This window comes from Nitrososphaerales archaeon, assembly GCA_032906765.1.
GTDB lineage: Archaea > Thermoproteota > Nitrososphaeria > Nitrososphaerales > Gagatemarchaeaceae > DASPPF01.
In genome coordinates, this window is record JAJTZB010000010.1 from 1 (window position 1) to 46,583 (window position 46,583).

General features: G+C 57.7%; 50 protein-coding genes. 31 read left to right on the forward strand and 19 right to left on the reverse strand.

Annotation, left to right across the window (positions count from 1 at the left end; all coding sequences use genetic code 11):
* Positions 1-107 precede the first annotated feature (107 nt).
* Together LYZ69_09045 and LYZ69_09050 are read left to right on the forward strand one after the other, a co-directional pair.
* Positions 108-416 (forward strand): twin-arginine translocase TatA/TatE family subunit, encoded by a 309-nt coding sequence (locus LYZ69_09045; GenBank protein MDV3278589.1) that lies wholly within the window; start codon positions 108-110, stop codon positions 414-416.
* Between the two features lie 242 nt (positions 417-658).
* The gene (locus LYZ69_09050) at positions 659-1,558 is read left to right on the forward strand and encodes a twin-arginine translocase subunit TatC (protein ID MDV3278590.1); all 900 of its coding nucleotides are present in this window, start codon (positions 659-661) and stop codon (positions 1,556-1,558) included.
* 95 nt (positions 1,559-1,653) lie between these two features.
* Here the strand turns inward: LYZ69_09050 and LYZ69_09055 are convergent, their stop codons facing one another.
* The gene (locus tag LYZ69_09055; protein ID MDV3278591.1) at positions 1,654-1,776 is read right to left on the reverse strand and encodes a twin-arginine translocase TatA/TatE family subunit; all 123 of its coding nucleotides are present in this window, start codon (positions 1,774-1,776) and stop codon (positions 1,654-1,656) included.
* Between the two features lie 111 nt (positions 1,777-1,887).
* Between LYZ69_09055 and LYZ69_09060 the strand changes: the two genes are divergently transcribed.
* The 6 genes from LYZ69_09060 to LYZ69_09085 all read left to right on the forward strand — a co-directional run bounded on the left by LYZ69_09060 (position 1,888) and on the right by LYZ69_09085 (position 7,210).
* Positions 1,888-2,766: a heme o synthase gene (locus LYZ69_09060; protein MDV3278592.1), complete on the forward strand. Its 879-nt coding sequence runs from the start codon at positions 1,888-1,890 to the stop codon at positions 2,764-2,766.
* Between the two features lie 87 nt (positions 2,767-2,853).
* A complete protein-coding gene (locus LYZ69_09065; GenBank protein MDV3278593.1) occupies positions 2,854-3,573 on the forward strand; it encodes a hypothetical protein in 720 nt (239 codons plus the stop codon).
* Positions 3,574-3,616: 43 nt separating this feature from the next.
* On the forward strand, positions 3,617-4,282 hold the full coding sequence (locus tag LYZ69_09070; GenBank protein MDV3278594.1) for a nucleotidyltransferase family protein: 666 nt from the start codon (positions 3,617-3,619) through the stop codon (positions 4,280-4,282).
* A gap of 3 nt (positions 4,283-4,285) precedes the next feature.
* Positions 4,286-5,527 carry a hypothetical protein gene (locus LYZ69_09075; GenBank protein MDV3278595.1) on the forward strand — a complete coding sequence of 414 codons (1,242 nt, stop codon included), beginning with the start codon at positions 4,286-4,288 and terminating at the stop codon, positions 5,525-5,527.
* Complete coding sequence (locus LYZ69_09080) at positions 5,524-6,156, forward strand: metallophosphoesterase family protein (protein MDV3278596.1); 633 nt, start codon at positions 5,524-5,526, stop codon at positions 6,154-6,156. The genes LYZ69_09075 and LYZ69_09080 overlap by 4 nt, the downstream gene beginning before the upstream one ends.
* A 31-nt stretch (positions 6,157-6,187) precedes the next feature.
* Entirely contained in the window at positions 6,188-7,210 is a 1,023-nt protein-coding gene (locus tag LYZ69_09085) for a hypothetical protein (GenBank protein MDV3278597.1), read from the forward strand.
* On the opposite strand, the gene LYZ69_09090 is transcribed toward LYZ69_09085, so the two are convergent.
* The gene (locus tag LYZ69_09090) at positions 7,211-8,245 is read right to left on the reverse strand and encodes a galactose-1-phosphate uridylyltransferase (protein ID MDV3278598.1); all 1,035 of its coding nucleotides are present in this window, start codon (positions 8,243-8,245) and stop codon (positions 7,211-7,213) included.
* Positions 8,246-8,365: 120 nt separating this feature from the next.
* On the opposite strand from LYZ69_09090, the gene LYZ69_09095 reads away from it, so the two are divergent.
* A complete protein-coding gene (locus LYZ69_09095) occupies positions 8,366-9,595 on the forward strand; it encodes an alkaline phosphatase family protein (GenBank protein ID MDV3278599.1) in 1,230 nt (409 codons plus the stop codon).
* On the opposite strand, the gene LYZ69_09100 is transcribed toward LYZ69_09095, so the two are convergent.
* The 4 genes from LYZ69_09100 to LYZ69_09115 all read right to left on the reverse strand — a co-directional run bounded on the left by LYZ69_09100 (position 9,592) and on the right by LYZ69_09115 (position 12,939).
* Complete coding sequence (locus tag LYZ69_09100) at positions 9,592-10,362, reverse strand: nucleoside phosphorylase (protein MDV3278600.1); 771 nt, start codon at positions 10,360-10,362, stop codon at positions 9,592-9,594. The two genes, LYZ69_09095 and LYZ69_09100, sit on opposite strands and share 4 nt — an antisense overlap.
* 57 nt (positions 10,363-10,419) lie before the next feature.
* Positions 10,420-10,986, reverse strand: a complete 567-nt coding sequence (locus LYZ69_09105; GenBank protein MDV3278601.1) for a thymidine kinase — start codon at positions 10,984-10,986, stop codon at positions 10,420-10,422.
* A gap of 14 nt (positions 10,987-11,000) precedes the next feature.
* Positions 11,001-11,540 carry a GNAT family N-acetyltransferase gene (locus tag LYZ69_09110; GenBank protein ID MDV3278602.1) on the reverse strand — a complete coding sequence of 180 codons (540 nt, stop codon included), beginning with the start codon at positions 11,538-11,540 and terminating at the stop codon, positions 11,001-11,003.
* 79 nt (positions 11,541-11,619) lie between these two features.
* A complete protein-coding gene (locus LYZ69_09115; protein ID MDV3278603.1) occupies positions 11,620-12,939 on the reverse strand; it encodes a hypothetical protein in 1,320 nt (439 codons plus the stop codon).
* Positions 12,940-13,091: 152 nt separating this feature from the next.
* Here LYZ69_09115 and LYZ69_09120 point away from each other — a divergent pair, with 152 nt between their 5' ends.
* Positions 13,092-13,346: a GIY-YIG nuclease family protein gene (locus LYZ69_09120; protein ID MDV3278604.1), complete on the forward strand. Its 255-nt coding sequence runs from the start codon at positions 13,092-13,094 to the stop codon at positions 13,344-13,346.
* A gap of 44 nt (positions 13,347-13,390) precedes the next feature.
* Here the strand turns inward: LYZ69_09120 and LYZ69_09125 are convergent, their stop codons facing one another.
* The 3 genes from LYZ69_09125 to LYZ69_09135 all read right to left on the reverse strand — a co-directional run bounded on the left by LYZ69_09125 (position 13,391) and on the right by LYZ69_09135 (position 14,636).
* Positions 13,391-13,678 carry a DNA-binding protein gene (locus LYZ69_09125; protein ID MDV3278605.1) on the reverse strand — a complete coding sequence of 96 codons (288 nt, stop codon included), beginning with the start codon at positions 13,676-13,678 and terminating at the stop codon, positions 13,391-13,393.
* Between the two features lie 238 nt (positions 13,679-13,916).
* Complete coding sequence (locus tag LYZ69_09130; GenBank protein ID MDV3278606.1) at positions 13,917-14,327, reverse strand: hypothetical protein; 411 nt, start codon at positions 14,325-14,327, stop codon at positions 13,917-13,919.
* Positions 14,328-14,345: 18 nt separating this feature from the next.
* Entirely contained in the window at positions 14,346-14,636 is a 291-nt protein-coding gene (locus LYZ69_09135) for a DNA-directed RNA polymerase subunit K (protein MDV3278607.1), read from the reverse strand.
* A gap of 104 nt (positions 14,637-14,740) precedes the next feature.
* Here LYZ69_09135 and LYZ69_09140 point away from each other — a divergent pair, with 104 nt between their 5' ends.
* On the forward strand, positions 14,741-15,145 hold the full coding sequence (locus tag LYZ69_09140; GenBank protein ID MDV3278608.1) for a hypothetical protein: 405 nt from the start codon (positions 14,741-14,743) through the stop codon (positions 15,143-15,145).
* An 82-nt stretch (positions 15,146-15,227) separates the two neighbouring features.
* On the opposite strand, the gene LYZ69_09145 is transcribed toward LYZ69_09140, so the two are convergent.
* Complete coding sequence (locus LYZ69_09145; GenBank protein MDV3278609.1) at positions 15,228-15,569, reverse strand: hypothetical protein; 342 nt, start codon at positions 15,567-15,569, stop codon at positions 15,228-15,230.
* 89 nt (positions 15,570-15,658) lie between these two features.
* Between LYZ69_09145 and LYZ69_09150 the strand changes: the two genes are divergently transcribed.
* On the forward strand, positions 15,659-17,422 hold the full coding sequence (locus LYZ69_09150) for an ATP-dependent DNA ligase (GenBank protein MDV3278610.1): 1,764 nt from the start codon (positions 15,659-15,661) through the stop codon (positions 17,420-17,422).
* A gap of 9 nt (positions 17,423-17,431) precedes the next feature.
* Here LYZ69_09150 and upp read toward each other — a convergent pair whose 3' ends face one another.
* Positions 17,432-18,079, reverse strand: a complete 648-nt coding sequence (gene upp, locus LYZ69_09155) for a uracil phosphoribosyltransferase (GenBank protein ID MDV3278611.1) — start codon at positions 18,077-18,079, stop codon at positions 17,432-17,434.
* A 68-nt stretch (positions 18,080-18,147) separates the two neighbouring features.
* Between upp and LYZ69_09160 the strand changes: the two genes are divergently transcribed.
* The 4 genes from LYZ69_09160 to endA all read left to right on the forward strand — a co-directional run bounded on the left by LYZ69_09160 (position 18,148) and on the right by endA (position 21,741).
* The gene (locus tag LYZ69_09160; protein MDV3278612.1) at positions 18,148-19,470 is read left to right on the forward strand and encodes a hypothetical protein; all 1,323 of its coding nucleotides are present in this window, start codon (positions 18,148-18,150) and stop codon (positions 19,468-19,470) included.
* Positions 19,467-20,372, forward strand: a complete 906-nt coding sequence (locus tag LYZ69_09165; protein ID MDV3278613.1) for a hypothetical protein — start codon at positions 19,467-19,469, stop codon at positions 20,370-20,372. The genes LYZ69_09160 and LYZ69_09165 overlap by 4 nt, the downstream gene beginning before the upstream one ends.
* Positions 20,373-20,485: 113 nt before the next feature.
* The gene (locus tag LYZ69_09170) at positions 20,486-21,139 is read left to right on the forward strand and encodes a DUF47 family protein (protein MDV3278614.1); all 654 of its coding nucleotides are present in this window, start codon (positions 20,486-20,488) and stop codon (positions 21,137-21,139) included.
* Between the two features lie 50 nt (positions 21,140-21,189).
* A complete protein-coding gene (gene endA / locus LYZ69_09175; GenBank protein ID MDV3278615.1) occupies positions 21,190-21,741 on the forward strand; it encodes a tRNA-intron lyase in 552 nt (183 codons plus the stop codon).
* Positions 21,742-21,747: 6 nt separating this feature from the next.
* On the opposite strand, the gene LYZ69_09180 is transcribed toward endA, so the two are convergent.
* Positions 21,748-22,530 carry a hypothetical protein gene (locus LYZ69_09180; GenBank protein ID MDV3278616.1) on the reverse strand — a complete coding sequence of 261 codons (783 nt, stop codon included), beginning with the start codon at positions 22,528-22,530 and terminating at the stop codon, positions 21,748-21,750.
* A gap of 58 nt (positions 22,531-22,588) precedes the next feature.
* Between LYZ69_09180 and LYZ69_09185 the strand changes: the two genes are divergently transcribed.
* Genes LYZ69_09185 through LYZ69_09205 form a run of 5 tightly spaced genes read left to right on the forward strand, consistent with a single transcriptional unit; the run spans position 22,589 to position 27,801 of the window.
* A complete protein-coding gene (locus tag LYZ69_09185) occupies positions 22,589-23,356 on the forward strand; it encodes a tRNA (adenine-N1)-methyltransferase (GenBank protein ID MDV3278617.1) in 768 nt (255 codons plus the stop codon).
* A gap of 50 nt (positions 23,357-23,406) precedes the next feature.
* Positions 23,407-24,024: a hypothetical protein gene (locus LYZ69_09190; protein MDV3278618.1), complete on the forward strand. Its 618-nt coding sequence runs from the start codon at positions 23,407-23,409 to the stop codon at positions 24,022-24,024.
* A gap of 27 nt (positions 24,025-24,051) precedes the next feature.
* The gene (locus LYZ69_09195; GenBank protein ID MDV3278619.1) at positions 24,052-25,275 is read left to right on the forward strand and encodes a hypothetical protein; all 1,224 of its coding nucleotides are present in this window, start codon (positions 24,052-24,054) and stop codon (positions 25,273-25,275) included.
* Between the two features lie 25 nt (positions 25,276-25,300).
* On the forward strand, positions 25,301-26,746 hold the full coding sequence (gene proS / locus LYZ69_09200; GenBank protein MDV3278620.1) for a proline--tRNA ligase: 1,446 nt from the start codon (positions 25,301-25,303) through the stop codon (positions 26,744-26,746).
* A 20-nt stretch (positions 26,747-26,766) separates the two neighbouring features.
* A complete protein-coding gene (locus LYZ69_09205) occupies positions 26,767-27,801 on the forward strand; it encodes a PfkB family carbohydrate kinase (protein MDV3278621.1) in 1,035 nt (344 codons plus the stop codon).
* Here the strand turns inward: LYZ69_09205 and LYZ69_09210 are convergent.
* Complete coding sequence (locus LYZ69_09210) at positions 27,740-28,642, reverse strand: PfkB family carbohydrate kinase (protein MDV3278622.1); 903 nt, start codon at positions 28,640-28,642, stop codon at positions 27,740-27,742. The genes LYZ69_09205 and LYZ69_09210 overlap by 62 nt on opposite strands.
* 141 nt (positions 28,643-28,783) lie before the next feature.
* Here LYZ69_09210 and LYZ69_09215 point away from each other — a divergent pair, with 141 nt between their 5' ends.
* The 4 genes from LYZ69_09215 (at position 28,784) to LYZ69_09230 (ending at position 33,607) form a co-directional block, all read left to right on the forward strand.
* On the forward strand, positions 28,784-30,031 hold the full coding sequence (locus LYZ69_09215) for a BMP family ABC transporter substrate-binding protein (protein MDV3278623.1): 1,248 nt from the start codon (positions 28,784-28,786) through the stop codon (positions 30,029-30,031).
* Between the two features lie 50 nt (positions 30,032-30,081).
* A complete protein-coding gene (locus tag LYZ69_09220) occupies positions 30,082-31,593 on the forward strand; it encodes an ABC transporter ATP-binding protein (GenBank protein ID MDV3278624.1) in 1,512 nt (503 codons plus the stop codon).
* A gap of 104 nt (positions 31,594-31,697) precedes the next feature.
* Positions 31,698-32,681: an ABC transporter permease gene (locus LYZ69_09225; protein MDV3278625.1), complete on the forward strand. Its 984-nt coding sequence runs from the start codon at positions 31,698-31,700 to the stop codon at positions 32,679-32,681.
* Positions 32,672-33,607, forward strand: a complete 936-nt coding sequence (locus LYZ69_09230; protein ID MDV3278626.1) for an ABC transporter permease — start codon at positions 32,672-32,674, stop codon at positions 33,605-33,607. The genes LYZ69_09225 and LYZ69_09230 overlap by 10 nt, the downstream gene beginning before the upstream one ends.
* 46 nt (positions 33,608-33,653) lie before the next feature.
* Here the strand turns inward: LYZ69_09230 and LYZ69_09235 are convergent, their stop codons facing one another.
* The 3 genes from LYZ69_09235 to rbcL form a co-directional block, all read right to left on the reverse strand.
* On the reverse strand, positions 33,654-34,604 hold the full coding sequence (locus LYZ69_09235) for a ribose 1,5-bisphosphate isomerase (GenBank protein MDV3278627.1): 951 nt from the start codon (positions 34,602-34,604) through the stop codon (positions 33,654-33,656).
* Between the two features lie 59 nt (positions 34,605-34,663).
* Positions 34,664-35,542, reverse strand: coding sequence for a ribose-phosphate diphosphokinase (gene prs / locus LYZ69_09240; protein MDV3278628.1), 879 nt, complete (start codon positions 35,540-35,542; stop codon positions 34,664-34,666).
* Between the two features lie 136 nt (positions 35,543-35,678).
* A complete protein-coding gene (rbcL, locus tag LYZ69_09245; protein MDV3278629.1) occupies positions 35,679-37,004 on the reverse strand; it encodes a type III ribulose-bisphosphate carboxylase in 1,326 nt (441 codons plus the stop codon).
* 249 nt (positions 37,005-37,253) lie between these two features.
* Here rbcL and LYZ69_09250 point away from each other — a divergent pair, with 249 nt between their 5' ends.
* The 4 genes from LYZ69_09250 (at position 37,254) to LYZ69_09265 (ending at position 39,032) form a co-directional block, all read left to right on the forward strand.
* Positions 37,254-37,529 carry a 30S ribosomal protein S26e gene (locus LYZ69_09250; GenBank protein ID MDV3278630.1) on the forward strand — a complete coding sequence of 92 codons (276 nt, stop codon included), beginning with the start codon at positions 37,254-37,256 and terminating at the stop codon, positions 37,527-37,529.
* Positions 37,530-37,853: 324 nt separating this feature from the next.
* Positions 37,854-38,129 (forward strand): hypothetical protein, encoded by a 276-nt coding sequence (locus LYZ69_09255; GenBank protein ID MDV3278631.1) that lies wholly within the window; start codon positions 37,854-37,856, stop codon positions 38,127-38,129.
* A gap of 24 nt (positions 38,130-38,153) precedes the next feature.
* Positions 38,154-38,477 (forward strand): hypothetical protein, encoded by a 324-nt coding sequence (locus LYZ69_09260; protein MDV3278632.1) that lies wholly within the window; start codon positions 38,154-38,156, stop codon positions 38,475-38,477.
* 237 nt (positions 38,478-38,714) lie between these two features.
* Complete coding sequence (locus LYZ69_09265) at positions 38,715-39,032, forward strand: PadR family transcriptional regulator (GenBank protein ID MDV3278633.1); 318 nt, start codon at positions 38,715-38,717, stop codon at positions 39,030-39,032.
* Here the strand turns inward: LYZ69_09265 and LYZ69_09270 are convergent.
* Entirely contained in the window at positions 38,986-39,585 is a 600-nt protein-coding gene (locus LYZ69_09270) for a CDP-alcohol phosphatidyltransferase family protein (protein ID MDV3278634.1), read from the reverse strand. The genes LYZ69_09265 and LYZ69_09270 overlap by 47 nt on opposite strands.
* A 66-nt stretch (positions 39,586-39,651) precedes the next feature.
* Between LYZ69_09270 and LYZ69_09275 the strand changes: the two genes are divergently transcribed.
* Both LYZ69_09275 and thrS read left to right on the forward strand, forming a co-directional pair.
* Positions 39,652-39,846, forward strand: a complete 195-nt coding sequence (locus LYZ69_09275; GenBank protein MDV3278635.1) for a hypothetical protein — start codon at positions 39,652-39,654, stop codon at positions 39,844-39,846.
* A 30-nt stretch (positions 39,847-39,876) separates the two neighbouring features.
* The gene (gene thrS, locus LYZ69_09280) at positions 39,877-41,556 is read left to right on the forward strand and encodes a threonine--tRNA ligase (GenBank protein MDV3278636.1); all 1,680 of its coding nucleotides are present in this window, start codon (positions 39,877-39,879) and stop codon (positions 41,554-41,556) included.
* Between the two features lie 12 nt (positions 41,557-41,568).
* Here thrS and speB read toward each other — a convergent pair whose 3' ends face one another.
* Together speB and LYZ69_09290 are read right to left on the reverse strand one after the other, a co-directional pair.
* Positions 41,569-42,444 (reverse strand): agmatinase, encoded by an 876-nt coding sequence (gene speB / locus LYZ69_09285; protein ID MDV3278637.1) that lies wholly within the window; start codon positions 42,442-42,444, stop codon positions 41,569-41,571.
* Between the two features lie 65 nt (positions 42,445-42,509).
* Positions 42,510-46,298: a ribonuclease H-like domain-containing protein gene (locus LYZ69_09290; GenBank protein MDV3278638.1), complete on the reverse strand. Its 3,789-nt coding sequence runs from the start codon at positions 46,296-46,298 to the stop codon at positions 42,510-42,512.
* Positions 46,299-46,583 lie beyond the last annotated feature (285 nt).

Sequence of the window (46,583 nt, forward strand, 5' to 3'; positions counted from 1 at the left end):
GCGGCGAGGATAACGAGTCTGGCCTATTCTCTGGTCAGAGGGTTTCTACTGAGCCCTCGAATGGAAGGGCTTAAATAAAGGAAACGAAGAATGCGGATTTGGTTGTATTGGCATTAGACCCACTTGAACTAATAATCGTCGGCGTGATAGTCGTTGTCATACTCCTATGGGGACCGGGGAAGATTCCAGAACTCGCAAAGGCTTTGGGAAGGGCAAGGAAGGAGTTCGAGCAGGCATCGAAAGAAATCACAGGCTCAGTGGCACCAACGGCGCAGGCGGTGGGTGGTGTGGTTGCTCCTACAAAAACAGGAGATGAGATACTGGTGGAAACTGCACGGCAGCTCGGAATCAACACCGAGGGCAAGACAAGGGAACAGATATCTCAAGAGATAGTCTGGAAGACGAAGACCAAGTAGTCCCGCGATTGTAACCATCGTCGGAGGATGCCTGGTGGAGAAGCTGGCTGTCTTGATTTCGGCCACTACTACGGCACACGCGCCACTTGTTTTTCCCACAGTTCTAGTTGTACGGACTCTCAAGGCTTCTTGCTGTAGAGACCGAGGTCCTTGTCTACAACCGTTATTCTTCGGAATCTGATGATTAGGTGCCTTAGGAAACCGTCATTAACTCCATTAGGGGACTATGTAGATCACACGCATTGACAGACTCACTGGGAGCATTGGCTTCGAAATCGATGACGCTGAGGGAGCACTTGGGCGAGCTAAAGCAGAGAGTGAAGGCAGTCGCGATTGCTTACATCGCGAGCATGGCTTTCTGGCTGCTTTTCCCGGCGGCGGCCTTCGACCCGAGCGCCCTTTTTACGGGATTGTACAAGCCGATGATCGCCTTCGTGTTGGATAACGCGGCAAGTCTTGCGGCGGGCAGGGTGACGATCATATCAGGGAGTCTGACCGCACCGTTGGAGATATACTTCCTGGCCTCGGCAGTCATGGCTTTGGTCACATCAAGCCCTGTGTTTGGTTACGAGATTTTCAAATTCGTCGACCCGGCCCTCTATCCCAACGAAAAGAAACTCCTAGGAAGGTTCATGACGGCTTTCATTGGCCTTTTTGTGGGCGGAGCAGCAATCGGGTACTTCCTCCTTACTCCGGCCATCATCCGGTTCATGACCTATTTTGCACTGGTCTTTGGCATATCGCCCGTTGTCACGGCTAGCGATTACTTTGGAATGGTCTTCATCACAGTTGGGGCGGCGGCGATAGCCTTCACAACTCCTGCTGTCTTTGTGCTCCTAGTCCAGTTCGGGATCCTTTCGAGCACCGCTCTTACAAAAAACAGGCTGATAGTCTACTTGGGTCTGTACGTCTTGATAGCTGCATTGACGCCTGAGCCCGTAGTAGGGCACTTCGGGATGTTCTTTCCCATAGTAATAATGCTCGAAATCTCAGCCATAATAGCCAGAAGGATTGAGAAGAAAAGAATACAAAGACCCGCAGGGGAAGCTTTCGGAAAGGAAAAAGACAGATGCGCCTCTTGCGGATGGCGGCTAGACGAAAACAAACAGTTCTGTCCTAATTGCGGACGCGCGTGGGTGTAGTGCCCCGAGTGCGAGCAATCCTGTTGACAAGCTCGAAGAGCTGCACGTTGTGACCAGTGTTGGCATCGCTGAACCTAGGCGCGGACTGACGGAAGTCATTCGCCCCTCGCCCTGCTCAGGGCCCTGGCGATGTCCGGAATCTTCTGCGGCCCCCACAGAAAGATGACTTCGACGATGACACCGATCACAATCCACTGTAGCGGGTCTCCTGACGCCATGCTTCTCGAGTTTTCGGCCGTCTTGGTTTATCCAAGGACCCGAGAGGCAACGATGGCACCCCATGAAGCGAGACGATAGCGTTTTAACGGCCCAAGGGACGGCAGAACTGTTTGCCGCTGTCTGAGTCGGTCTCGAATTACTGGAAGCTCACGAAACCCAGGATATGGGCTTTGCTCGTTTTCACGGGGTTCGTCGCCATGCTTGTGGCCTACAGGGAGACCGGAGTCTCCCCGTCTCTGTTCCAGATTCTCGTCCTGGTTGCCGCTCTGACTCTCGGCTCCGCCTCCGCTGACGTCCTGACGAACTATCACGACCGAGACATAGACAGCGTCATGAAGAGGACGATGGGGAGGCCGCTCCCGAGCGGGAAGATAGCTCCTGGGAATGCGCTCGTGTTCGGCCTAACAATGGCAGTCCTGTCTGTGCTTCTCGCGGGCTGGTTTAACCTTCTTTCTGCGACGTTCATGCTGATTGGACTCGTTGACAACATCGTAGTCTACTCTCTCGTGCTGAAGCGGAGGAGTTGGCTGAACATAATCCTAGGCGGCATCTCGGGAGGGATGCCTGTGCTAGTCGGGTACGCAGCTGTGGCAGACGGTGTCTCGCCAATCGCTCTCTACATGTCGGCCCTCGTAATAGTGTGGATACCGACCCACATCTGGAGCCTAGCAATAGTTAGCAAGGAGGACTACAGGGCCGCCAGGGTGCCTATGCTCCCCGTGGTGTTCGGAGACAAAGTGGGAACGGTCTGCATAGCCGCGACCAGCGCGCTGCTTGCAGTCTTCTCAGTGGCGATCTTCCTGTTCACAACAATCAGCATCTTCTACACAGTCGCCGCGACAGTCCTGAGTGCCGCAGTCATGGGCTACAGCGCGAAGCTTGCCATAGACAGGAACGTGAACACGGCCTGGACCCTGTTCAAGATAACGAGCCCCTACCTCACGGTCATCTTCCTCGTGCTCGGCATCACAGTCTGGTTACCCCGATGAGCTGAGAATGCGCGGCTTTTGCGCTGTTAGTAAACCACATTTGAGCAGTCTCTTCTAAGCCCCGCGCGCAGCAGAAGGACTCGTATAATGGAGAACCCGTCACTGGTACGTACACCACTGGACTTTCTGCCGCACAACAAAGAGTACATCGTCATTGCCAGCCTTCCAAAGAACAGCGTCTCGCTGGCTGTCAAGGCTCAGGAGTCGGGCGCAGACGCAGTAATCCTCAACATAGACGGGGACGATGGCGCCCATCCGAGCCACCTGGGGAGCTACGACCTCCACGACGCCTACATCAACGACGTGATTTCGACCATCTCAATCCCTTGCGGAATCTTCATCGGAGGGGCGAAACCGCTCGCAGAGGAGTACTGGGAGAGGATAATGTCCAGCCGGTTCGGGTTCGTCGAGATGTACGCTCACCAGATGCCGCTCTTCGTCTTGTCGGACGCCCGCGTCAAGAAAATCGCTGCGGTAGCGACCGGGTACATACTCGAGCAGGTGAAGTATCTCTCGCAGACGGAAGGAGTCGAGGCTTTGGACTCCGCCACAGTCCCGGCGCAGGCGAGGGGGACGGCATTCAGCGCACTGGACTACGCGACGCTCGGCGTGATAGTCAATCTCTCATCCAAACCTGTCCTCCTGAGGACTCAGAAGAGGCTGTCGAGGCTCGATTTGGCCATGGTGATGAAACTCGGCGTGAAGGGGCTGGTGGTCGACCCGGCCATTCTCTCGGGGGCAGATGAGACATATAGAGAAGAGCTGACAAGCCTCAGCCCAAGGCGACAAGATACTGGTCAGCAGTAAGAGCATCCAGGCAGTAATACTTGCGGGAGGGCTCGGCACGAGGCTGAGGCCCTTCACGTTCCTACTTCCGAAGCCGATGCTCCCGGTCGGACCGAAACCGATTCTGGAGCACATAGTGGAATGGCTTCACGGGGCGGGAGTGAGAGACATCATAATCTCGACTGGTTATCTGGGCAAGATGATCCAGGAGTACTTCGGCGACGGCAAGGACCTTGGAGTGAGGATATCGTACGCCTCCTCGATCCATCCGCTCGGAATCGCAGGTCAGCTGAAGTCAGCAGAGAGCAAGGTCAAGGGCAGATTCCTCTGCCTCTACGGCGACGCCATGCTGAACTTTGACCTGAAGAAGGTGCTCGAGTTCCACGGGAAGCACGCGGCTGACGCCACGATGGTCCTCATGAAGTACAGCACCGAGCTGAAGTACGGGTTCATGGAGACTGACAAGGAAGGTAGGCTGACCGAATGGAGAGAGAAGCCAACGATCACTGGGTACATCAACGTCGGGTGCTACGTTATGGAGCGTAGGTTCCTGAGGCACGTTCCTGCTGGCAGGATGTACGGAATGAAGGAAGCGTTCGAAAATGCGCAGAAGGCGCACGACAAGCTCTACGGGGTGAAGGTCGAAGGCGAGTTCACTGACATCGGGGACAGAAAGTCGTACCGGGAGGCAAACGAGGAATACATGAAGCGGATGGGCAAGATGCTCTAGTCCATGACAGTTGTGCTGTTCGAGGACGAGCGATGGCGGGACTTCGCCCCCCTGAGCACGTTGAGACACGTCGGCCTCCTGAGGTGGGGGACGAGGACGCTTCTTGACTCTGTGAGGAGGGCGGTGGGTGCAAAGGATGTGACGCTCTGGGGCCGACCCGAGATATGTGAGGTGACTCGAACGTCCGAAGAGGTAGAGTACAACGCCTCGATCGAAGGCGACGTGCTTCTACTGAACGCCCGAGCGAGGCCCAACCTAGGGTTGCAGGCGCTGGTTGAGAGGAGGGGGAGGTTCGTGGCGACATCTGGAGACGTTGTGGTGGCAGCCAGGATTGGAGTGGAGGATATCGAACCCGGAGTGCTGGGGCTCAAGCGAATCCTGAGACTATCGAAGGGGTCGGATGTGCTGGAACTGCCGAGAGGCTCTGTCTTCAGGGGGTGCTGGCAGATGGTGGAGAGCAACGGGCTAGCGATTGCAGAGCAAGCGGTTCAATTCAGCGACCAGCTCGAACTGCCGGAGAAGACAAGGGTGAAGGGTCCAGCCTCAAACCTCAGGGTCCACGGCTCGGCCGAAGTCGAGGACCACGTGACCTTCGACACCAGGCGCGGCCCGGTCATGGTCGACGAAGGAGCCTCCATTGAGAGCTTCTCGAGGATATCCGGGCCATGCTATGTAGGGCGAAGGACGAGGGTGCACTCCGCGCTGCTGAGGGAGGGAACATCAATCTTCGAGGTGTGCAGGATTGGGGGCGAAGTGGAGAACTCGATTATCATGCCCAACACCAACAAGACGCATCTGGGCTACGTCGGCGACTCGGTGGTGGGCGAGTGGGTCAACCTCGGCGCTGGCAGCACATTCAGCAACCTCAAGAATACCTACGGTAGCGTGCGCGTCGAGGTGAACGGGAGGAGGGTCGACACTGGCATGACCAAGCTTGGACCGGTAATTGGCGACATGGCGAAGGTCTCGATTAACGCCTCGGTGTATTCAGGCAAGAGTGTGGGCGTCGCCAGTCAGGTTTCGGGCCTGGTGGACAGGAACGTCCCGAGTTTCACCTACTATGACGGCGGCAGGGCCAAAATGGTCGAGCTCCGTCTCGACTCTGTCATCGAGACCCAGACCAGGATGAAGGAGCGGAGGGGGATGACCCTTTCCAAGGCGGAAGAGTCGCTCATCCGGCTGGCCTTCAAGGCCACCGCGATTGAGAGGCGGAAGGCGCACGTCAAGAAGGGCAGGATAGCTTGAAGGTCCTGTTCGTCGTAGATGTGCACACAAGCAGGGCAGCCCTCGAATGGATAGGACGAAAGGGCAAAGACTACGACGCGATCATAGTCGGCGGCGACATTGCGAGAAGCGGAGGTCAGGACTTCGTCAGTGAGTTCCTAGATGCCGTCGCCTCGACTGGCAAGACAGCCTTCTTCGTGCCAGGGAACGCAGACTCGTCACAGACCAAAGTCCCGACAGGCGTCGTTCCCCTCCACGGGCGGACGGCCACCGTCGGGAAGCACACAATCGGGGGGCTCGGGGGTTCGAATCCGACCCCGTTCCATACAATCTTCGAACTCGAGGACGCAGACGCGACGTCCATCCTGTCAAGACTGGGCCGCTTGGACATCTTGGTCTCCCACTGTCCGCCCGTGAACACGAAGTGCGACAGGGCAGGCGGAGCACACATCGGCTCAGCGCCTGTAAGGGAATACATCATCAGGGAACGACCTTACCTCGTGCTCTCCGGTCACGCGCACGACTCCAGGGGAATAGACAAGGTCGGCGACACGACGATCGTGAACCCTGGCCCCCTCATGCGGGGGAACTATGCCGAAGTACGGTTGGACGGGCTAATCAGCGTAGAACTTAAGAGCGAAAGACTGTGAGCACGTGCGAATCCCACCGGGGTGAGATGTTTTGAAGAGTAATCTTTCGTTCTCCAGGGTCAAGATGATTGACAGGAAAGCAGTCTATATGGCATACAGAGACTGGCCCTCACTCGCGAGGTCAGGATTCGAAGCAAGGTTTGAACTGCCTCCTACTGAGTTCAAGCAGACTTTCGTGCTAGGGATGGGCGGGTCTGCCGCGGGTGGCGACATAATCTCGGGCTGGCTGAGCCCGAGGCAAGGTGTCGAACTTTCTGTGTTCAAGGGCAGAGTGCCCGTTCATGACATGAAAGGGACGCTGGCCATCGCGTGCAGCGCCTCTGGAGGCACGCAGGAGACGATAGCGATGATGCAAACGGCGGCGAGGAGAGGCGCAACTGTCGTTTCCATCTCCTCCGGGGGGAAACTCGAGGAGGAGTCCAAGAAGCTCGGCCTCCAGCACATCGCGATGCCTGAAGTTGTCGCCCCGCGCTACATGCTCCCGTTCATCGTCTTCTCCTGTCTTGCCGTCGCGAACAGGGGCATGGACCTCGGCTGCGAGGAGGAGGCTAGAGAAGCTGTCTCCTCTCTCGGCAAGGAGCGCGGCACGGTTGATGTAGAGGTTGCAGATGCCGAGAATCCCTCCAAACAACTTGCGAGGAAGTTGGTCAAGAAGAATCCCGTGGTCTACGCGAGCGAGGTCACGAGAGGGGTCGGAATCAGGTTCAAGAACGCAATGAACGAGAACGCCAAGAGGCACGCCTTTTTCGACCTCATGCCGGACCTTTTCCACAACGAGGTCCAGTCATGGGAAGACACATCCAGGGATTTCCTCCCGATCTTTCTCAGGCACGCCGAGGAGAGCCCTCTTGAGAGGAGGAAGACCGATGCCTTCGTCACAGTGCTCAAGAAACGAGGGACTCGCCCGCTTGAAATTCACGGAAGCGGCAGCGGCAGCCTCTCGCAGCTTATCACGATGGCGTACCAGCTCGACATGGCGTCATACTATGTCGCGATAGCTCTCGGGCGCGACCCGCTTCAAACGCGGATGATAGACAGGCTGAAGAAAGAGTGACTACTTAATCCCGACCAGCTGGGCGAGCTCCTTCCTTGCGCTCGCTCCCAGAACTTGCGCTGCAGCCTCCGGAGACACATCGTTCACGTATATTCCTCCGCCCAGCTCCAGCCCAGACCAGTGAGACTTCTTGGGGAAGACTTCGATGTGCCAATGAATCTGCTTGGTCGTCTTCTTCTCGGACGAGCTGTGGAAGACCATGACGAAACTGAGGTTATCGAACGTCTTGGCCATCCCGCCCAAGGTCGACCGGAGCATCAGCGCGAGGTCCATCATCTCCTTCTGCGACAGCTTCAACAGGCTTGTCATGTGTCTCTTCGGGTATATCCAGAACTCGTAGCTGTGCGTTGAGACCCAAGGGGCAAAGGCGATGAAGAAGTCCGTGGCCAGGATTTGACGGGGACCTCCCGTCTCCGTTGACACCACCTGGCACATGGGGCAGACACCGAGCTCGTTCAGAGAGTTCTGGACGGTCTCGGCCTCCACCTCCACTGCGGGAGGGACCCTCGGAGTTGTGATGATCTGGATGCTGGGGTGGACGGCCGTCGGAGTCCCTTCCTTTTCACTGTTCGCGAACACCAGGACATAGCTCACCCCCTTCTGCGCATACAGCCAACGCACCTTATCCTGGAGAGAGGCAAGGATGTTCGTCCACTGCTCCACGTCTATCCGCGAGAAAGGTAACTCATGCTTCGGCGTTGCTACGAGCACGTAATGATAGCCAACCGCGGGTTCGCTGTAGTGAGGGGACTCGCCGAATGAGGGCGGGGCCGTCGGCGTGACCAGCGGGTTCTTTGCAGGGAATATCCTCACGGACCAGTTCTTCACTACGTCTCCCTCCGAGTCCGTCTGCTTCAGCAAAGTCTCACCCTTCTTTACGATGACCAGGTCCGCGGGCGGTGTCATGTCCTCGTTGCCTGGACAGTAGTTGCACTTCTCGACCTTCTGCGGCATGACCTGGCCCGGTTTCAGGCCCCTATCCGGAAGGATGACCGAGAGTTTTTCTGTAAAATAATCCTTCCTAATCTCAACCATCGGAGGCCATCCGACGACGCGTTGTTTATTATCGTTTGCCCGCGGTGTTGTTGGCTGCGGTCATGACCGTCGGCCCCGGCGAACGTTGATAATCAACGACTTGGAGATGTCTGGCAGCCAATGAAGATAGGTTACGTCCTGCTGGACGGTTGTGGCGACAGACCGAGCCCCCTCCTCAACTTCACGACCCCGTTGGAGGCAGCGTACACACCCAACCTAGACAGGATAGCCAGCTCCTCGAGGCTTGGCAGCGTCGTTACAGTAGGCAGGAAAATTTCACCAGAGTCAGACATAGCGGTGTTCAACATGCTTGGCTACTCATTCGAAGGGGGATATCCTGGGAGAGGCGTAGTTGAGGCGGTGGGAGCAGACATGCTGTTCAAGAAAGGAGATCTGGCGCTCAGGGCTAACCTGGCATGTGCCCGCGGGAGGGAGATACTCGATAGGAGGGCTGGAAGGGACGTCTCGCCAGAGGAGGCGAGGCAACTCGAGCAGGAGATTAACGGTATCAGGTTGAAGGATGCTGAATTCGAATACAGGGCGACCGTTTCCTACAGGGGAGTCCTCGTGGTAAGGGCCGACCGGGAGCTTTCGGCTGGAATCTCCAACACGGACCCAGCGTATGCCAGGGTGGGTGGCTTCGGTGCCGCAAAACTGACGAAAAAGAGAGAGAACATCATGAAATCGCTCCCCGAGACTCCTTCGGCGGCCGCCAGGCGGGCAGCAGACTTGGTTAACGAGTTCACCGTGAAGGTGCTCAAGGCGCTTTCCTCCAGTCCTGTGAACAAGGTGCGCGTCTCGATGGGGAAGCTCCCTGCCAACTGTGTCCTTCTCAGGGACGCCGGAGACCACCTCCCACAGGTCGAGCCGTTCGAGCAGAAGTACGGCATGAGGGGGACGGCCCTCGTCGAGATGCCGGCGGAGGTTGGGATCGCGAGGCTCCTCGGGATGAGGATGGTGAGCGTCGAGGATAGGAACGACATGAAGAAGAAGGCCTCACTGTTCAACTCGGAGCTCAGAGACGGGACTGTCGTTTACGTGCACATCAAGGGCCCAGACGAGTTCGGGCACGACGGGGATGCAGTTGGCAAGAAGAAGAGCATCGAGGCAATCGACAGGAACTTCTTCTCAGTCGCAGCGGAGAAACTAGGTGAATTGAGGCTCGGCGTCTCGTGCGACCACGCGACACCGTGCACAATCAAGATGCACTCCAGCGACCCCGTTCCTTTGTTAATCACAACAGGCGAGAGAGCCGATGGAATGCGCTTCACGGAGAAGAATTCCAAGAAGGGTTCGCTTGGCACTCTCAGGGGAAGCGAGGTGCTCTCCAAGGTGAAGAATTCAGTCTAGGCACCGTATTTCTTGAGCCTCGCCACGCTGCCGACCGCCACCTCGATGGCGTCAGCGACACCCGCCCCGACCCGAAAGTCGTTCGTCGCGCGGTTTGCGACGACAGCAAAGACGGCCCCCGTCTTGAGCCCGAAGATTCTGCCTAGAGTGAACAGTGTCGAGGCCTCCATCTCAAAGCACAGCACTCTCGCGGCCTGAAGGTCCTTCATGAGGGAATCTTTGTCCGAAGGGAAGTAGCCGCGGTAGCCCTTCCTGCCCTGGCCGACGTAGAACGAGTCTGTAGAGGCCGTGATCCCGACGAGATGCCTCTTCCCAAGCGCGTTGGCCGAATCTTTCAGTGCCATGACGACCTCAGGACTAGCTGCTGCCGGGTACCCGGGTGTGACGTACTGGTTGCTAGTCCCGTCCATCCTCACAGCGGCGTCAGCGATGATGGTCGAACCAACCTTCGCAGCCGGCGAGATGGCGCCGCATGTTCCTACCCTGATCATGACTTCGACGCCGAGCCTCGCCAGCTCCTCTATCGCTATCGCCGCCGCTGGTCCGCCAATCCCAGTACTCATTGCGATGACACGGTCCCTTCCCACTCGGCCACCCCAGGTAGTGTATTCCCTGTGGGACGCAATCGGTTTGGCATCGCTGAAGTGCTCCGCTATCTTTGGAACCCTGTCGGGGTCACCGGGGAGAAAGGCGATCCGTCCGACATCAGCCTTCTTCAGCCCGATGTGGTACAGCCTGCCTCCCTCGTCCCTGGGCTCTAGCGCCATTCCTTGACTGCCTCCCGACCGGATGCGCTCTGCGATGATATCAACGCTTCCAGACCTTCACTTCGCTGGCTCGTAGCAGTCGCGACACCTGGGCTCGTACATCTCCTTGCCGCCGACGACTATCACAGGGGAATTCTTTGGCGCCGGCTTTCCGCCGATAAGCCGCTGGGTCCTCGTCGCCTCTTGACCGCAGATTACGCAAACTGCGCTGAGGTATCTCACGCGGTCGGCCCTGGCCGCTAGCTCCATTGTCCCGAGGAACGGTTCAGCCTTGAAGTTCATGTTGAGGCCGCAGGCTATGACACGCTTTCTGTAGGCGAGCGAGTCGAGGAGAGGCACAATCTGTCTCGGGAAGAACTGGACCTCATCCACGCCTATGATATCGAGCCCGTTTTGCTCGACGATGCCTGGGATCCTACCAACCCCCTCCCTTGAAGCGACTATGGAGTAGGCTGCGTACCTGAGTCCGTTGTGAGTGACCACTTCCCTTTCGCTGTACCTCTTATCAAAAGACGGCTTGAGAATTGCCCCTTTCTTCTTAGCGTAGACCTCCCTTTCCACGAGCCTAATGAGCTCAGAGGTCTTTCCTGAGAACATCGGCCCAATGATTACTTCTAACGTCAACCGTCGGGGCTAGGTTACCCTGTGGATTTATCGGTTCCCAAGTCCGCGTACATTGCCACGCTGTCAAAATACTTCCCCTTTCTCAGGACCTTTCTCGGAACCACTCCCACCTCCTTGAAGCCAAGCCGTTCGTAAAGACGCCTCGCAGCCGCGTTCACAGAAAAGACCTCTAACTCGACTACGCGGATGCCGGCTCTCCTCGCCTCCATGAGCAAGATCTGCAGCATTCGACCGCCCAGACCGACGTCGCGACAGCCGTCGAGTATAGCTATTCCAAGAGTACCTGTGTGGTGCAACTCCCCCGAGAATGTTCGCCTCGTTATTTCGCAATTCCCAACAATCTCCCCTCTAACCTGAGCAACGACGCTGATAACATCCCCCCTCTTCAGCCCCTTCAGCATCTTAGAGAGGTAGCCCTTCTCCGTCTCCGAGGTGACGCGCTTGTCAAGTGTAATCCCAAGCGTCGGGTTGACGCGCTTCTCCGCGACGAGCTTGTTCACGAATCTGACGAGGGAGGGCAAATCTCCTCTCCTGAGGGTTCTGAGAACTGCCACTCTGCCGTCCTTCATCCTAAACTCGAGGTAGACCTGCCCGGGACTCCTAGGGAAGGCTGGGGAACGCAACCGGCCAAGCTCAGTTCGGGAGGCAGTCGCCGCCCTCATCGGCGAACAGTCGCTCAACACTCTGGCCTTTCCTGACTACCGCGTAGTTGCCTTGGCCGTTGCGCATCAGTATGTACGGCCTGGGTTGGCTGTGGAAAGGCATGTTCATCACTGTCGAGTAGGCCCCGACATCCCTGAACATCACGAGCTTCCCTACCTCTGCCCCGCCGAGTTTGGACCTGCTGGAGGTCGGGAAGACGTCGAGGGGATCGCAGAGTCTGCCCACAAGGACTGTCTTCTGGATTGCCTGCTTTCCGCCGGGCACGACCTCGACGGGATACTCGTGCTTGAGTAGGGCGGAGTCGATGAGGACGTGGTAGCCTGCGTCGACGTAGATGTACTTGCTCTCGCCGAACCTCTTCACGTTGACTATGCGAGCGACGAGCACCGTGGACTCTGCGCTGAGGAAACGGCCACTCTCTGCAATGAGGGTGTACTTGCCCCCGAAGCTCTCGATCAGGCTGTTCAACTGTCCCATGATTTTCGAAGCTGTCTCCTTAGGGGTCGGAACCCTGTGGCCGTACGACACAGGCATCCCTCCGCCCATGTCAATCGTCTTCACGTCGTAGTGCCCTAGCCGCTTCCTTGTGTCAAGCACGAAGCTCTCGAGCTTCTCCACCGCCTCTGCGTAGCATGCGGGGTCCTCGATCTGGCTCCCCAAGTGGAAGTGAAATCCCTCAAAACTGAGCCCAGGGGTCGCGAGGATCTTCCTCAAGGCGTTGAAAGCTGTGTCCTGGATGGGGCCATCGAACTGCATTCCGAACTTGCCGTGGCCCATCGACCCCCTCAGCTCGGCGTGCACGTGCACCTCCGGGTTTACCCTTATCATCACGTTCACGCGGGCGTTTGTCCTCCCGACAGCCTCGATGAGGTTGAGAAGCCCGTTGTAGCTGGCGACGACGACCTTGCTCACCCCAAGGCTGAGTATCTCTTCGTACTCTGACAGTGTCTCCGTTATGCTCGTGTACAGCACGCTCTCGGCTGAGCCGCCGCACTTGAGCAGGAACTGAAGCTCCGCTGGCGCCGTCAAGTCGAACATTATCCCTTCGCTCGCGAACGCCCTGATCACTGAAGGGTTGAAGTTCGCCTTGATCGAGTAGGCGACCCTGAACGCTCCCTTGAACTCGGCGAACGCCTGCTCCATCTCGCTCACCTTCTTTCTGAGAGTGGTCTCGTCGATCAGGAAATACGGGGTGCCGTATCTTTCCGCTAGCCTGTAGAGATCCTTGTCAGAGAACCTTGGCGCAAAGATTCCCGTTCTTGTTACGGGTTGCGCACGTGTGTTAACCAACTTTTTGTTGGCGTTAACCAGATTTTTTTTTGCTTATAACTTTTGTGTAGCATCGCTCAGGAGTCGTGACAACGTTGCAAAACTCGAATTTGGCGCGAAACGCGAAGACAGGAGAGCGGCTGCGACCCAGGACAGGTGGTCAACGCCACTTTGTGTACATCGTCATGTGCGCGGACAAAACACTCTACACTGGCTATACTACAGACCCGGAGAGAAGGGTTGGGGAGCACAACAAAGGAATCGGTTCGCGCTATACGCGCGCGAGGAGGCCCGTTGAGCTCGCGTTCCTCGAAGAGAGGAGCTCACGGGAGAGCGCTCTGAGGCGTGAGGTAGAAATCAAAAGGTTAGACAAAAGCGGGAAGCTCCTTCTCTGCCGAAAATATCGAAGCAGAGAGGGCCTCAGCTAGCGCTGGCGAATCCTGACGACGATGCCCTGATTGTGTCGCTGATTCTACTTGCCGACGACTATCTCTATCGAAGAGACGTTTCTTTGCTCGCTGCCCTCGCCAACGACTTCAGTGTTGATGTTGATGTCTTTGACGAAGAACTGGCCATTGCCGAGCCTCTTCGTGACTATTTCAGCCACGTCGACTGCCCTGCCGATTGCCATTCCCCTCGCCTTGACTACAATCTCGCCGGCCTGCGTCAGCTGGATGAGAGCGCTCATGGCGTAGCTCATCACTGGCTTTTGGCCGACAAAGATGTGGTTAGGTGGCGATGTCCTTTGTGGTCTTTGCATTGGTTGCTGCTGCGGCTGCTGCGACTGCTGTTGCTCTTGCGGCTGCTGCGACTGCTGTTGCTCTTGCGGCTGCTGCGGCTGCTGCGGTTCCGTTGGCCTTGGTCTCGGAGCAGTTCGTGGCCCCGACCTGTGTCCTTCTGGTCTGCGAGTGTTTGGTTTTCTGTCTGGCATGTGTATTTCCTTAGTTGCGACGCGTCCCCCATGGGCTATTTATACATGATGAGAGAAACTGGACTCGCTATCCAACCGCTCCCAGCCGATGTACTCCGCCACGTCGACTCTGTTGGCAGCCTCTCCTTTCTTGAGAAAGGTCATCAGATTCTCGGCGGCCTTCGCCTGACCCGTTCGATGGCTTCCTTGCCGCCGCTCGCTCCTGCAGTGTGAAGAGTCCCTGAGAAATTTGGAGGCTCCACAGTGTCGCGTCGAAGACCTCTCTGCCCTCCTTCTCCCAGAAGACATCTGTGGCGTATCTTGTCTCCGGCCTCTCCTGGAGAATCCTGAGCACCGAGTCCTCGTCAACGGTTTCACCCCTTTCGACGTTCACTATCACCACTGTTTCTTTCGTCCTCTGCAGCAGATCGTAGTCAGCCAAAATCCTCCTCGCTTCATCCCCGAGGGTGTCGTTGACGAAGATTTTCCCTCGCGTCATCCAAAGCACCCGCGAGGACTACTTGGCCAGAGCCTTGATGGGTATGTCCTGGAAAACGCCGTTGGGAAGGGCGCGTCTGATTGAAATGGGGAGAGCGTCCTCCTCGAGTTCCGCAGTTGCAATCTCAATCGGTCCTCTGTGACCCCCCTCGATTGGGATAAAGGCAGGAGCGCCCATCGCAATCTGGAGGGACCTCGCGCCGACAATCCTGGCGCGTTCGAACCGCGTCAGCTTGGGAGGACCGATCTTGATCTCGAATTCAGTAAGTGATGGTTGCTTAGCCTTCTTTGTCGACTTTTGGGGTGCCATGAGAGAGCCTTGGGTTTGTTAACGCCCCCTTCGGTCGTCTGATAAGTCTTTCCGACTATTTCGACAAAAACGCCTAAAACGCGAGATTCTGGTGGCTCCAACACATGTCCCAGCCATCGGAGACCGGAGCAGGGTCGGTCTCGAAGATTGCATGCACCGCGCAGGTGAGGGGAAGGGGCAACGCCAGTGTTTCACTCTACAGGCACTTGGCTCCTCTCACTGTGAACGCAATCCTCCGCGCCCTGCCGATTGAGAGCCGTGTCAGCGTCCAACCGGCAATGGCCTCCCTCTTCACGGACATCAGGGTCGGAGTGGAGAAGCCGAGGCTCAGCCTAGAGAGGGGAGACATCGCATTCCTTGCCTCTGGGAGCCTCCTTTGCATCTTCCTGCGGAGCGTCAAGAGCGAGAGACCCCTTAACCCGCTGGGCAAGGTCGAGTCGGGAATCGAGGCCCTCGACACGCTGAAGGCTGGCGACGTTGTGAGGCTGGCGCTCGACGTGTCGGAGTAGGCTCCTCGCCCGGGAGGGGCCCAGGCCAACGTTCGACACACTGAGGCACCGCGTCGGAGCAGATTTTCGAGATGAAGCGGTCTTAGCTCTTCGGGACAGCTGACCAGACGTAGTGTCCGCTGAATCCGCCAACCCTAGCGATCTTCTTCTCGGTCTCGAGGATGCGGAGCAACCCAGTCGCTATCGATGCATTGACGCCGAGCACTCTGGAAGCCCCGAAGACTGTGATTGCCTTCAAGGGTGAGAGCGCCTTGACCATCTCATCCTCGCTCATCTTGGGCGGGAGAAAAGGCAACCTCTTCTGCTGCTGGGGAGCACCTTTCTGCTCCTTGCCTTTCTTTCCCTTCTGACCTGCCTCCTCGTTATCCTTCGCATCTTGCTCCTTCTCCATGGCTGCAAGCGACTTCTTCTTGGTTCCGCCCATCTCTAATGTCGATAGCCCGACCGAGGGAGCGGAATTAAGCCTTTTCCTCGGAAAGACGCAAATAAGCCACCCGCCCGTCGCCAACGTACTTGAGATACGCTGCCGTCGCCGACTACTATGCTAGACTGGAGGGAATCTCAGGCAGGAACGAAATGACTGAGGTCTTCTCCTCGCTCCTGAAGGAGACGCCCAAAGCCGAGCTCTCGATACTAGTGTATCTCACTCAGGGGAAACTCAGGCCCGACTACGAGGGCGTGGAACTTGGTCTGGCCGAGAAGATGACGCTACGCGCCCTCAACTCCACGACCGGACTCTCTTCCGACGAGGTCTACAAGACGTATGTGAAGCTCGGTGACATTGGAAGCGCAGCCGAGAAGTTGCTCGAGGCGAAGGCGCAGGGTACCCTCTTCTCGCAGGCGCTCTCGCTGAGGAGGGTGTACGACACGCTACTGAGGATAGCAAGGCAGAGCGGCGAAGGCTCCGTTGACGCCAAACAGAAGGAGTTGATCAGCCTCCTCAACGACGCAAGCCCTCGCGAGGCCAAGTTCATAATGAGGACGGTCACAGGTGAGCTCAGGCTGGGCGTGGCAGACTACACCGTGCTCGACGCCTGTGCCCTCGCTTTCCTAGGGAGCAAGAAGGAGAGACCCAGTATCGAGAGGGCGTACAACGTGCACCCCGACCTCGGCTTCGTTGTTGAGACCGTCGCGTCGAAGGGAGCCAGTGGCATCGGCTCGATACGCCTCGAAGTGGGAGTGCCGATCCGCCCGATGCTCGCGGAGAGGCTGAATTCGGCTGAGGCGATTGTCCACAAGATGGGCGACAAGGAGGTGGCCGCGGAGTACAAGCTTGATGGCGAGAGGCTCCAGATCCACAAGAAAGGCGAGAAAGTCACGCTCTTCTCAAGGAGGCTGGAGGTCATTACCGATCACTACCCTGACGCTATCGGGCTCGTGAAGAAGAACGTCTCAGCAACGACCGCCATCCTGGAGGCTGAGGTAGTGGCGATAAACGAAGACACTGGGGAGTATCTTCCCTTTCAGGAGCTTATGCACAGGAGGAGGAAGTACGGGGTCGCGGAGGCGATGGCCCGGTACCCAGTCGCACTGAACTTCTTCGACCTTCTCCTCGCAGGGGCGAAGGATTACACGGAGCAACCGTACACAGTCAGGAGGAAGAAGTTGGAAGAGATACTGAGACCAACTGCCCGGACCCGCCCAGTCCCCGCCCTTCGCTCGTCCGACCCGAAGGAAATCGAGAGGTTCATGGAGGAGGCGATAGAGAACGGCTGTGAGGGGCTCGTCGTCAAGGACCTGCGGTCCGGCTACAGGGCGGGAGCAAGGGAATTTGCCTGGATCAAGCTGAAGAGGGAGTACAGGAGCGAGCTGACCGACACAATCGACCTCCCGATCGTCGGCGCATTCCACGGAAAGGGGAGGAGGACTGGAACGTACGGCACCTACCTCCTCGCAGCCTACGACGACAAGCGCGAGACGTTCACAAGCGTCGCGAAAATAGGCACCGGCTTCTCGGACGAGGACCTGCGAAAGTTGCCAGAGCTGCTAAAGCCCTACGAGAGCTCGGTCAGGCCACCCAACGTCGAGTCAAAGCTGGAACCAGACGTCTGGTTCAGGCCCCACCTCGTCATCGAGACAATCGCCGCAGAACTGACTCTATCGCCCATCCACACGGCGGCCATGGACAGGATCAGACCAGGGGCTGGAATCTCACTCAGGTTCCCGAAGTTCACAGGGAAGATACGGGACGACAAGCGGGCGGAGGATGCGACGACGGTCGAGGAGATCGTCTCGATGTATAACAGACAACTGAAGCACGTCGAAGCCTCGTCCTGAATAGACATCCTAAAGGGGCGACCCGAAGGCCCTGTCTCCCGCGTCTCCGAGCCCTGGGACGATGTACCCGTGCTCGTTCAGCTTCGGGTCTATCCCGCACGTGTAAAACTCGGCCTTCGGGAACCTCTTACTGACGTAGTTGATTCCTGCCATGGTGGAGAGGACCGAGAAGAAGACGAGCCTCTTCGGCTTTGCCTTCTCCATCACCTTCGTTGCGACCTCGAGCAGAGTATGCCCAGTGGCGAGCATCGGGTCTGCTATGATTACAACATCGTCCCTGCGGATGTTGGGTATCTTTGCATAGCCGACCTCTATCGGAAAGTCTGGAGCTTTGCCGCGCCAGGCGCTGATCACACCCGTTCTCGCCATCGGGAGGTTCTTGTACATGCCCTCCACGAATGGGATGGACGCCCTCAGGATCATCACAATCACAATCTTGTCGTTGCCCTTCACCCTGTGGCCGATTGTCGCGCCGAGAGGAGTCTCGATTCTGACCTCTTTTGTCTCCATAGTCCGAAGGAACTCGTAGGCGAGGAACCTCCCGAGCCTGTAGATTGCTTTCCTGAATGCCACCTGGCTCGTGCGCTTGTTGCGAGCGAGAGTGAGCTGTTCGAGAACCATCGGGTGGTCCAGCACTGTGATCTTGGGCTTTGGCACCCTACGCCCTCGCGGAGCATCGTCACGACAGTATATATGCTACTCTGCGTCGTAATTGATTTGGACAAATGAAGACCTTCAGGCTCGCATTGCTCGTTGTCTTGCTCGCAGCCTTCGCTCTTCAGGCCAATCTGGCCCGCGCCCAGACCTGCGCGTCGCAGACGGGGTACTACGTTGCTTCCCTCAGCGCGAATATCGACCCAGGTTCCGCAGACTTCCTGGCCTCTGTCGTGAGCAACGCGGAAGCTGCCTGCGCTGGGCACCTGGTCCTCGTACTTTCGACCAACGGCGGCGACGGGGGCAGCATGGAGTCGATGATCGGCTCGATATCGAGCTACCAGCAGTGGGGAGGGACGTTCACCACATTGGTGGCTCCGCAGGGAGCGTTCGCCTTCTCCGCCGGCTCGTACATAGCCGAGGCATCGACAAAGATCTACATGGTGCCTGGCACGACGATTGGTTCTGCTACCCCGATAGTCTCTGGCATTCCGACGGGCGAGGAGAACACGACGATGAGGAAGGACATCAACGCCTTCACTTCATACATGGAGACTCTGACGAGCAGCAACGGGAGGAACGCCACTGCTACCGGGCTGATGGTCAGCCAGGGCATGTCGTACCCCTACACAAGGGCACTCCAGCTCCACGTCATAGACGGCGTGATCAACTCCACAAGCCTCCAAGGCGCCCTCTCCCAGCTCGGTGTACCCGCATCAACGTCGATCGATACCCCTGGTCTGAGGCCGACCCTCATATCCGTGTTCAGCGACCCCAACGTCTCGAGCCTGCTCTTCCTGCTCGGTGTGTCGGCCGTGCTTATTGACATCTATCATCCGACGCTCGTCCTCTCCATAGCGGGCGTTGCTGTCATTGCCTTGGCCCTCTTCGGGCTAGGCGTCTTCGGCGCCCCTCCCGTGGCCATCCTGCTCATGATTATCGGTGCGGCCTTCATCTTCCTCGAGGTGAAGACTCAACATGGCATCAGTGCCCTGATCGGCGTCGTCATCTTCATTGTCGGGTTCCTCCTCATTTTCCAGCTGCCTCCCTCTTCCCCCTCGAACCCAGCTCTGCCGGGAGCGAACTTCTCGGGCATACCCAACATCACCTACGGCCTCTTGGCTGCCCTCGCGGGAGCGATAGTCATCGGGAGCATCTACTTGCGGAGAATCAGACAGGGGTTGATGGGGAGGCCCAAGACGCTAGACCTGGCAAACAAGATTGGGAAGGAAGGGGTCATGCAGTCTGACCTGAAGCCGCCGGGCAAAGGAGTGGCGCTCATCGAGTCGGAGCAGTGGAGTGTGTTATCCTCGCAGGGACTCGTGCGCGGCGACCAAGTAAGAGTTAAAGCGGTCAAAGGACTGGAGCTGGTTGTAGAGAAGTTGGGACAGTGAGCTTTCTCCAGACCGCAGCAATCCTGACAACGGGCGATATCATCAACTACGTGATAGAGGGAATCGTCGTCCTAATCGTCATAGGCTTCATTGGATACTCGATCAGGATAATCAAGGAGTACGAAAGAATCGTCATGTTCACACTTGGCAGGCTTGTCGGGGCGAAGGGGCCGGGCGTAGTCTTTGTCCTTCCTTTCATCAACAGGATCCAGAAGATTGACCTGAGGGAGCGCTTCCTAGAGGTGCCCCACCAGACGTGCATCACGAAGGATAACGCGCCGACTGACATCGACTTCCTCATCTACTACAAGGTGTTGGAAGCGACGCAGAGCGTCGTCCAAGTCCAGAACTTCGAAGGGGCTTCGATAGGTATAGCGACAACCACCCTCAGGGCTGTCGTCGGCGACATTCCCCTCGACGAGCTCCTCGCGAAGAGGGAGCAGATCAACTCCGTCCTGAGGACGAAGCTCGACGAGGTGACGGTGAGGTGGGGGATCAAGGTGACGAACGTGGAGATAAGAGAGATCAGGCCTCCGCAGGACGTGCAGGAGGCGATGGTGAAGCAGATGTCTGCTGAGAGGTCCAGGAGGGCGATGGTGACCGAGTCGGACGGCAAGCGCGAGTCGACCGTCCTGGTGGCAGAGGGCGACAAGAAGTCGACCATCCTAAGGGCAGAGGGAGACAGGCAGGCGGCGATACTGCGGGCGCAGGGTTACGCGGAGGCACTGAGCCTGATCTTCCAGTCTGCGAAGACGATCGATTCGAAGACGATGGTGCTGCAGTACCTCGACACCCTCAAGGCGCTCGGAGCGAGCCCATCCACGAAGTACATCTTCCCGATGGAGTTCACCAACCTGATCGCGCCACTGAGGGACTACGCCAAGGAATCTGACAAGAAGTAGGGATAAGCAGACGCTCGGGCGGGGGACGGCTCCCCAGGAAGCACCAATAACTGCAGCTTTTGTGCCTAGTCTTAAATCCTAACTTCGTAATGCGTTGATGCGGTCGGATTTTCATGTCAGGTCCTGAAGGTGAAACTCAAGCGAGAAGGAGGACTGTTGTCGTCCTCCAGGACGAGATGAGGAGGGTCCTCGACGCGAGCAGGGTCCTGCTTGACGAGTACAGTGCGCTCGCCAAGGGAGACAAGATGCAGGTTGGCGCTGCAATGGAGAAGGTGAAGAAGGCGGAGGAAGACGTGTCGACTCTCAGGACGGCTCTGATCCGGGAGCTCTCTCAGGTGGGCACGCTGCTCGTCAACAGGGAGGACATGCTGCGGGCCGCGTTCGCAGTGGAGGACATCTTCGGGCACGTCAATGGGATAGCGTTCAAGATGTCGCAACTCCCACGGGCGACGGCCAGCAACAAGAAGTACAGGGAGGCGATAACCTCCTTGCTCGGCCTGCTGATCGACGGTATCTCCAAGCTCAACGAGAGCGTTCGGGCGCTCTCAATCAACTCTGACCAGTCGATACAGATGACCTCGCAGGTTCAGCAGATCGAGGGTGCGATAGACACGAAGTACAGGGAGTCGGTGGCCATGGTGCTGAAGATGTCGAAGGGAGTCAAGGAGCTCCTGATGCTGAAGGAGCTCATAGAATCGATAGAGAACTGCGCGGACGCAATGCTCAGCGCTGCCGACGCGAGTACGATACTCGCGCTGGGACTCTAGCCGGCCGCAGAGACAAGGCTTTAACGCGACCCTAGTGGACTCGGACTCGAATGGCAAGGTCTGTGGGAAGGCTCTTCGAGAACAGGGTCGTCGTCTGGGACATGGAGGCGTCGAGGAGGCTCTTCAAGGACGGCTACTACGGCAAGCCGCTTGGCATCCCGAAGCCGAAGGACTTCGAGTTCGACGCGCCGCTGATACTCGACCTGATGGAGGCTTACTACCTCATGAAGAAGAAGGCGCTGGCAGTGAAGAGCGAGGAGGGGAAGGAGTTGACTGCCAAGGAGCTAAAGAAGGTCTGCGAAGACTCGTACACCGACTTCGCGGAGAAGTACATGGTCTACGTGAAGTTGAGAGAGGCCGGGTACGTGGTCGCGCCAGGGATAAAGTTCGGGTCAGACTTCGCAGTCTATGAGCACGGTCCCGGCATCGACCACGCGCCGTATATCGTGCAGGTGATGGCGCCCCACACGACAATCACAGCCACTGCCATGGTAAGGTCCGGCAGGCTCGCGACGACCGTGAGGAAGCAGTTCATCGTTGCCATCGCTGACAGGGAAAAAGGGAAGGTTGACTACCTCAGGTACGACTGGTGGCGTGCCTAACCTAGGTCAGAGTTCGAAACGGAACGGGTCGTAGTGTGCCTCGATAAGCCCGAGCTGCCTCTGCCTCTCTAGAATTCTCGTGATTGCCTTCCCGTGGATTCTATCGTGCCAGACGAACCTGCGAAGTACCTTCTTGAGTGTCCACGACTCCCCGTCCACGACGTGGACTTCGCCGCTGCCTTCCCGCTCGAACATTGCGTTGAGCTTCTCAAGGTACTCCTCGCGCGTCGTGGCGAAGTCATTCCCAAGTCGCTCGGGGCGCGCTCCCACTCTTGACATATAGTAGCTCTGCGTTCCCAGTACGTGAGCGAAGATCTCCCTCACTGTACACGGGTTCCCCCCGTAGAAGGTCCGTCTGACCCTTGACTGGTCTACCCAATCCTTGAACTTCGCCCTTTCGCACAGCGCTAGGAAGGTCGCGCCAGAGCGACGTATGAGTTCGACCAGAGTCGTGAACTCATCCTCGCTCAATCCCCCTGCATCTGCGTCTAGCAGAATCTCGTTGTCTGCATCCTCGACCGTCAAGGATGAACGGTGGAGTTGCACGCGCCTGCCTTCGTATCTCCCTGGCCTGGGCTCCGACCCCAGCCATCTCAGATAAGCGCGTACTTCAGAATCGACTTTCGCAAGCGCATCCAGTTCCGTCATTCCTCTTACGTACGCTCCTGGGAGCTGGACCAGGTACCCATGCCACCCCTTGCCGTTGGTTTCGAAGGCGACAGGGACCGTGGAACCCGGCTCGAAGGAGAGTCTTCCGGCGTCATGACCCTCCCCACGCCGCCTAGCCATTCGGGCAATCCCAAGCACTCCAATCGCATATAAGTGGCCTGCAATACGCGCGGGTCCGTTGGAAACGATAGCCGAAGACTCGTTCATCCTCGTCTACAGGGACAGGAGGCGCAGGTGGCTCATTCGGCCGAGGGACACGCCGAAGCTGCACACGCATCTCGGGATACTCGACGTGTCCGGGCTGGTCGGGAAGGAGTTCGGAGTCCGAACAACCACAACCCTCGGCGACGAGCTGCTAATCCTCAAGCCGACTATTGAGGACCTCATCATGAAGCTCTCACGTAAGACGCAGGTGATCTACCCCAAGGACCTAGGCCTGATGGTCGTCAAGCTCGGGGTGCACGCAGGTTCGAGGGTGGTCGAGACCGGGACAGGGAGCGGCGCGACGACCGCCCTACTGGCATACCTTGTCCAGCCAGGAGGCGCAGTCTACACGTACGACATCAATCCTGAGTTCCAAGAGAACGCCAAGAAGAACCTACAGAGGCTCGGGTTGGATGGGTTCGTCAACTTCAAGGTCGGGGACTCGCGCCAAGGCTTCGAGGAGACCGGGATGGACGCCGGCGTCCTCGACGTCGGCGACCCGTGGGAAGTCGTGACGAGCATGAAGAAGAGCCTGAAGCCGTCCGCACCGATGGCAGCCGTGACCCCCACAACCAACCAGGCAGAGAAGCTAGTGGAGAAGATGAAGGAAGAAGGCTTCGCAGCGATAGAGACTGTTGAGATACTGATGAGGCATCTGGAAGCGAGGGTTGGGATGACCAGGCCCTCCAACATCATGGTCGGCCACACGGCCTACCTCGTCTTCGGAAGGACAACGCGCTGAGCGCCAGTTCATAACAGTTTTAAGTCCACCACTGTCGCGGACGCCGTTTGATGAACGAAAGGTCCAGGTACGAGGACGTCTCTACACTCTTCTTCCTCGTTCCCTTCATAGCCAGCGGGGTCTACGGTCTCTACCTCTGGGTGGGCTCAGGGATCTCTCTCGTGCTCCCGAGCAATGTCTACCTGACGGTCACGAGGGACCCAACAGTCTTCGTTGTCGGGACGCTCGCGGTCTTCCTCGGTCTCATCCTCGAAGTGGCGGGGGTCGAGCCTTCGTCGAGGATGGCTAGGCTGCAGTCTGAGAGTGGGTTCCTTCAGAAGCTGGCTGCTGCGAGCTTTGTCCTGTCGCTCATCATGGCGCTGTACGCCAACGGCTTCACTGGCGTAACGGGCGCAGTCTCGGATTTCCTGGTGGGCAGGTTCTCGCTCGCCTTCCCAGTGATGCTCGTCATACTCAGCTACCTCGCGACCGCTCCATTCAAGCGGGGCGCGCTGACCAGAAGCAGGATTCTCGGGATCGTCTCAATGCTGCTCATTCCTCCAGTTCTGTACGAGGTAGGGAAGAGGAACACGCCAGCAGGCCTGGGGATCTCGCTAGTCCTCCTAATCGCTGGGCTCTACCTGTTCCTCAAAGCGGAGAGAAAGACGAAACAAGAGGCTCCCGCTTAATACCAGTCGCGTCCTGACCGTGGGCTGTTGGCGGGCTTCATCAGGTCCGACAAGGTTCAGGTCGGCGTCCTCCTCCTCACCTTCATGCCCTTCGTTGCCGTCGTGTTCTTCGGCTTTGAAAGCGGGAACGATGCCGTGGTCGCAACGGCGACCGGTTTGGCGATAGCCTCAGCGGGGTTCGCTCTCGCATGGGGAACCGAGTCGCTGCAGTTCGTCGTTTCCCAGGTCCTCGCGCTCGCCGTGCTCGCGATCGTCCAGGTGATGCCCGAGTACTCTGTCGAGGTGGTGCTTGCCTACAGGGGAGCGACCGACGCGACGATTCTGCACTACGCGACGGCTGCGATGACCGGGGCCAACAGGCTGCTCCTCGGACTAGGCTGGCCGGTCGTGTTCGTCCTGAGTTACTTTGCCTCAAAGAGGGCGGGCGTCAATCGAGATGCGCTGGAACTCGAAGGCCAGCAGAGCATGGCGATACTGTTCCTCGGGCTGGCGACCCTCTACTCATTCGTGATCGTCGCCAGAAGGAGTCTTGGGGTCGAGGATGCAGCGGTGCTTCTCGCAGTCTTCGCCGCCTACCTCTACATCGCGAAGAAGCTGCCGCCGCACGGGGAGGAGAGGCTAGGCGAGCTGGAAGGTCCTGCGCTCGCAGTTGCCTCCCTCTCGGGCGCCAGGAAGTTGCTTGCCACGGCCTTCTTCGTTGGAGTCGGCGGGGCTGTGATAGTGTTCGGGGCAGAGCCCTTCGTCGGGAGCTTCCTCGCTGTCGCCTCCTCGCTGAACGTGAACCAATACCTCCTCATCCAATGGCTTACCCCAGTCCTGACGGAGCTTCCAGAAGCAATCACGGTCTTCTACTGGGCGGCGAAGACTGGGAAGGGCGCAATGGCGCTGGCCAACCTGGTCTCTTCGAAGCTCAACCAGTGGACCGTGCTCCTCGCCACGATACCTGTCGTGTATGCCATTGCGCTCGGCGGATTCCATGGTATAGCTCTGACCCAGCTTCAGGTCGACGAGCTGCTCCTCACAGCTTCTCAGTCGCTCTTCGGCTTCGTCTGCCTAGTAGACCTGAAGCTCTCATGGAGGGAAGCGGCGCTGCTCTTCGCCCTCTTCGCGGTCCAGTTCGCGTTCCCACCTGTACGGTTCGAGGTCTCCGTCCTGTACATCGTCCTGTCGGCCGTGGAACTCTTCCTGAACAGGAGCAGGATGGTTGTCTTGGCCACGGTTTCATCGCTCGTCAAAGAGCACATTCATTAAGTCAGGAGGGCCAGCGTCGGGCTGCATGTCCGAACCCAACCCAGAGAGCGTGACCGCCAAGAAGGCTGACAACTTCGACGAATGGTACACCCAAGTGATGCTGAAGTCAGAGATGGCCGACTACAGCCCAGTCTCCGGCTGCATGGTCTTCCGACCGTCGGGGTACGCGGTCTGGGAGAACATTCAGAAGGCCACGGACGCAGAGTTCAAGAAGGCGGGAATCCAGAACTGCTACTTCCCGATCTTCATACCGGAGAGGCTGCTGAAGAAGGAGGCAGAGCACGTGGAGGGGTTCTCCCCGGAGGTCGCCTGGGTGACGGAGGCGGGCAAGTCAAAGCTGGACGAGAGGCTCGCAATAAGGCCGACTTCTGAGACGGTGATGTACGAGGTGATTTCCCGCTGGATAAGGTCCTGGCGCGACCTGCCACTGAGACTCAACCAGTGGAACAATGTCGTCCGTTGGGAGTTCAAGCATCCGACGCCGTTTCTCAGGACGAGGGAATTCCTCTGGAACGAGGGGCACACTGCCTTCGCGACGAAGGAGGAGGCGGACGCGGAGCGCGACCAGATACTGGGCATCTACAAGATGATAACAGAGGAGTTACTGGCCCTTCCCGGGTACGTCGGGAGGAAGACGGACAGCGAGAAGTTCGCGGGGGCTGAGGCGTCCTACAGCATCGAGCACCTGCTCCCTGACGGCAAAGCGATTCAGGGACCGGACTTCCACTCGGATGGGCAGAGGTTCGCGAAAGCATTCGAGATAGTATTCATCGACAAAGACGGGCAGAAACAGTACGCATACCAGAACACTTGGGCAATCACAACAAGGGAGATAGGCGTGATGCTCGCGGCGCACAGCGACGACAAGGGGGCTGTGATACCTCCGAGGTTGGCCGAAATCCAGGTAGTGATAGTGCCGATTGTGAACGACCAGAACAAGGAAAAAGTCCTCGTGGAGGCGAAGAAACTCGCAGAGCGCCTCTCTCAAAGGTTCAGGACAAGGTTAGACGACAGGGACCATCTGACACCTGGGAGGAAGTTCAATGAGTGGGAGCTGAAGGGGGTGCCGCTCAGGGTCGAGGTCGGACCGCGCGACATCGCCTCAGGCCAGGCAGTGCTCGTAAGGAGGGACACCGGTGCGAAGAGGCCCGCGAAGCTCTCCGCTCTCGAGGAGGAGGTAGCAAGGGACTTCGCGGAGATGCAGCGCAGCCTCCTCGAAAAGGCGAGGAACTTCCTCGCGAACAATACCCACATGACGAGCTCGTACGCTGAGCTGAAGCGGATAATCGAGACCAAAGGAGGAATAGTCAGGTCGCCTTGGTGCGGCTCCGCGGAGTGCGAGGCAAAGGTCAAGGAGGAGACTGGAGCGATAATCATCAACATGCCGGTAGACCAGCACCAGGTCAGAGCACAATGCGTAGTCTGCGGCAAGAACGCGCAGATTGTCGCCAATTTCGCAAAGTCGTACTAGGCGGAGCGCGCCGGGCCCCATTGAACCAGCGAAGGATTAGGACGGCGGGCGGGGGCCTCCTCACAGTCGTCGGGGCAGTCAACTGGGACATCAGCGTCTTCGAGGAGAGGTTCGCAAGGCCAGGCGAGGAGGTCCCTGTCAGGCAGGTGGAGGAGTTCTCCGGCGGAAAGGGGGCAAACGTGGCCGTGGCCTGCGCCAGAATCCTTGGCAGGGGCAGGGTGGCGTTCATAGGCGCCTTGGGTGACGACGACATCTCCGGGAGGCAGGTTTCGGCCCTGAAGGAAGAAGGGGTGATTACCGACGGACTGGTCTGGGTCAGGGGCTCACGTTCAGGGAGGGCATACATTCTGGTGGACGGCAATGGCAGGAAAACGATTCACACTCACTTCGGCGCGAACGAGAGAATCACCCCCCAGCACCTCGCAGGCGGGGGTGTAGCGGACGTGCTCTCAAGGACGACAATGTTGATTGTGATGGACCCGCCTGTCCCGACCGCTCTCGCTGCGGCAAGGGCAGCCAGGGGGAGGGGTGCCAAGATCCTCTACAGCCCAGGGGTCAGGACGAGGGAGGGGATACGCGCCCTCGAGAAGGTCGTGCAGCTTTCAGACTACACGGTCGTCGACACCCACGAGCTGAGGAACCTGTACCAGAGGAGGGACGAGGAAGTAGCACTCGAGAGGTTCAGAGAGTCGCATCCGAAGCTGACAATCGTGGCGACCCTTGGCGAGAGAGGCTGCATGGTGGCGAGGGACGAGATCACCAGCAACGTATCCGGAGTCGACCTGTCCCTGCTCGGGAAGAGAGCAGTCAACAGCACAGGTTCCGGCGACGCGTTCCTCGGAGTCTTCGCGAGCTACGTCCTGATGGGTACGAACGCCCTCGACGCGGTGAACTGGGCGAACCTGGCCGGGGCGCTGAAGGCGACGAAGTACGAAACTCGGGGCAGCCCGACGCGGGGCGAACTTGAGTCCTCGATGGCGAAACTTGAGCGGATCAGACGGTCGCGACTGGGCTTGCCTGAGAGTAGAGCCTCCTGGCCTGGTCGTCGACGCTAATCGGCAGGTCCACCTTCGCGAGAGCGATCATGTGCAGTGAGAGCGACGACGCCGCGATTCCGAAGCATGCGCTCCAAAGGAACTCGCGCGTCTTGAGGTACCAAGATACGATTGTGCCGCCGAGTATGTCGCCCGCCCCCGTGCTGTCGACGACTTTGACACTGGGTACGGGGACTGAGAAGATCCTGTTGCCATCCAGCACGTAGGCGGGCTCTGCCCCTCTAGTCACAACACCCTTCCTCAGCCCGAGCTCGGCCAGCTTCCTCAGCGCGTCCGTTGGAGCCTCCTTTCCAGTGACCGCCTCGGCCTCTCCCTGGTCCATCTTGATAGCGTCAACCCTTGACAGGATGTCGGCGTTCTTGAGCTTCGACATTGACACCTCGCCCTTCCCGTCGAACGCCCTCACGAATCCCTGAGGGTCGAGGAAGGTGAAGTCGGAGTGCTTCGCGATGTCCGAAAGGAGAGCGGCCGAGACCTCGTTCGCAACTGGGCTGACGAGAGATGCGTTGAACTGGGTGTCAGGGAGTTGGCTCGCCGAGATGTCCTCACACCTGTTCACCAGCGTGAGGGTCCGGCCTTCCCCCTTGGACTCGATCTTGAAGCTCGTTGTCTTCTGCGTGGCACTCCGGTCTATCGGTCTAAGCGAGATGCCATTCCTCGCAAGCCATGTGAACTGGTCGGGGGGGAAATCGTTTCCGATCTTGGTAAGAGCGAATGTGTCCAAGCCGAACCTGGAGCAAATCAGGCCCGCATACGACGGCGGCCCGCCGACGGATGTGATCGTGCGGACAGGCAAGTGGATTGTGTCGATGGTGACGAAACCCGCGACCAACGCGTTCAAGCGGGGTCAGGCTCTTGCATGGCTCCAGATTAACACTTCGCACATCTGTCATCGAAACCCTCGTCCACATCCCGTCGAGATTGAAGGAACCTCGGTGGCAATGGATTATATAGACATGGTTGATAGACCAAGCTTACGGATATGCGGATAGAAAATAGAAGAGGAATTAGTTCGACTATCAGTGCAGCAATTATCATCATCATCGTCGTCGTCGCAGGAGTGGGATACTATTACTACTACACAACGACCAGCGTACCGCCAGCCAAGACAAAGCTCACCATCGGCGTAGTCTATGACACTGGCGGAAAGGGTGACAAGTCGTTCAACGATATGGCCTACGCAGGCATATTGAACGCAAACAAGACCCTCGGCGTCAACTATATTGAGTTGGGCTCGACGAGCGCGAACGATTACGTACCCAACATAGAGACGCTCGTGGCCAAGCATGTCAACCTCGTCGTCGCCGTCGGATTCCTGATGGACCAGGCCATCGCCTCGGAGGCAGCGAAGTACCCGAATGTGTACTTCACGCAGGTCGATGGTGACATCTACAACATGACCAACGTGGTGGCAGTCAAGTTCCAGGAGAACGTGGGAAGCGCTCTAGTTGGCGCCCTGGCGGTAGCCATGACCAAGACTGACAAGATCGGGTTCATCGGAGGCATGGACATAGGCCTGATCCACAAGTTCTGGCACGGCTATCAATTCGGTGCCCAATGGGCTTCCACCTACCTGAACAAGCCAGTGGCGGTCCTCCCGGCCGCGTATACGGGCACAACGCCGGCTGCTTGGAACGCACCTGACATAGCGAAGTCCGAGGCTACAGCCATGTTCGCGCAGGGTGCTGACATCATCTACGCGGCTGCTGGCGCAAGCGGGACAGGGCTCTTCGACCAGACAGGAGCACTGAACCAGGCGACCAGCTGGAACTGGAACGTCAACACGCCTCCGCAATACATGGCGATAGGCGTTGACGCAGACCAGGACTACTACGGCACATACCAGTACTTCGTACAGCACAACACGAACGCCAGTCAATTCAAGGCGCCATCCTTCGTCCTTACATCAGAGATGAAGAGAGTGGACGTAGCCGTCTTCACAGTTGCCAAGAGCGTTGTGAACGACAACTTCAGTAACTTCTGGAACAACCCAACGCAGTGGGGAGCATCCTACTTCAATGGACAGACCCAGGCGTGCGGTAACACCGGGGATCAGCCGTGCCACGTGAGAGGAGTCTTCGTGATGGGACTGGCTCAACACGCGGTCGGCCCAAGCCAGATGACCTACACCAGCCAGTACATGACGCCTGACGCAAAGAGAGTACTCACCCAACTGACGAACGGCATCCTCAACGGAACAATCACGGTACCAGAGAACTACGCTCCATAGAGCTAGGTGAGTGCACACTCACCTAGCCTTCCCCTTTCTTGTGATTAATCTTGAGCGAAGCTATGGTCTCCATGAGGGAGATACGGAAGGAGTTCCCAGGGGTCGTCGCCGTGGACGGGGTAGATTTCACTACGGCGAAGGGCGAGGTGATGAGCCTCCTCGGTGAGAACGGAGCCGGCAAGAGCACGCTGATGAGCATCCTCTACGGCCTCTACAGACCTGACACAGGCAGGATAGAAATCGATGGCAAGCCAGCCAGAATCAGGAGCTCCCGGGACGCGATAAACCTTGGCATCGGGATGGTGAACCAAGCGTTCACGCTCGTTCCTAACTTGACAGTGAGGGAGAACATAATCCTGGGCTTTGAGCCCTCTTCGGGCGGGCTTCTCGACCAGAAGAAGGCGAAGGAGCAGGTGAACGAGCTGATAGAGAGGACGGGACTGGAGATAGACCAGGACGAGCTCATTGAGAACCTCCCGACGGGGTTCAAGCAAAGGGCGGAGATACTCAAGGCGCTCTTCAGAGGCGCGAAAGTGCTGATACTCGACGAGCCAACCTCTGTCCTGACACCCCTAGAGGTGGAGGAACTCTTCAAGTCGATTCGGAGACTGACTCAATCGGGAGCAACGGTGGTTTTCATAACCCACAAGCTGAAGGAGGTGATGGAGATCAGTAACAGAATCACCGTCATGAGGAGGGGTAAGGTCGTGGGCACGATAGACACGAAGGACGCTACGTACACGAAGCTCGCCATGATGATGGTGGGAAGGGAGGTGGAGAGGAAGTTCAGTTTCGCAGCGTACAAGCCAGGAAACGTGCTGCTAGAGGTCAAGAACCTTGTCTCAGGGGACAAACACAAACCGAGAGCAGTCAATGACTGTTCCTTTACTGTGAGGGAAGGAGAGATAGTCTGCATCGCCGGCGTCGAGGGCAATGGCCAGTCGGAGCTTGTGGAGACGATAGTGTCCCTGAGGAGACCCACCTCAGGCGAGGTACTCATCAAGGGATCGAGGTGCAACGAGTGTGGTACGCGAAAGATTCTGGACCTTTCCGTCGCCCATATCCCTGAGGATCGGGCGCTGAGGGGGCTGGTGATGGACTTCTCCGTGGCCGAGAACAGCGTGCTTGGGACCGTGGACAGGCCACAGTTCTCCTCCCGGGTGGGCGCGTTGTCAATGAGAAGGGTGAGAGAGTTCGCCAAGAAAGTGATGCAGCTGTTCAACGTGGTGGCCCCCAGCATCGAAACCCAAGCCAAGAACCTCTCGGGCGGCAACCAGCAGAGGCTCATCGTGGGGAGGGAGCTCTCCAGCGAGCCCCAGTTGCTAATCGCGCACCAACCCACAAGGGGACTGGACGTCGCAAGCACAGAGTACATACAGTCGCTCCTCGTGCAGGCAAGGAACAACGGCAAGGGGGTTCTCCTTGTGAGCGCTGACTTTGATGAGGTTCTGGACATGAGCGATAGGATACTGGTGATGTACGAGGGGAAGATAATAGGTGAATTACAAAGGGGCGCGACGATAGAAGAACTTGGGAAACTTCTTGGAGGGATAGTGGCTTAGCAGACAGTGTCCAGAAGTCTACCGAGCCTAGCGAGCTCACCAAGTTATTCCTGCGCGCCCTGCCGTCGATAATTGCACTTCTCCTGGGAGTGCTGGCAGGTGCGGTGCTCATTCTGATTTCAGGCTTCAGCCCTCTGACCGTCTTTGGCGTCATGATTCAAGGGGCGCTCGGCACGGAGGCAGGACAGTCATACGTGCTCACCTATGCCGCAACATTGATTCTCTCGGGTTTGGCGTTCATGATTCCTGGCAAGGCAGGTATCTGGAATGTCGGGGCGCAAGGGCAGATCTACCTTGGAGGAATCTTTGCAACCCTGGTGGCCCTCTTCGTTCCGATGCCTTTCGTACTCTGGCCGGTGGTAGCCTTCCTCTTTGGAGCACTCTTCGGTGCCATATGGGCCTTCATCCCCGGAGTCCTTGAGACCTACAGAAGAGCTTCGGCTATAGTCACGACGATACTGCTCAACTACGTCGCACAAGCCATGTCTTCGTACATCCTCTTCAACTACGTCGGAAGAATCCTCCCGCAGACGCTGGTCTCAAACCAGACACCGCTCTTCAGCAACCTTGTGACCCTCCCGAGAATACCGGGATTCTCCGCGTCAATAATGATATTCATTTCGATACTGACGGCAATCGCGGCGTGGTACTTCCTCAATCGGACGACCCTAGGGTACAAGATTCGGGCTGTCGGCTCCAGTCCAATGTCGGCCGAGGCGAAGGGGATAGACCCGAGGACGATGAGGATAATCGCGATGGCCATTGGCGGGTTAATCGCGGGGCTTGCTGGCGCCGGTGATATTCTCTCGAGGGGAAACTACGTGGACCAGTTCCCCGAAGGATACTTCGGAGGAGAAGGCTTCGCGGGAATAGCAGTTGCTCTTGTCGCTCTCAACAACCCAATCGCCGCCATTGCGGCTGCATTCTTCTTCGCAGTAATGGTGGCCGGTACGCCCTTCATGGGGGCTGAAGGGCTGCCGAGGGAGCTCGTGTGGGCGATTCAGGGCCTGATAATCCTCTTCACAGCCATGCCTTACCTCAGCCAGCTCATACTCAAGAGGACAGGGAGGAAGAGACTGTGGCCCTAGAGCAGCTTCTTCTTGTCGTGGTGGTTGTTGGCATGCAGCAGGCGGTGACAGTCGCACTCGCAGCTGAGGGTGAGCTAATCACAGAGAAGTCAGGGATAATCAACATAGGCATAGAGGGCACGATGCTGATCTCGGCATTTATGGGCGGTTTCGTCAACTGGTTCACGGAGGGGACGGTTGGCATCTACTCACCCCTGCTTGGTCTGCTGGGCGGTGCTGCCATTGGCATGGTGCTGAACTTCATCTTCGCATTCATAAGCACCAAGCTTCACGTGGACCAGGTGATTGCAGGCATAGGAATCAATGTCTTTGCTGGGGGGATAACAGTCTTGGGAGTGATAGGCACGGGCGTACTAGCAAAGAGCCCGACGGTCAACTCGACCCCCTTGGCGAACCAGATGCCTTCCCTCTTCTACATCCCAGGCCTGGCGTCGAGCGGGGGGATAAGCCCGCTTGAGATCCTGATGTTCATCTCACCCCTCTTGGCCTACTTCCTTCTATACAGGACGAGGTTCGGTCTGCACATACGTGCGGTGGGAGAGAACCCGAAGGCGGCAGAAGCCGCGGGACTCAACGTAGCAAGGACGAGAATACTGGCGACAGCGGTTGGAGGGGCCTTCCTTGGGATGTCGGGTGCCTACCTGTCGGTCGTCCTCTCCAACTACTTCGTCAGGGGCATGACGAGGGGCCTTGGGTTCATAGCGCTGTCCGCGGTCATTGCAGGCGCGTGGAGCCCGGTGTGGGTGCTGGGCGTCAGCATCCTCTTCGGCCTTAGCTGGGGCGTCTACGTCCAGTTCAACTCCGCTCTGGGACTGACCTTCCTCTTCGGTTCCCTTCCGTATCTTGTCACAGTGGTAGTGCTCTCCATCTCGTCCAGGAGGCTCAGGCCCCCCGCCGCACTGGGCCTGCCATATAGGAAGGAGTAGTGACATCGGGGATTGCGGCTCGAGAAAGCGAATGCAGGCTAAGAGGTCAATGCAGCCTTGACACGGGCTCTGGGTACAGCTCCCTCATGAGAAGCACGATTCCTTGCGGTGGGTACACACCCTGCTCTGTGATTATCAGGTCGATGTACTCCGGAGGGGTAACGTCGAAAGCAGGGTTCTTCACCTTGACTTTTTTGTTGGCATCCAGATATGACTTGGGGACAACCTCATATGGGCTCCTGTTCTCTATCTCGACGAGCTCCCCAAGCATTGTGGTCGGACTGAGCTTGTAGGTCTCTGCTGCGACGTAGAACCTGGCCCTCGCCTCGTGCGCGATGAGCGCTATCTGTGCGGTCCCTATCTTGTTGACGACGGCGCCGTTGGAGGCTATGGCATCGGCCCCCACCAGTGCTTTGTCCACCTTGCGCATGTAGACCCTGGCCGCGGAGTCGGGTATCAGGGAGACGTCCAGGCCCTTCCTGGCCAGTACAGATGCTGTAATCCTTCCCTGGTACCTCGGCCGTGTCTCCGTGACAAGGACCCCGAATCTCTTCCCGTCGTTGTGCGCGGAGCTGAGAATAGCTGTGACTGCTTCGCTGTTGCAGTGTGTCATTATGGTGTCGCCGTTGACTATCCTCTTTGCGCCGATGCTACCAATGGCCTGGACTGCCCCGAGGCTGGAAGCCATGAAGTTGTCACACGCCTCGTCTATGCCCGCGATTAGAGAACCCAGAGAGACCTCCTTCTCTCTGTTGCGACTTGCAACCGAAAGGACATGGTTTATCGCGTTGGGGAGTGACACCGCGGTTGGCCTTGCTTCCTTTAACCTAGCGCCAGCAGCGAGAAGGCCTTGGTAGAGCTCATCCGCGGAGGAGAACCTCCCGCCGTCGCAATACTGCTTCAAAGCCGAGACGGCTTCCCTCGCTATGCGACCTGCTCCCCTGACTCTCATGCTCTTGATGAGGGAGTAGGTTGACTCGACGGCGTTCCCACTCATTTGCGTGGGGAAGCGCAGGCCATCTCAAATCTCTTTCTGATTCAGAGTAGTCCGGGATGTCACCCGAGGCTTCTGGCTATCAATGGGGCCACGCTCACGACAGCGCTGTCATTGGGGACGGTATCGGTTGTCACCACGTGATCGATGCCTGATGCTATCATTCGTTCGTATGCTCCAGGCGCGAACAGTCCGTGCGTCACCAGGGCGATGACCCGTCTCGCCCCGGTCTTCTTCAGGATGGTTGCGATGCCAGCCAGTGTGCCTCCGGTACTTACGATGTCATCGACAAGCAGGACGTCCCGTCCATCCGCGGAAGGGCCTTCGAAGTCCATCTTCACAGACGCATCCCCAAGCCTGACTTTCGTTGCTGTGGCACTCTCTGCTCCCAGAGCCGAAGCAACCTTCGAAGCCCACTGCGAGCCCTCTACGTCAGGAGCAACCACGAGAGGGTCGACAAGGCTGAAGTTGCTCGAGGCGTAGGATGCCAAGTCTTTCATGGCAGACAGGCTTACGGCGGGAGTGGTGAAGAGCTGTCCCAGGTCATGCGTCCTGTGCAGGTGCGGGTCTACGACGAACAGCTTCGAGGTTCCGCTGGAGTCAATCAATCTTGCGAAGACACGCGATGATAGCGCCTCACCCTGCTTGAATCTTTCATCCTGCCTCAGGTACGCGAGGTAGGGGAAGACACCCGTGATGCTCGCAGCTCCAGCTCCGTGGGCAGCATCTGCTAGCATGACAAACTCCATTAGAAGTCCGTCTGGATCCCTGTAAGTGGATTGGATTATCGAGACGACCTCGCCTTTGCAGTTCCGTGTCAGGTCGAGGTACCTCTCTCCGTCTGGGAACTTCCTCTCTTCAAATTCAACAAGATCGGAGTTCTTCAGAGCAGCAACATCCCTTCCCAGCTTGGATGCGCCGCTGCCTGCAATGATTAGCATGACCGTTCTTCTCCCTAACGAGGGGACTGTTACAGACTTGGTATCCCGTCGTACCTAATATCATTTGCTTCTTGAGGCAGTAGCTTCATCGTCTCGGGAACCGATTCTCCTTCGAGACAGGGCAGACTGTAGCAGACTAACGGTACGTCAGGGATCCCCATTTCCTTAGGGCGGCAGCGAGTTCGGGACTCTTCTTGGCGTAGTCGTTGATGTCGTGCCCTTCCATGTAGCAATCTATAGCGTCTCTGAGCGCCTTGGCGCCGGCGCGCCCGCCGTCCGGATGTCCCCATATCCCCCCACCCATCTGCACAACCAAGTCCGTGCCAAGCATGTCCAGCAGAGGACGGAGAAGACCGACGTGAAGCCCTCCCGAACTCACGGGCAAGACAGGCTTCTTCCCGTACCAGCTCTGTTCCAGCGTCCAGCCCACTCCTTGGCTGCTGCCCTTTGTCAGTTTCTCTTGCAGTCCGAGTACCTCCTCCTTGGATGCCTCGAGCTTGCCTATCACCGTCCCGATGTGGAGCTGGTCCACCCCTATCAGCCTCGCTGTCTCAGCCAGAACTGCCATCGACATGCCGTGCGTGGGATTCCGTGTGAACGCGGCGTGGAATGCCCTGTGTGCGTGGATTGCAAGACCCAGGTCAGCGCACACGTCTCGCAGAGTTTCCAACGCAGCCCAGCCTGCAGTGCAAATGTCCACCATGACATACTCTCCGCCCAGCTGGTGGACAAGTCTCGCGCGCCTTTCCATCTCCCTTGTTTCTGCGGTGATGTTGATCAGGTAGCTCTTCCCCTCTCCGGTTTCCTTCTCGGCCCTGTCTCTGTACGAGAATGTGAGCCGAGCGCGCTTCTCGAACGAGTTGAAGCTTTGGCTGGTCAAGTTCTCGTCATCCTTCAGGAGGTCCAAACCTCCGCTCCACGCTTCGTAGGCGTGACGGGCATGCTCGACGTAGGTGAGGCCCAGCTTCGGCTTCGGCACGGACGCTGTGAGCGGTCTCTTCGGTACCCTCATGAACTTCCTAATGCCAGATATGCCGAACTGGGGTCCTCGAAAGCTACGGACAATCTCTCTGGGCCATATTACGTCCACCAGCCTCAGTTCCTTGACCGCCTTCATTCCGAAGACGTTTCCGGCGATGGAACTGAGAATCTGCGGCATGTTGGCCCCTTCGAAGAGTCCAGGAGGGTAGTAGACTCGCACCATGAAGCCGGAGATGTCGTAGGCTTTCGCCATCAGTCGCCTAACCCTTGGTGTGAGCGTGGTCAGCGTGGTCCAGGTCCCGACGCTGCTCTCCGACGCCACCCTGCCGGCTGCGTCCTCCACTGTGAAGCCTCGGGCGGGGGTGATTCTGAACAAGGCAATCAGGTCTCCTCCCTTGGGATTGCTCTTGACATCCACGAAGTCGTGATACCATTCTACTTCGCGGTCGGAGGCTTGGGCGCGGGCTCTCTTCTGGGCCATCAGGGTTCCAAGCGTGTGCAAGCATATAGTCATTTTCTCGTAGCCGCAGCCGCTTCTGATGGCATGTGCCGACTGGCTGCTCGGCGACGCATCCCGAGGAAGGTCTGCCAGATGCGGCAGGTGGGTGCGACGACTAGGACCCAGAGTGCTCTGGCCGGTACTCCCCAGATAGCCAGCGACGAGTTGCCTGAACCACGGCGACCTAGCAGTCTTTTTAAAGAGGCCTCGGAGCGAAGTCCTAGCTTATTTTTGTCCAAGAAGAGAAAGAGTCGCGGCCGTTCCAAGGGAGGCAAGGGGAGGAGCGGCACCATCTACTGCAGCAACTGCGGAGCCTCGGTGCCTAGGGACAAGGCAAAGAAGGTCACAACAAGACTCTCTATGGTCGAACCGACCCTCGCGAGGGAGCTCAGGCAGGCCGGAGCTTACATTGCAGCACCCACGACAGTTCGCTATTACTGCGTGAGTTGCGCGGTTCATTATGGAATCGTGAAGGTCAGGGCAAAAACTGAGCGACGAAACTGGTAATCTTGGGCCAGAGCTACCCTAGAAAGCCAATCCCAGCCGGATGAGGTTCGTGAATAGAAGCCAATCTTAGTTTCAGCCAAGTCCACCGAAAAGAGTGCCCGCAAGCATTCCAGCTTTATCACCGACCAGCGAACCCGGCATGCCAATTTGTGCCCGGGTAGTCGCCACGTCGAACATCTCCTCGTCGAGAGATATGCTGAGGCAATCAAGGTCACCGTCTTTCCAAGCGGAGAAAGAAGAATTAGGAGAGATCCCTCGAGAGAGACCGTCCAAGCGGCGTTCAATGAATTAGGAACTCATATCGCAGTCGCGTCCGCCTTCGGCGTGAGTCGAGCGGTCGTGAAGCGATGGCTCAGAGATTACTCCTTGACTGTCACGTCGCGACCCGAGGTAGGGCTGTCGAATTACATCAGAAGACGCCTAGCCTCTGAGGATGACAGGACGAAGGTTGCGCAGTGGGTCATGGACGAGGGCTCGATTTCTGTTGCGTTCTTCAAGAGGACCGACCTTACATCATTGGTGGTCTGCGGCAGCATGAACGATTTCGACGTTCTCTCAGAAATCTCCAACATCCTTGCGGCGCCCATCACTACCTCATGAGGCCCCAGGCCGACCGTGCTGCCGATGGGGGCTGTCAAGGTCCATGCAGCAAAAGCGTACGCTCTGCTTGAGGTACTTGGAAACCGTCTCAGCGGTCTAAAAGCCATGGAGGCTAAGGCAGCTCTGAACTTCTTCCCACGCTCCGGGAGCGTAAGGGGGAGGCACACTACTGATGAGTTCCTAGTTCCTGTATGGAGGGAGTACGCTCACGAGGCGTTGAAAGCGTGGAACTCGAAGCGGAGGGTCAAGCTGGGAGAAACTCAGATTGGTGAATGGGCCGCAAGCTGGCTTGAGGGAAGAATCAAGAGGGCGCGGAGGTTTATTGACCGCGCTGATGCTCAACAGTAGACGTCCTCGACTGATTACTGCATCAGCTGCAGCGTCCACTACGGGATAGTCAAGGTAAGAGCGAAGAGCGAAAGGAAAGGCTGGTAGCCGCGCTCCAGGCGGAACCTTCTGACCCTTCGTGAAACCTGCCTTCGGCTACATTTGCCTGCTCACCATCCAGACGGACCCGATTGCGGTCATGAATTGTGGGGCAGGAGGACGCAACGTTATTGAACTCTGAGAGGGTTGGCGAGACGCATGGCTTATGAACGCCTCAGGGAGTCGCTGACGCGCGGCAACCTTTGGCTCTACATTCTCACGACACTCGAGGGATCTGACGCTTCTCCGGGAGAGGTCAGGGAGAGAGTGAGGGAAAGGTTTGGGTTCTCTGCTGCCGGGATAACGTTCTACTCGGTTCTTTACAGGCTGAGAAGAGAGGGTCTCGTGAGGAAGGCATCCGGTGAGTTCCGCTCGACGTACGAGATCACGGGAAAGGGAAGGGAGGAACTCGAGCGGGCAAGGAGGCTAATCAAGGAGGTTGGAGGATGGATGGAACGGCCTGCGAGAGGGACCTAGAGGCCCTGTAGGTCCTTTCGAGGAATGTGTACCCCGCCATCAGAAGGACGATGAAGACTCCTAGGTCGACGAGACCCAAGAGGGAGAAGACTGCCAATACGATGAGTCTCTCGCTCCGCTCACCCACGCCGACTCCAGACAGGCTGATGCCAAGCGAATCTCCCTTGGCCCTCGTGTAGCTGACGAGGAGGCTGAAGGATAGGCTGAGGAGGACCACTGTGGATCCTGTGTAGTTCCCGACAAGGATTCCCGTGAAGATCGCGACCTCGGCAAGCCTGTCTAATGTCGAGTCGAGGAAGCCGCCCCTCTTCGAGACCGCGTTCGTCACCCTAGCCACGGCGCCGTCCACGATGTCGAAGAAGCCTGAACCGAGGATGAGGAGTCCCCCGAGCAACTCTCCCTTGTATCCTGAGAGCGAAAAGGAAGCGCCCGAGAGTACAGCGACTAGGAAACCCACGGCTGTCCACGCCGTAGGGGACAGCCCGAACGCGGTGAAGGCTCTGCCCAGACCGAGCAGGTAGCCGTTCAGGCGGGCGCGGAGCCTGTCCAGCATGTGCGGGCGAGCCTTCGAGTCAACATTATAAATACTGAGACGAGTTTGCACCCCACCTTGGGCAAAGTGGACAAGGGCGTCACGTGCAACGCGAGCGGTTGCGCCAACAAAGCCGTGCGCTCACTTAGCAGGGAACAGATGTCGGGAAGCGGGCTGAACGTGGGCGGGGAGGGAAGGCGCGTCTACCTCTGCCACGAACACTACAAGGTCTGGAAGAAGGCTACGAAGAAGTCGAAGTCGCTGGAACGAGCCAGGTGGTAAGGAGGGCGGATAGAACTGAAGATTCTCCAGATGCACACCGATTTCATAGAGTACAAGCCGATTCAGAAGGAGATAGCGGGCGCGGAGGAGATACGGCCCAAGCAGGTCAGGGAGGACGAGGTCGTAGTTTTGTTCACCACTGTCGAGACGGGGGACGACGCGCAGCTGGCCGCGAAGGCCGTGTCTGAGGCGAAGGAATTCCTCTCGAAGCTGGGGACGAAGCGACTGATGATCTACCCCTTCGCCCACCTGTCGCAGGATCTGGCGACGCCATCTGATGCCCTTCCCGTGCTTCTCGCGATGGAGGCCGAAGCGAAGAAGGCAGGACTCGAGGTGATGCGTGCCCCCTTCGGCTGGAACAAGGCACTCCAAGTGAAGGTAAAGGGCCACCCCCTCGCTGAGATGTCCAGGAGCTACTCGAACCTCGCAGTGGGAGCAGTCCCGAAGACGAAGCCGAGGCGCGAGATTTCAGAGAGCGAAGCAATGGCTCGCATAAAGAGGAGCGACTTCGGCAGCCTTCCGGAGACAGACCACAGGATAATAGGCGAGAGGCTGGACTTGTTCAGCTTCCAGGAGCCTTCGCCTGGGATGGTCTACTGGCACGACAAGGGGCTGAAGCTCCGCAACATACTCGAGGACTTCCTGCGAGCTGAGCTGGCCAAGAGAGGATACGTCGAAATCAGTAGCCCCGCACTTGCCAACACAGCGCTCTGGCGAGTAAGCGGTCACGCGGAACACTACAAAGACAACATGTTCCTGACCAAACTGGGAGAGGAGGAACTCGGCATGAAGCCGATGAACTGCCCCTCGACCTTCCTGGTTTACAAGTCGAGAAGATGGAGCTACCGAGACCTCCCTGTGAAGTACGCGACCTTCGACCCACTCTACAGGAACGAGTTGAGCGGTGTCGCGAGCGGGCTCTTCAGGGTGAAGGTGTTGAGTCAGGACGACGCCCACATTATCGCAACGGAGGACCAGGCCGAGAAGGAACTGGCTGACCTCCTCGACCTAATGGTGAAAGTGTACGGCGTCTTCAAGCTGGAGTACAAGGTCAAGGTATCGACAAGGCCGGACGAGTCGATGGGCAGCGACGAAGAGTGGGAGAGGGCCACGAACACGCTGATACGGGTTGTCAAGAAGATGGGGTTCCCTTACGAGGTCAAGGCGAAGGAGGGGAACTTCTATGCGCCCAAGATTGACGTGGACATCAAGGACTCTCTGGGTCGCGAGTGGCAGTGCGGTACCTTCCAGCTCGACCTCCAGATGCCGAAACGTTTCAAACTCACCTACACCGGGTCCGATGGGAAGGAGCACACACCCGTCGTCCTCCACAGGACGATCCTCGGCTCCCTAGAGAGGTTCATCGGGGTAATGCTGGAACACTACCAAGGCAGGCTGCCGATCTGGCTCTCTCCGGTCCAAGTGAAAGTGATACCGATCACCGACTCGAACGGTGAGTACGCGGGCCAGGTGCTGAAGAAGCTCGTCGACGCGGGCATCAGGGCGGAGGGCGACTTCGAGCCGGGCACGATGAATGCCAAGGTGAAGAAGGCGCAGCTGGAGAAGGTCCCCGAGATGGTCATTATCGGGGAGAAGGAGCAGAAGGCCGGGACCATCGCAATAAGGGACAGGGACGGGAAGCAGAGGTTCGGGATGACCGCGGAGCAGTTCGTGGAGGAACTGAGGGCCCGGGCCGCTAGATTCGAGTGACCTGTCTCAAACTCAAGGGCCGCGCGACTGCGCGTACACCAATGCCACGAGTTCGTTCATGAACCTCGCTGCAGCGACCGCGGTGGACCCGTTGTCGTAGGGAGGCGAGACTTCCATGATGTCGAATGCGACCAGCTTGGCCGGCCTTACCGCATAGAGATACTTCAAGAGGGTGAGCGAGGTGAGACCGCCTGCCTCGGGCGTCCCCGTGCCGGGCGCAAACGCAGGGTCGAGCCCGTCGATGTCGACGCTGACGTACACGTTCCTGAAACCAGAGAGAAACTTCGTGAATCGATTCAGAGCCTCTTCCGAATCGGCGTCCCCGGGCGAGATCACCAACCCGAACTTCTTGGAGAGCCCCCACTCCTCCTCCGTCGCTGCTCTGCCGCCGACGTGCGCCACAATCGAGGGCTCGCGGGTCTCCGTAATCCTTCGTAGGTAGCAGGCGTGAGACGACTTCGAGCCCTCCCATTCATCCCTCAGGTCGAAGTGCGCGTCGAAGACGACCAGGGCCGTGTCCTTCGGGGCATTCCTGAAGGAGCCGAAGGTGAGCGAGTGTTCTCCGCCGAGCATGCAGAACTTCGACCGCTCCTCGAACAACTCCTTCGTGACCTTGGATACAGTGCCGACCATCTCGGCAGCATCGTTCACCTTGGCCAGGTTCCCCACGTCCCTCAACGGCAGCCTCTCCACGTCCACGTCAAGGACTTTCGAGTACGCCTCGACGTTGAGGAAAGCCTCCCTGATGGCATTCGGACCGAACCTCGTTCCTGGCCTGAACGATGTCGTCCCGTCGTAAGGAACGCCGAACACAGTCAGTAGCGGGTTCTTCACGTCCCTCCCTCCGACGAGAGGATTAACCGAAGTGAACAGGTTCGTGTAGCTCAACGGCTCAAAGCGCGCTGCCGCGCGTATTAATGGGTTCGGGGGGCGAGACAGCAAGGCAGGTGTCGCTACGAAGACCAGAAGAAGTCCAGCGTAGTGGCGCCCATGATCTCGTCGAATGAGAAGTCGAGGGCGTCGAGTATCTGGTCGAACATCGAGTGCGCGTACTCGATGTACTTGTCGGTGTCCACGTCTTCAGGTTTCGCGAGCTGGACGGGCTTCACATAGGGTGGTGCCTTCGTCTTGACGAATGAGATTATGTCTCCACCCTTGATTTCGCGACCGCTCCTCTCGAGGAGCTGGGCTGCCTTCACGTGCTGCGGCGTGTTGTCGTTGTACCTCGCCGTCGGCTTGCTGATCATCACGTTGAACGCGAGCTGTTCGACGGGTATCTCCCTGTTCTTCAGCTTGTTCATGGTCGTGCCGAGGAGTTCCTTGATGCGGCTCCTGGCGGTCTCGAAGTCGGGTTGAGTCTTGACATCGCTCAGGATTCCGAGCGTGTCGTAGAAGAGCTTCTTGAGGAACTCCGGAGTCTGGGACTTGCGGCCAGTCAGACCCTTTACATCTGCAGTTCCATCCGGTAAGACGCCGAAGTAGTTCTTCTTGCGGCTGCTGAATGCAACGTATCTGTAAGTCTTGTCGAGATCCAGCTCGACGCCGAGTTCTGCCTCTGCCCACTTCGTCACCATGGAGATCTGGTCCTTCGTGATGTTCTGAAGGAAGAGGGAGTCGGTGTTCTTCAGCACAATATTCCCGCAGCTGTCGACAAATGTGTGGTTGCCTTCGACCGAAAGGTCGTACACGTACCCGTCATACTGCTCCTCCACGACGATTGGCCCCGTCCGCCTCTTGCTGTGTTTTGTCGCCGTTGCAAAGCAGTATGTCTGTTTGCTCGGCCTGTATCGGACTGTGTAGTTAATCCCCATCTGTTGCAAGAGCACGGACAGCCCGGAGGCGAGACTCAGTGACTTCGTCTCGTATCTGAAGTTCTTGCTTGAGTAAGCCGCAGTGTATCGTGGGCCGAAGATTTTGCTACCGTCTCCTTTTACGAGGTTATCCAAGAAGAGCCGCTTATACTCAGGTGGCACGTTGAAGATGAAGTCAGGTAGAGCCTTGCCGTAACTCTTCTGACCGCAAAACGCCTTGAAGAAGACTGCAGAGAGTTCGTTCATCATCTGCAGCTTGTGAGTCATGTCTCGATACTGTAGCGTCACAGTCTGACCGTGGGACCCAAGGTAGGTCAGGTGTCTTGGCTCTGGTTGCGAAGCGACTACGGAGGGATTCGCCCCGCTGAACAGAACCATGTAGTCTTCCCTCAGTCTCTCGAGCCACGCAGTGTCAGTGCAAGAGATAGACGCCCCGAGCCGAGACTTCGTAGTGTCTGGCGTGCTTGAGCTTCCTTCAGGCACATACGCCGCCAACAGCGCCACTAGCGCCCTGAATTCTGGGGTTCCGACCAGGATGAAGCGTCTCACCTTGATGGGGTTCTTCCTCGTCGTCCAGCTATACCATACCCACGAGTCATCGCATTGAGCGTGCATGACTTTCTGCCTGCCCTTGTACGTCACTCGATAAGTCTGAGACTTTAGAACGTCGTAGACATCCACAGCAAGCAATTCGTTGGGTGCTGGAATCCTGTACGCCCGCACAAGATGCCTCCCCGAGAGTTGCGTGGGAGGGGCAAGGACAAGCGATCCATTCTCATCAGCGATCAATGAGTGGTCTTCGGTTACGCGGGTGCAACCCCATCTCTCCCAGACACGAAAGATTTTCTTCCCGCTCCGGTGCCGGATTACTTTCTTCACCGGTTTGAAATTGACAGACCCGTTCGCCGTGTCCATGCTCAACGCACTCCAACCTTCGGGGTACGCTTCTTCCTTCCCGTCCGGGGTGGTGATGGATTCCCCTGCGACGCTGAAGAAGCGTTCGATTGGCATGACCCTTATGTGACCAGATGGGCTCAAGAGCGTGACGTTTCGCTCGCCTGTTACGCTGTCGCCGTAGAGGACGTTAATGCCGGACTCGGTACACTTCTGTATCGTCTTGGTTATGGCTTCTCGGCCGAAGGCAGCGGTCGCCTCAGCGACTGGCAGGCAATAGAAGGCGAACGTCTCGAACCCCATTACGCCGTAGGCGGCGTTGAGGATGACCTTGAGGCCCTGGGTCACGACGCTGTAGAGCTCCCTGTCCTCCTTGCTCAGCGTCTGGTCCCTGGTCAAGGGTTTGTAGTGGCTGACGCGAAGGTCCCTCAGGGAGCCGGTCACTAGGCTCGTGATGCCCTTCCTCCTTTTGCAGACCCAGGTGCTTGTGTCAGGGACGACGTTACTCCTGCACTCCTCATGGGGGCAATTGACCGTCTCGTACGAGAGGTTGTGGACCTTGATCAGGCTCGGGTAGAGCGATGCGAAGTCGAGCACAGAGACGTCGAAGAAGACGCCCTGCTTCGGCTCGATTACGAGGCCCCCCTTGTACTTTTTGCCCTTGATTATGGCCTGCGAGGACGCGCCGCCCTTCTCTAGGAGTTCATCGCTCCTCGGTATGAGCGCGTTAATCTTCCTGTGCTCGTAAAACAGCATGCTCCTAATCCAGTTGGAGACTCCGAGTCGGCCCACGTCGTTCATCGGCATCTTGGCTATCCTCGCTATCACAAGGAGAAGCTTCATCACAACGGATCCTCCCATCGTTGCCAGCTCGTACGTAAGCTGCGAGTCGTTGAGACAGTACTTGGCCAGCTCTTCAAGCGGCAGTTCGCCAATCTCCCCTTCGAATTCCAGCTTTGACTTTCCGATGAGGGCCTCGGATATGCCGTTGAGCGTATGCTCAGTGTATTTGTTGCTGAACGCATAGACTTGGATGGACCGGTTCTTGAAGAAGTTGTAGAGGTCGATGTGTATCCCGTGCTTTACGGACGATTCGACTCGCTGCAGCTCGATCGGGTTCTCGGACTCGCCTATCTTCAGGTTGTCGGCGCGGTGCTTGAGGTATCGCAGGTCGAAGTTGTCACCGTTGAAAGTGATGATCACTGGATAGTCCATCATCTTGTCGAACGCTGCCCTGAGCATCTCAGCCTCGTCGTCGAAGATGACGAGCGAGTAAGGGAGCGCCGACGCATTCGCAACGCCGCCTCCTGCCCTCCTCAGCGCGTACACCGTCCGCTCCGTGTCCCCGAAGAATGACACTGCGATGACAGGGAGGGTCGACTTCTCTGGGTCCGGCAGGCGGCCCTCCTCGTTGGCTACCTCAATGTCGAGCGCGACTCGCTTGAAGTCGGTCAGGGGCTGCCCGAGGAGCTCGGCCCACTCCTTGAGGAATGGAACGAACTCTGGGGCGTCCTTCTTGGAAACCTCCTCGAGGGACCGCATTACCCTCTCCGGCACCTCCTTCTTCAGGGCCTTCACCTCGCCTTTCGAGATTGTGTAGAAGGTGCCCATCTTCAGACCCCTGTCGTAGGCGTAGTTCTCGTAGTACTTGATGTCGGCCTCCCATGCGGTAATCTTGTCCCGTATCGAGTCGTTCCCCCCGCCTATCGCGAGCGGGTCCGTAGTCACAATCTTCCTCACAATCACCTTACTGTCGGCGAGGAGGTCGAGCTTCTCTTCATCTACAATCTGAATGACGTCCTTCCTCGACTTGATCTCCGCGAGGTCCTCGGCCGGGAGCTTCGTGTAGCAGTTGTGCACCACAACGTTATTCACCAGATATGTGTTGTCGCTCGTTTGAATGTTGTACACAGTGCCGCTGAATTTGACAGTCTCTACTCTTCTGATAGGAACGTAAAAGAATTCTCCAATTCTCTTTGCGTGCGTAAACTTTGGTCGCTTGACGAATCTTACGGTGTAAGCCTCTTTTTGACGCACTTTCCGTCCTTCTATTGAGTAATTGCTTGGAGCATGTTGCAATGTGATGTGAGCGAATATCCCCAATCGTGCGTATGCCTGTTGAAGCTGGAAGACGAGTAGTTTGGATACCGACGTCATTTCTTGGACCTCATTTCTCGCCTTCGTATTTCTTGTAAACCCAGTTGAGCCGTCTCCCGCGGTGTAACCCTCTAAGAAAGATCTCAGCACCTTCATATTTGAGTGGAACAAGATGAAATCGGGTATCTTCTTGTTCCTCGCCCCATGGCCACACCATTCGTCCAT

What these genes read in the sequence shown, in the direction of transcription:
- prs (MDV3278628.1), bottom strand. Translation starts at nt 35,542, where the DNA reads ATGCTAATCATTGCAGGCAGCGGCGCATCCAAGCTGGGAAGGGATGTT.
- LYZ69_09090 (MDV3278598.1), bottom strand. Translation starts at nt 8,245, where the DNA reads ATGGTTGAGATTAGGAAGGATTATTTTACAGAAAAACTCTCGGTCATC.
- thrS (MDV3278636.1), top strand. Translation starts at nt 39,877, where the DNA reads ATGCACACCGATTTCATAGAGTACAAGCCGATTCAGAAGGAGATAGCG.
- LYZ69_09055 (MDV3278591.1), bottom strand. Translation starts at nt 1,776, where the DNA reads ATGGCGTCAGGAGACCCGCTACAGTGGATTGTGATCGGTGTCATCGTC.
- LYZ69_09265 (MDV3278633.1), top strand. Translation starts at nt 38,715, where the DNA reads ATGGCTTATGAACGCCTCAGGGAGTCGCTGACGCGCGGCAACCTTTGG.
- LYZ69_09270 (MDV3278634.1), bottom strand. Translation starts at nt 39,585, where the DNA reads ATGCTGGACAGGCTCCGCGCCCGCCTGAACGGCTACCTGCTCGGTCTG.
- LYZ69_09135 (MDV3278607.1), bottom strand. Translation starts at nt 14,636, where the DNA reads ATGGCACCCCAAAAGTCGACAAAGAAGGCTAAGCAACCATCACTTACT.
- LYZ69_09130 (MDV3278606.1), bottom strand. Translation starts at nt 14,327, where the DNA reads ATGACGCGAGGGAAAATCTTCGTCAACGACACCCTCGGGGATGAAGCG.
- proS (MDV3278620.1), top strand. Translation starts at nt 25,301, where the DNA reads ATGTCCGAACCCAACCCAGAGAGCGTGACCGCCAAGAAGGCTGACAAC.
- LYZ69_09170 (MDV3278614.1), top strand. Translation starts at nt 20,486, where the DNA reads ATGTCAGGTCCTGAAGGTGAAACTCAAGCGAGAAGGAGGACTGTTGTC.
- LYZ69_09260 (MDV3278632.1), top strand. Translation starts at nt 38,154, where the DNA reads ATGGGGGCTGTCAAGGTCCATGCAGCAAAAGCGTACGCTCTGCTTGAG.
- rbcL (MDV3278629.1), bottom strand. Translation starts at nt 37,004, where the DNA reads ATGGCCCAGAAGAGAGCCCGCGCCCAAGCCTCCGACCGCGAAGTAGAA.
- LYZ69_09140 (MDV3278608.1), top strand. Translation starts at nt 14,741, where the DNA reads ATGTCCCAGCCATCGGAGACCGGAGCAGGGTCGGTCTCGAAGATTGCA.
- LYZ69_09180 (MDV3278616.1), bottom strand. Translation starts at nt 22,530, where the DNA reads ATGGCTAGGCGGCGTGGGGAGGGTCATGACGCCGGAAGACTCTCCTTC.
- LYZ69_09160 (MDV3278612.1), top strand. Translation starts at nt 18,148, where the DNA reads ATGAAGACCTTCAGGCTCGCATTGCTCGTTGTCTTGCTCGCAGCCTTC.
- LYZ69_09145 (MDV3278609.1), bottom strand. Translation starts at nt 15,569, where the DNA reads ATGGGCGGAACCAAGAAGAAGTCGCTTGCAGCCATGGAGAAGGAGCAA.
- LYZ69_09190 (MDV3278618.1), top strand. Translation starts at nt 23,407, where the DNA reads ATGAACGAAAGGTCCAGGTACGAGGACGTCTCTACACTCTTCTTCCTC.
- endA (MDV3278615.1), top strand. Translation starts at nt 21,190, where the DNA reads ATGGCAAGGTCTGTGGGAAGGCTCTTCGAGAACAGGGTCGTCGTCTGG.
- LYZ69_09065 (MDV3278593.1), top strand. Translation starts at nt 2,854, where the DNA reads ATGGAGAACCCGTCACTGGTACGTACACCACTGGACTTTCTGCCGCAC.
- LYZ69_09235 (MDV3278627.1), bottom strand. Translation starts at nt 34,604, where the DNA reads ATGAGTGGGAACGCCGTCGAGTCAACCTACTCCCTCATCAAGAGCATG.
- LYZ69_09100 (MDV3278600.1), bottom strand. Translation starts at nt 10,362, where the DNA reads ATGGCGCTAGAGCCCAGGGACGAGGGAGGCAGGCTGTACCACATCGGG.
- LYZ69_09075 (MDV3278595.1), top strand. Translation starts at nt 4,286, where the DNA reads ATGACAGTTGTGCTGTTCGAGGACGAGCGATGGCGGGACTTCGCCCCC.
- LYZ69_09095 (MDV3278599.1), top strand. Translation starts at nt 8,366, where the DNA reads ATGAAGATAGGTTACGTCCTGCTGGACGGTTGTGGCGACAGACCGAGC.
- LYZ69_09215 (MDV3278623.1), top strand. Translation starts at nt 28,784, where the DNA reads ATGCGGATAGAAAATAGAAGAGGAATTAGTTCGACTATCAGTGCAGCA.
- LYZ69_09125 (MDV3278605.1), bottom strand. Translation starts at nt 13,678, where the DNA reads ATGCAAAGACCACAAAGGACATCGCCACCTAACCACATCTTTGTCGGC.